Consider the following 57671-nt stretch of genomic DNA (forward strand, 5'->3'; position numbering starts at 1 on the left):
ATCGCACTGATCCTTTCGGAAGGAATCCGGCCGTTGTCAAATGGGAGCCGGGTGAATGGATCCAATGGAGGCACGAATATGCTCTGCGAGAAGTCGCCGCTTCTCTCGAGTCGCGTGGGAACGTTTGTGGTTTGCGTGATTCCTTCATTCACCCTTCGCCCCTCGTAGTCGGCGAAGAAGAATGTGCGGTTTTTGCGCACCGGCCCGCCGAGAGAAAAACCGAATTGATTCCGCTGATACCGGGGCGCATCGCTTTCAGCCAGAGCAAAGAAGTTGCGCGCGTCCAGTGCAGCGTTGCGGAAGAATTCGTAGGCCGTGCCGTGAAATTCATTGGTGCCCGACTTCAGGGCCACGTTGACCTGAGCGCCGCCGCTGCGTCCAAAAGTGGCGTCGTAGGTGCTGGAGAGGATTTCGAACTCGCGAATGGCATCCGCCGGCGGGTTGATGGCGACTGTGTTGAGCTTGGGATCGTTGTTGAAGACTCCGTCCAGGATGAAGTTGTTGGAATCCTCGCGGGCTCCGTTTGCGTTTACGGCAAATTCCCCGCGCACCGAGCCCGGCGATCCCTGGGCGGCCGGTGCCGTTCCCGGCAGCAGCAGACTCAGTTGGAGAAAATTCCGCCCATCCAGCGGCAGGTTCACAATCTGACGGTTAGCTATTACGACTCCCACATCCATCGCGTCCGTCTTGACCAGGTCTTGCCTGACGGTGACAATGATCTCCTCCGCAGGCCCACCCGGCTCGAGCAGGACATTCACGCGCAGATCCTGTCCGACCTGCAGGCGGATTCCCCTTCCCACGTACTTGCGAAAACCGGCCATTTGGGCCTCAAGACGATAGGATCCGGGCGTGAGCACCGCAAATGTAAACTCCCCATCGGGACCGCTGACCGTCTGGCGGGTCTCGCCGGTTTCTTCGTTGATCGCCGTTATTTGAACCTTCGGACACGAGGAGCCGGACGTGTCGGCGACTTGACCGCGAATTGTGGCGTGGAGGGTTTGCGAGTATCCGACTGCAGGCTGCAGGTGGATCAACAGCATCAGGGGGAAAAGAAATCCGGTGGTCTTCATAGCTCGATAAGAGTCCAACAGTTGGGATGTCACGACGGGCTGAAGAAAACAATTCCACATGCCTTGCCGGACCCCAAAGTATGCCACATGGGGGACCGGAGATGAACGTGGATAAGCGCAGATTCTTAACTGCGGTAATCTGCGTGCATCCGCGCTCTCTGCAATCTCGGCGAGCTCTGCGTTGAAATTCTCTGGATGCGGCTATGCCGCGCCGTGTCCTTCGTGGCTGCTTTTTGCACTCGGTCTCTGAACTGCAGTGCTCCTCAAATGCTGGTTTGGTCAAGGGCCCACCTTATTGTATAGTATCCGCTTTTATGCGCCTTCCCTCGGCAAATCACCGCCATCACCGGCCGGCGCCCGTTCACGGGCAATTGGAGGAAGCTTTCAATTGCGCATGAAGATGGGATTTGGCGAGGGCATGGCGCCGGTGCTGTCCGGCGACCGCCTCATCCTGGTCTTCGACCACGAAGGGGATTCTTTTGCCTAAAACTTACAGTTTCAAGGCGTCGCCCGTTGCGGCGAACGGCAAGCTCTACCTCGCGAGTGAGAACGAGGACGTTATCGTGGTGCGGATGGGCGAAAAGTTCGAAGTCCTGGCGACCAATACCATGCCGGACCAGATGTTCATCGCCACACCGGCCATTACCGGAGGGGAGATTTTTCTCCGAAGCCAGCGACATCTCTACTGCATTCGCGAAAACTGAATCATGAAGTTTTGCTGTGTTTAGTAATGGGCCCGGCGATCGGGTCATCATAAAATCACATGACATGATCGCGCGGGCCGATCTCGAATGCCGCGGGATTCAACAGCGGTGTCATGCCACCGCACTCCAAAGCGCCTTCGGCGCAGGAAAGAACTCATATGAGGCATTCCCATTTCTGCAGGGTGCGCGGATTGCTGATGCTGTTGCTGGCCGCATTCTTCGCCAGTGCCGCTGCACCAAACGGCGACTGGCCGTCTTTTCGCGGCCCGCAGGCCAGTGGCGTGGCCGATGGCCAGAACCTGCCCGAACGCTGGGACGGCGTGCGCGGAGAGAACATCAAGTGGAAGGTGCGCATCCCGGGACTCGCTCACTCGAGTCCTATCGTTTGGGGAGAGCGGCTGTATGTCACCACCGCAATCAGCAGCCAGGCGGACGCTACCTTCAAACACGGTCTTTTTGGCGAAGGCGACGCATCGACCGATCGCTCCGTTCAGCAGTGGAAAGTTTACTGCCTGGACAAACGCAGCGGAAAGATCGAGTGGGGAAGCACGGCGTACGAAGGTGTGCCCAAGGAAAAGCGGCACGTCAAGAACACGTACGCCAGCTCGACGCCGGCCACGGACGGCCGGCATGTCGTTGCATTTTTCGGTTCCCAGGGGCTGTACTGTCTTGACACCCAGGGAAAGCTGGTCTGGAAGAAAGATCTCGGAGTTCTCGACCTGGGCGCCTACGACGCGCCTGAATACGAATGGGGGACTGCAAGTTCCCCCATCATCTACAAGAACAAGGTCATCGTCCAGTGCGACACCCAGAAACAGGACTTTCTCCTCGCAGTCGACATCGAAACCGGAGCCACCGTGTGGAAAGCCGATCGCGACGAACTCCCGTCATGGGGCACTCCGACCATTTATCCGGGCTCCAAACGGGTAGAGTTGATCACCAACGCGTCCAACTTTATCCGCGGCTACGATCCTGATACGGGGAAAGAATTATGGCGCCTTGGCGGGAGTTCCCAGATCACGGCCCCCACGCCGGTTTTTTCGGAAGATCTGATCGTGGTCGCCAGCGGGCGCAGGCCGGTGGCACCAATCTTTGTGATTCGCGCCGGCGCTTCTGGAGATATCACTCTTGGCGAGGGTCTCTCGTCCAGTGAGCAAGTTGTCTGGAGCAGGCAGCAGCGGGGGCCCTATATGCCGACTCCGCTCATTTATGGCGGATATCTGTACGTGCTTGCGAACCAGGGCGTCTTCGATTGCTATGAGCTCCGCACCGGGAAAGAGATCTACCGCCAGCGCATCCCGCATCAGGGTGGCGGCTTCAGCGCTTCGCCCGTGGCAGCCGACGGTCGGATCTATTTGTCCAGTGAAGACGGCGACATATTCGTGGTCAGAGCGGGAAAGGGTTTCGAGCTGCTCGCGACCAATCCGATGGGCGAGCGCCTGATGGCCACCCCCGCGCTATCGGACGGGAGGATTCTCGTCCGTGGCGAGCACAACCTCTTCGCTATCAGCCGCTAAAAACACACACCCTATGGACATGCGATCCAATCCCGAAGCACTCAAAGGAAGAGAGGAGATACTGCCGGTCTGTCGGTCAAGGAGAGAGACCCGCTCCTTCTACGACAGGATCAGCGCAGTCTAGGATCTCTTGGCCCAAAGAAGAGAGTGGCTCGAAGCTGGTACACGCGTTCGAGTGGACATACCGGCATTTCCCGAACTTCCTCGATTGCCGTCCTATCTTTGTGCGCAGGGCTCTCGATGACGCAGGATTCCGCATCGTGAGTGGCACGATTCACAAGATGTGGGTTCCTGTCGAAATCGTTCTTGCAACCGTCAAGTGAATTACTCAAGAATGGAACGGCGGATGAACGCGGATGCGAGCAGACGATGGCTTGTATTGATCCGCATGGCTCCCTGGTTTCAACGCTCTCGGCGAGTTTGGTGACTGTCTTTTTTATGGAGGTCTCAAATGCGCAGGTATCTGCTGACTTTGATCTTAGGGCTTATCCTGGTTTTCGGTTTGAGCGTCGCGCCGTCGGCACAAACGCCTGCGCCCGCAGGTTACCTGACGCCGCCGAAGATCATCACCGACATTATGGACGCGGAACCGCTTCCGGGTGTGGCGCTGTCGCCGGATCGCAACACGATGGTGCTCTCGCATCGGCGCAGCATGCCGACAATCGCGGAAGTTTCGGCCCCCTTCTATCGGCTGGCCGGCTCGCGCATCAACCCGCGCACGAACGGCCCGCGGATCCTGAACGGGCCGACGCGGCTCACGCTCAAGGACGTGGCGACGGGTACCGAACGGAATCTCGCCCTGCCGCCGGGTGGGACGTATGGCGCCAATTTCTCGCCCGACGGGAAGAAGATCGCCATCACGGTTACAACGTCCAACAGCATTCAGCTCTTCCTTGCCGACGTTGCCACGGCGCAAGTCAGTCCGATTCTCAATGGGGGCATCAACGGCCTGGGAGGTGGCTGCAGCTGGCTGTACGACTCGTCCGGTTTCCTTTGCCGGATGATTCCCGAAGGTCGCGGCCCCGAACCCAAAGCACCGGCGGTGCCGGCAGGCCCGGCGATTCAGGAAAACGCCGGCCGTGCCGCTCCGTCTGCGACGTACGAAGATCTGCTCAAGAATCCTTATGATGAGTCACTCTACGAGTATTACTACACGAGCCAGCTCGCCTGGGTAGACCTCACGGGCAAGAGGACGCCATTCGGAAAACCGGCCATCTACGCCGGCGCCGACCCGGCTATTGATGGCAACTGGCTGGTGGTCACGCGCATCAAGCGTCCCTTTTCGTACGTTGTGCCCTCCGGCCAGTTTCCGCGCGACATCGAGCTGTGGGACAAGACCGGCAGGCTCGTGAGGAAACTCGCCGATGTGCCCATGGCCGATACGTTCCCGCGCAATGGCGTTTTCCCCGGGCCACGCAGCTTCCGCTGGCACGTGCTCGAGCCTGCCACACTCCTCTACACCGAAGCGCTTGACAAGGGCGACCCGGCGAACAAGGTTGCGTTTCGCGATCGTTTTCTGGCGATCAAGGCGCCGTTCACCGGCCCGCCGGTTGAATTGCTGCAGACGCAGTGGCGCGCCGGCGGCACGATGTTTACGGAGAAGGGCGCGATCCTCGTGAGCGAGAGCGATCGCGACACGCGCATGCGCCGTACCTGGCTCCTTGCCGGAGGATTTGGTTCCACGCCGACGAGGATTTGGGAACTGCGCCAGCAGGATCGATATGGCGATCCGGGCGCGCCGCTGATGCGGCCCTCGATCAACAAGGTCATTCAGGTCGGCGATACCATTTATTTGTCGGGTGGCGGCGCTTCCCCGAAGGGCGACCGGCCCTTCCTCGACCGCTTTAATCTGAAAACGCTCAAAGCCGAGCGGATCTGGCAGTGCGACGATATCAGCTACGAGTCCGTTGTCGGCCTCATCGACGACAACGCCGGCCGCATCGTCACGCGCCGGGAAACCAAGACGGAGCCGCCGAACTACTTCGTCCGCGACACGACGGCGAACACACTCAAGGCAGTCACTACCTTTAAGAACCCGCATCCGCAGATCTCGACCGTGTCCAGACAGTTTGTCACCTACCAGAGGAAGGATGGCGTTCAACTCAACGGCACCATCTATTTGCCGACCGACTACAAGGCCGGCACGCGTTACCCGATGTTTGTCTGGGCGTATCCGGCCGAGTTCACCAGCCCCTCGGATGCGAGCCAGGTGAGCGGCAACGAGAACCGGTTTACCTCTGTCGGCGGTGCTTCGCATCTGTTGCTGCTCACGCAGGGATACGCGATCTTCGACAATCCCACCATGCCGATCATCGGGCCGGGCGAAACCGCCAACGACACCTACGTCGAACAGCTCGTCGCGAGCGCCGAGGCGGCGATCAACAAGGCGGTAGAGATGGGCATTGCCGACCGCGACCGCGTCGGAGTCGGCGGTCACAGCTACGGGGCATTCATGACGGCGAATCTGCTGGCGCACACCCGGCTGTTCCGGGCCGGAATCGCGCGCAGCGGCGCGTACAACCGCACGCTGACGCCGTTCGGCTTTCAGAATGAAACCCGCAATTTCTGGGAGGTCCCGGATCTCTACGCCAGGATGTCCCCCTTCTGGTACGCGAACAAAGTAAAGGATCCGATCCTGCTCATCCACGGCGAGATGGACGACAACTCCGGCACCTTCCCGATCCAGTCGGAGCGCTTCTACATGGCCCTCAAGGGCTTCGGGGCAACAGTGCGCTACGTGACGCTCCCGTACGAAGCCCACGGCTATTCAGCCGCCGAGTCGAACAAGCACGTCATCAGCGAGATGTTGAACTGGCTGGACAAGTACGTGAAGAACGCGGGCCCGAAGCCGGCCGTGGAGCGGTGACCTGCGGATGTTTGCTCAACCACGAAACACTCGAACCACACGAAATCAATTTCCTGTGTTTTGCGCATTTCGTGGTTCCTTGGTTTGCGGCCGGGGGACTGCGCTGCGTGCATCTGCAGTTTAAAGCTTTTGATTGCAGCTACAGCCGTCGTTGCTGGAGTCTTTCAGAGCAAACGCGCCGGTGGGGCAGACTTCGGCGGCTCGTCTGGCGGCGGTGGGCAGGGCTTCGATCATGGTTCCCTTGAGCGGGACCGCAACGGTCGCTTCGAAGCCTCGTCCTACAATCGCGAGCCCCAGTCCATTCCCGGCTTCGGCCGCAGCTTTCACGCATGCGCCGCACAGGATGCACTTGCCGGGCTCGTAGATGATCTCCGGGTGCGACAGGTCGCGGTGGAATTTCCTGCGTGCACCCGCGAAGCGCAGCGGATCCGCACCGTACTCGGTGGCGTACTGGCGGAGCCGGCATGTGGTCGCCTTCCAGCACGCGCAGCTCATGCAGCGGCCGGCTTCCCGCATGGCGGTTTCGGCTGAGAATCCTAATTCCACTTCCTCGAAGTTTGCTACGCGTTTTTCCGCCGGAAGCTCGGGCATGGCCGCACGCGGCGTCTCCTCGATTTCGCGAAAGAACTCAGCCAGCTCCTCTTCATCCAGCTTGCCCATCAGCATGCTGACCATCTCAGGGTCGCCCTTGACGGGCCTGCCGCCCAGGTATTGATCGATGGAAACGGCAGCGAGTTTCCCGGCAGCGACGGCGCGAACGGCAAGGTCCGCTCCCGTGACGGCATCTCCGCCCGCGAATACGCCATCAAGGTTTGTGCCGAGTGTCGCGGGATTGATGGCGATCCCACGCCACCGCGAGAGACGAAGTCCGTTCGCGCCCAAAGAACCGGCCTCGACGGTCTGTCCGACAGCGGCTATCACGCAAGTGCCCTCAACGACAAACTCCGACCCCGGAATCGGTACCGGACGCGCCCTGCCGCTGTCATCCGGCGCTCCCAGCTCCATGCGTATGCAGGTAAGCTGGAGCTCTGCATGGCCTTTGCTTTCGAGGCGAATCGGAGCCACCAGTGTCTCGAGCCTGACGCCTTCGGCTTCGGCCGCCTCTACTTCGGCCATAAGGCAGGGCATCTCACGCCGCGTGCGGCGATAAAAAACCGTCACTACCTCTGCACCGAGCCGGACCGCCGTTCGGGAAGCGTCCATGGCGGTGTTGCCGCCGCCCAGGATCAGGACGTTGCCGCCGATTGAAGGGGGATGACCCTCCTCCACCTTTGCCAGGAAATCGATCGCCGGCTGCGCCATTTCCTCACCGGGGCAATCCAGGCCGCGCGAACGTTGGGCTCCGATGGCCAGGAAGACGGCGTCAAAATCACGGCGCAGGTCCTCGAGGGTAAGATCCGAGCCGAGACGCTGCTGCATCCGGAATTCACCACCGAGAATTCGAATGATCTCGATCTCCTGGTCCAGCACGCGACGCGGGAGACGGAAAGCGGGAATGCCATAGCGCAGCATGCCCCCCGGCGCAGGGTGAGCGTCGAAAAGGATCGCGGCGTGACCACGCCGCAGCAGGTGATACGCTGCGGTGAGCCCCGCAGGCCCGGCGCCGACAATGGCCACTCTCTTGCCGCTGGGCTTATCCTTGCGCGGAATATAGCGTGCTTGGGAGACCAGGTCGCGATCCGCCGCATAGCGGTGAAGACTGCCGACTGACAGGGATTCCCCCCTTTCACAGCGGTGACAGTGCTGCTCGCATAGACGCGGACAGATGCGTCCCAACGCGGCCGGCAGCGTCAGGAAATCGGAGGCAATCTCCGCTGACCGCCGGATAGCGCCGGTGGATACCTCGGCGAGGAAACCCGGAATGTCGAACCGCGCCGGGCAGCCCGTCCTGCAAGGCCCGATGCAGTCCCCCACATGATCCGAAAGGAGGAGCTCCAGCGCCATCTTCCGTGAAGCGCGGACTTCGTCCGAATCGGTGTAGACCACCATGCCGTCGGCGACCGGCATGGCGCAAGAGGGGGAGAGGCTCTCTCGCCCTTCGACTTGCACTGCACAGAGGAAGCAGGACGCGGCCGGCGGGAAGTTTTCGACGTGGCACAAGGTGGGAATCCGGATCCCGAGCCGGCTCGCGGCGTCAAGGATCGTCGATCCCTCCTCGACCGAGATTTCCCTTCCGTCAATCGTCAAATCCACCATCTGCTTCTTCATGCGACCTCAATGGCGTTTTCGGGGCAAGCGGTCACGCACATGCCGCAGCGGGTGCAGACGTCGTCAGCAACCTTGTGCTGCTCATACGGCTGGGCCTGAATCGCTCCCGCGGGACAAGCTTGGGCACACAGCGTGCAGCCTGTGCAGGAGTCGAGAACACGGTAATGAATCAGAGCCTTGCAGGCCGCTGCCGGGCAGCGCCGCTCGCGGACATGCGCTTCGTACTCATCGCGGAAGTAACGGAGCGTAGTTACCACGGGATTCGGCGCCGTTTGGCCCAGCCCGCACAAACTTCCCTTCTTGATGCGGATACTGAGATCATCGAGAGTCTGCAGGTCTCCTTCCTTCCCCTTTCCCCCGCAGATGCGCTCCAGGATTTCCAGCATACGTTTGGTGCCGACGCGACAGAACGTGCACTTCCCGCAGGACTCATTCTGCGTGAAGTGCAGGAAATAGCGCGCGATGTCGACCGCGCAGTCGCGGTCATCCAGCACGACCAGCCCTCCTGAACCCATGATGGCGCCCGTGGATGCCAGTTCCTCGTAATCGATACGGGTGTCGGCCAGGCGGGCAGGAATGCACCCTCCCGAGGGGCCGCCGGCCAGGACCGCCTTGAATTGTCTGCCGCCCTTGATGCCTCCGCCGATGTCCTCGACGATCTCGCGGATCGTGATTCCCATGGGAACTTCGATAAGGCCGCCCCGCTTGACCTTCCCGACGAGTGAGAATACTTTGGTGCCTTTTGATTTTTCCGTTCCCAAAGCGGCAAAGGCTTTGGGACCTCTGCGGATGATCCAGGGCAGGCATGCCAGTGTCTCGACATTGTTGATGAGCGTCGGTTTCCCCCAGAGTCCCGACTGCGCCGGATAGGGAGGCCGCGGGCGCGGCATTCCGCGCTCCCCCTCGATCGACTGAATGAGCGCTGTTTCCTCTCCGCAAACGAAGGCTCCGGCACCCTCGCGCACCTGCAGTTTGAAGTCGAACGCGCTGCCGATAATGCGCTCACCCAGGAATCCCTGTTGCTCCGCCTGCGCGATCGCGGCGCGGACATGACGCACGGCGATAGGGTATTCGCGACGGACATAGAGAAAGCCCTCGCCGGCCCCGATGGCGTAGGCGGCGATGACCATCCCCTCGATCACCCGGAAAGGATCGGCCTCCAGGACGGCCCGGTCCATGAACGCACCCGGATCTCCTTCATCGCCGTTGCAGATGACGTACTTTATGGGACCCGGGGCACACCGGGCTATGTCCCATTTGGCGGCCGTGGGGAATCCCGCCCCTCCGCGACCCCTCAGGCCGGCGGCGCGCACGCTCTCGATTACCCCCTCCGGCGTGAGGTTTTTCAGGCATTCCTGGAGCGCGCGCATGCCTTCCCGCTTGCGATACTCATCCAGGGACAGAGGATCAATCTGGCCGCAATTCTCGAGAACAATGCGCACCTGTTTCCCGACGTAAGGCTTCGCGTCGATTTCATGCTCTTCAATGGGAGCCCAGGCAACATCGTCGAAGAGTCGCGCGCGCACGTCCTGGATCTCCTCGCGGACTCTGCGGACCAGACCGCGCGGTTTGATGTGCTTTCGAACAATCTTGCGCACGTCCCCGGGACTGACGTTCCCGTAAAGCGCGCGGCGGCCGTTTTCGATCACTTCTATCAGCGGCTCGTGATGGCAGAGACCGCTGCAGCCGACCCGCTTGACCGCTCCACCGCCGCCGAATGACGCGACCACGCCTTCGATTGCCGCCCGCACTTTCTCTGCGCCGCTGGCAATGCCGCAGGAACCGAGGCCGATCCGGATCTCGACGGGATCATCTGCATTGCCTTGCGGCCTCGCGCCGGGACGAGACTCCGGCGGCCTCCGCTCTCCATTGCCGTTTTTCTTTGCCCCCCTCTCCGACTCGATAAAATCCCGGAGCAACTTGTTCGCGGAGAGGGCACTCAACTGTCCGTAGATTTTTTCATCGATCGTAATTATCGGCGCGAGGCTGCAGGATCCAATGCACACGACACGCTCGATCGTGAAACGCCTGGAGGGATCGGTATCGGAATCGGGGGACATTCCCAGACAGCGCCGGAGCTCGTTACGCACCTCGACCGCGCCCGACACGTGACAAGCCGTGCCTTCGCAAATCCGGATGACATGCTCTCCCACCGGACTCTGCCGGAACTGTCCGTAGAATGAGGCTACGCCCGCAATCAGAGCCGGTGTGATCTCGCTCGCCGCGCAGATCCTCTGCAGAGCGGCGTCGGGGAGGTACCGGTACCGAGTTTGGATGGCCTGGAGGATAGGAATGACGGCCTGGCGTCCTCGACCCTCAGTTCTGAGAATCTCCTCCACGGGACCCAGGTCGATGGCCGCGGCCTCTGCGCGCTCCACTGCGGGCACCACTGGCGGGACTATGGAGTCTGCTTCCCGTTTCTCGCCGGCATCTCGGGATCGCGTGAAGACGACGGCCTTTGCTAAACCATGGGAGCTTCCATCAAGATGTTTCAAGACTCCCGGGAGTGCTCCTGCGCGATCCTCGCGCCCGGGCCGGAACCACTTGAACCAGGCCAGAAAGATCCCCATGGATACGAGCAGGAGGATGCCTCCGCGATTGTAGGCGTCGCGCCTTCTGACCAGGGATTCATGCTGGCGGTCCAGCTCCGGTTGGAGGATCTTCTGAATCTCTGCATCGGTTCGGGCTTTCTCTTTCAGCGCATCCACCGTGGCCTTGTCGACAGGTGTAACCCGCCAGGCATGAACGTACACGGAGAGCAGCCAGACGGAGGCGAATAAGGCGATGGCTGCGGCAACAATCCCTATCCAGGAAGGCGCGATCGATTTCCAATAGGACGCGGAAAAACGCCGACCGGCGCCGGCCGCTGAATCAGGCCGGCGTTCATCGACATTTTCCGGCGCCCCTTTTTCTCTCATGGCATTTTCACCTGGACCAGCTCGTGCTCGCGTGGGCAGGATTCGTAGCAGCGCGCGCAAGCCAGACAAGAGGCCCGGTCGGCCCGGTTGTTGCGAATGGCACCGTAGGGGCAGGCCTCGGCGCACAAACCGCATTCCAGTTCCTTGTCGGGCGTGATGCGCACGTTCTTCCAAGAGACCCGGGAGAGGATTGAAAGCAGCCCTCCATACGGGCACAGCCAGCGGCAGTAGGGGCGCCCGAAAAACATCCCTGCCATGATGAAGCCGGCTCCGATGACCAGCATGTGAAATGCGCCGGAGATCCGGAAGATGCTGATGAACGGATCCCATTCGCAGATAAGGAAACGTCGTCCGACCTGGATCTGCCAGGCTCCAAGCTTGAGGTGCAAACCCCAGCCTGCAAACAGGACGGCCAGGCCGAGATAGACGTAAGGCAGCCAGCGCAAGGCCTTGTCGAGCTTTTCCGGCACCTTCAGCGGGCGCAAGAGGACAAGCTCCTGGACTGCCCCTAACGGACAAACACCGCCGCAGAAAACGCGTCCGAACAGGAGCGCCGCTGCCAGCGGCAGGAAGAAGAACGCGATCACCCCCAGGGAGATCATGTAGCGCGAGTCGACCAGCGACAGTGTGACGTTTTGAATGGCGCCGATCGGACAGATGCAACCTTTCCGATAGAAGCCGAAATAAGCCACGGCGACGATGCTGAGAATCAGCAGCCCGTTCCGGCTTCGGCGCTTTAAAACAAGCCATGCCGCGAGCCCCAGACCGATGACGAGCACTGCAATGTCGAGAACGCGAACCAGTTCCGAACGCGGCTCCGGATGCGTCGGTGTCGGGAAGCTGTAGGTGCCACCGAAATCGGGTGGCGCTTTCTGATACTGGGCGAAGAGCACACCTGAGGCCAGGACCGCGACCACAACCAGCAGCCAGATGCGCCCTGGAGTGCGGCGTCTTGCTGCCACTTTGCGGGACACCAGGCTTGCCAGGAGGAAGCGCGAGTCGGCCCGCGCATTCGAAAACGCCGGGATGGGGGGGAATCTCAACCTAGGCATGCTTCACTTTATCGGGGCTCACGGGCGGAGGCATGCCCGGCGTCGGCACCCGTGCAATCGCACGATCCGGGCAGGCGATCATTATGGCGCATTCATTGCATTCCACGCAGCGGGCGTAGCGGATTTCAAGGCGCAGCGAGCCGTTTCCCGCGGGCGGCTTGCAGGCCTTCACACACTTCCCGCAGCCGTCGCACCGGGTTTCATCGATCGTGTATTCGTAATAATTGTTGTTGGGATCGTCAGGATCAACCTTACCGACCACACGCCGCTTCAGGGCATCCTGAGGGCAGACCTTTCCTGCAGGGACACCTTTCTCATCAGGCCGGCTGGTCACATCGTAATAAGCGGGGCAGAGCATGCAGTAGCCGCACTTGTCGAAATCGTTCACCGCCTTAACCGCCGACAGGCTCAACACACAGGAGGTGCGGCACAAATCGCAGGCAGTGCACTTGGAAGGATCGACCTGGTACACGACATTACCCGTGGCCCTCCGTGTGAGCAAGCCGGCTGCGCCGCCGATGGCGGCAAAGCCGATGATGCGGCAGGAACGATCGATAAACTCGCGGCGTGTGCTTCTTTCACTCATGTGCGTTCAAGCTCCTCGGCTTGATTACTCCGGCCTTCGTTACTGGCGAGAAGATCTTTATCTCGCGGCGCACGGGATCGGCGGTCAGGATGCGTCCCCTCGAATCCACGGCCAAGTGAATATGGATGCAGTTGGGATCGAAGTGCTCAGGTCCGATGACTGCAAGAAGCTTCCCGTCGGGCGTGTACACCTTGACGCGAGCGACCATCTTCTCACCCGTGACGATTTTGCCGTCCGGTGTGAGGGCAAGATTCACAGGATTGCAGCATCCCACGAAGTCCTGCGGGTCGCTCATGCCGAACTTCCCAAACGAACCTAAGGGTGAGCCATCCAGGGCCCATGCGGTCACCTGATGCCGCCCCGTGTCGGTCGCGCGGACAACTCCCTTCGAGTCCACCGCGATATCCAGGCTCCGGTTCGGCAGCATGAATGATCCCGCCTTGCTTTTGGTGCCGATCACGCCGAGCTGCTTGCCGCTCAGGTCGTAACGACGGATGAATCGGGCTGCAGCATCCGCAACAAGGATTTCCTGGCGAAAGACCTTGATGGCGGTGACGGCGGCCGGCTGGTTCTTCTCGCCTGCCTCGAAGCCGCCCACCCGGCCCCCGCCGGCATCATAGATTTCGACGCGGCCGGCAGCACCGACATAGATACGCTCGTCGGGTCCTGCGGTGAGGCACTCGGCCTTCTCCACCACCTTCCAGTTCCGGACCAGATTTCCGTTCGGGTCGAAGATCCTTACCTCCTCATCGCCCAGGGCGCAAATCTTGTCTCCGGGGCCAACCGCAACTCCGGAAAGCGTGCGCCGAAACGGGTGCGCAGATGCGGCGGCGCCGAGGACTGCGGCCTGGGTGTATTCCAGACCGAATCGCGGTGCCGGCGGTACGGATTTGCCGATCTGAACCAAAGGTCCGGGCGCGGCAGCAGGTTTCGCTGCCTTCGGAGCCAGAGTCGGGTTCGGGCGGACGCGGAATGCGGCGGCAACGAAGGCGGCAAAGGCACCCACGACCGCAGTCGGAGGAAACCAGGATTTCCGAAAGCGGTCGAGCAAGCTTATTTGAGTCCTATCCTGTTCGTCTGGATTCATGAGCATCCCATCCTAGCCATCCCCGAGCACCGGTTCAACTGCCAACTTGCCAGGACTCCAAGACGCCGGGAAGGCCAGTTGTTTGTGCCTCTTGGAGTCCTGGCGTCTTAGCGTTTTGCCAAATACGAGTGCTACTTTCCCGGGGAGCCCACCTCGAGACAGACCATTTTGTTCATATCGCGGATCACCAGCTTTCCGTTGGAAAGAGCTATCGGGCCCCACACATCCTCTCCTTCCAGGATCTGGGCGCTGGCGAGTTCCTTATACTGCTTGGTGCTGGCCTCGATGAGACGGAGCATTCCCGTTTTTCCGTCGAGGATGAAGAACATTCCGTCAACGAGCATAAAAGCCCCGAGATCGAAGGTCCGGGTCGCCGCGGGATCGCCTGAAGAGACGGGGCTTTGCCAAATGATCTTGCCGTCGAGGCCGAGGCAGGTGAATCTCCCGCGCGTCTTGCTGCCCACCGCAAATAGGCAGTTCTGGTACAGGATGGGCGTGTGCACCTCGGAGTTGAATTGGGTACTGGTCAATTCATAGAGTTTCTGGACGGTAAAGCCCGAGGTCCCCTTCTGCACCTGGAGCATCATGCTGCCTGCCTCGTATCCGCTCGTGACGAAAACTCTCCCGTCGCCGATCGATACGGGAGACGGGCATGCGGCCATTTTTGCAGTGAATGGGGTGCTCCACAGGATCTGCCCATCCGCCGCGGCAATACCTACAACCTTGTTCATGGTCAGGTAGAGGTACTGTTTGACACCGCCAATGGTTGCCGGCATCAGGGAGGAGTGGGACATCAAGTCCTTTCCCGGGTTCGGCGACCGCCAGACTTCCTTGCCTGTTGCCTGGTCAAAGGCAACTACCAGGGCGTCGCCGCCGGTCGCCAGCAGAACTCTGTCCCCATCGAGGAGCGGATTCTGGCCGGCATACCATCCTGGGATGGTAGCTTTATATTCTTGGACCAGGTTCTTCTGCCAGACGAGCTTGCCGGTCTTAATGTCGAAGGCGTGAAAGCGGCACTTGGGATCCAGAGAAAAAACCAGTCTCTGGCCCACCGCCGGCACAGTCCGGGTAATCCCATGGCTGGGCCGGATTTCGACCGCGTAGCTCCACTGCCAGATGTCTTTCCCGTCGACGAGCGAAATACAACGGAACAGATGCTCTTTTTTTTCGGCATTGTAATCGTTCAGGTAGATCCTGCCGTCCTTGATGGCAGCGCCCGCGTAGCCTTCGCAGACGGGAATCTTCCAGAGGACCTTAGGGCCCTTGGCCGGCCAAGTCCGGTAGAGCCCGGTTTCTGTGGAGATATTGTCCCGGCCAGGACCACGGAACTGGGGCCAATCGCCGCTCGGAGCCGAGACCGCGGCCAGGATGATGAACGCAGAAATTCGGTAGAACATAAGGATGAGTTCCTCGAAGCAGTCCAGCGCCTGATCCCGGTTGCTCGCAGGTAATATTTTCATTTATGAAAACCATGTTCAAGTAGAAAGAACGCGCGAAAAGGAGACCGGCCTGCGGAGAACAGCCTGGCGCCATGAAACACCCGGAGGTTTTTTCGAGCATTTATGTGCTCAGCCCCTGCTGTCTCTCCCCCAATCTCGTGCCGGAAAGTCCGACGATGGCTCGCGCCGCAGCTGTCACCAGCCTGGCCGAGGTGGCCAAGGCGGATTTCGGGACCTAGGCGGCCCTTGCCTCCGCTGCCGCCTGGTCGCCGAATCCTAAGAAACCGCCTTTGTACATTGATCTTCCGGTGCTGGATGGCAAGCTGCAGCCGCTGGTCGCGGGGCGTTGGTGGGCCAACGCACCCCTGGCCATGGTGGATCAGTACGTTTCGAACCTCAGGAAACTGCATGCCATTGCGATGGATGTCGGAACACGTGACGAGCCGATTGCCTCCACAACCAAAGCTCTGGATCAGATCCTGATCCAATACGAGATCCGGCACACGTTCGAGACTTACGACGGCACTCACACGAGCGGAGTCGCCGAACGCATGGAAACCAAAGTGCTCCCTTTTTTCACGAACAATCTGGCTTTTGGCAAGAATGGGGCAAAGCGGTAAAGAAATCGCGCCGGCGGCCCGGATGAGTTTTGCCCAGCTTTGAATCCATAACGCCTGAGCTGGATTCGCACTCAAACAGGGGCCAGGAGGTTTCCATTATTATGTGGACATCCAGCGCTTTTTTGGGCATAGAGTCTTCGAGATTTAGAGGCAGGCGGTTTAACCTCTGACCCGGACTATTCATGAATGTGCGGCCACCATGCAGTTTTGGACGCGGAAAAACGCTGACCGGCGCCGACCGTTTGGTCTTGGTCGGCGTTCATCCGCGTCCAATTCTGTTGCTTTTCACGGGCGTGCGGTTCTGCTTCATGAATAATTCAGGTTAAGGCTCGAAGAATCTCTAAATACAGTGAACTGATTAGAAACAGCGTGGCCTGTTTCCAGAGATTTCCCAGGAGAATATTATGGCGGCCCCTCATGTCTGGAGATTTCCAATGCGCACGTCTCGCGTCCTGCTTGTATGCCTGTTCGCCGCGGCGCTCCTCGTCTCATCCTTCCGCGGTCTCGGCGCGCAAGGACGGGCCGGCGCTTCGGCCGGCACCCAGCAGGCGGCGCCTGCGGCTGGAGCCGCTGACGGAAGCAAAGTGCTCAACCTTGATGATTACGGGCGTTGGAATCGCATCACTTCGACCGCAATCACGAATGACGGCCGATGGATGTCGTACACGCTTACGCCGAATGAAGGCGACCCGACGCTGTACGTGAAGGCGCTCGACGGCGACAAGACGTACACGGTCCCGCTCGGCGCGGCGCCTGGGGGCGCCGGGCGTGGCGGTGGCGGCGGTCGCGGCGGCGCCGGTGGCGGCAACGTGCCGCAGTTCTCTGACGACTCACGCTGGGCCACGCATTTTGTGAATCCCGCCGGCGGTCGTGGCGGTGGTCGCAGCGGCCGCGGCGGCCCCGCCCCCACTCCGGGCGGCCGCGGTGCCGCGCCAGCCGCGCAGGCCCCATCCACACCCGGACATCTCGAACTGCTCAACCTCGCGACCGGTGAAAAGATCTCAATTGCGAACGCGGCATCGTGGAAATTCTCCGCGGGCTCAAAATGGCTCGCCGTGCGCCTCAACAAGGCGCAGGCGGACGCGAAGTTTAACGGCGCCGATCTCATTTTGCACGAGCTGTCATCAGGGCTCGACCGCAACATCGGCAACGTCAACCAGTACGACTTCGACCACGCAGGCAAGTTGTTCGCCTACACCGTCGACGCCGCTGACCGGCTCGGCAACGGCATCTACCTCCTCGACCCTGAGACCGGTGAGACGCGCGCGCTGAACACCGGCGCCGCGGACTACGCGCAGCTCGCCTGGAGCGGCGAAGGCACGAATCTCGCCGTCCTGCGCGGCGACAAGGTGAAGGACATGAAACAGAAGGAGAACGTGCTCCTCGCCTGGAGCGCGCTCGGCACGGCCAACGCCAAGCCGCTCGTCTTCGATCCGTCGAAGGATGCGTCCTTCCCCAAAACGATGGTCCTCAGCGAATACACGGCACCGCGCTGGAGCAAGGATGGCACCCGCATATTCATCGGGATCAAGGACCAGGAGCCGGAAATTCCCGAGGCGGATGCCATTAAGGCAAACGTAGACATTTGGCACTGGAAGGATCAAACGCCGCAGTCGGTGCAGATCGTACAGATCCAGCAGTTGCGCCAGGCGACGCTGCCGGCGGTCGTGTTCGTGAGCACAGGCAAGTTCGTCAAGCTCGGCGACGACGACATGAGCTCCATCACGATGGCCGCCAACTCGAACGTCGGCGTCGGCCGCAACGATGCGGCGTATCGTGGCGAAGTCGCGTGGGGCGGAAGCCGCGCCGACCTCTACAAGGTCGACATCAACACCGGCGCGCGCACGCTGATCGAGAAGGCGCTCTCGCGCACATACGGGACGTCACCCGACTCGAAATGGTTTCTGTATCTCAAAAGCAGGCAGGTGCGCGCGTTCAACCTCGAAACCGGCAACTCCGTGCTGATGGACGCGGCGGCGGTTCCCGGCAAGAGTTATGTGAACGAGGACGACGACCACGCCTACGAGAAGCCCATCTGGGGCCTCGGCGGCTGGTCGAAAGACGGAAAGTCCGTGCTGCTCTATGACAAGTTCGATGTGTGGCAGGCGCCGCTCGACGGTGGAAAAGCCGTGAACCTGACGAACGGCGTCGGCAGTGCCCAGCAGATCCAGTTCCGCGTTGTGCGCTTCACACCCGGTGGTGGTGGACGCGGTGGGCGCGGTGGCGGTGCCGGCGCGGCCGCCGACGAAGATAGCGGTATCGACCTCTCAAAGCCTGTCACGCTCTCCGCGTACGGCGATCGCACCAAGAAGTCCGGGTACTGGCAAGTGACGGCCGGCCAGCCGCCGCAGCCTCTCATCTGGGCCGACAAGAACATCGGCGGCGTCGTGAAGGCAAGGGACGCCGATCGCATCCTTTTCACAGAGCAAGACTACAACGAATACCCCGATTACCGGGTGAGCACCGTGTCGTTCACATCGCCAAAGAAAGTGACTGACGCGAATCCGTTCCTCAAGGAATACGCATGGTCGGCCGGGAAAGTCCTGATCGACTACACGACATCGAAGGGACACAAACTCCAGGGGACTCTGATGCTCCCCGCAGGCTACGAGCCCGGAAAGAAGTACCCGATGCTCGTCGAGTTCTACGAGATCATGTCGAACACGCATCACAACTTTTCGGCCCCGGGATACAGCAACAGCCCGCAACTCTCGACGTACGCGAGCAACGGTTATCTCGTGTTCCAGCCCGACATGGTGTACGAGATCGGCAAACCCGGCACGTCGGCCGTGGACTGCATGACGAGCGCGGTGAAGAAGGTGATCGAGCTTGGCTACGCCGACCCCAAGCACATCGGGCTGCACGGCCATAGCTGGAGCGGATACCAGTCGTCGTACATCGTCACGCAGACCGACATGTTCGCCGCCGTCGTCACCGGCGCGCCGCCCACCAATCTTCTCAGCTTCTACGACGAACTGTACAAAAGCTCCGGCACGGTGCAGCAAGGCATCACGGAAATCGGGCAGGTGCGCATGGGCGCCGACATCACGCCGTGGAACTCGACCAAGCTCTACGAGGAGCAGTCGCCGATCTTCAACGTAACGAAGATCAAAACGCCGTTCATGATCCTCCAGGGAACGGATGACGGCGCCGTGGACTACGTCGAAGGACTCCAGTTTTTCAACGCCGCCCGGCGCAACGGGAAGCATGTGATCCTTCTTTCCTATCCCGGCGAAGCGCACAACCTCACAAACCGCGACAACCAGAAGGACTTTACAATTAGAATGAAGCAGTTCTTTGACCATTACCTGATGGACAAGCCGGCGCCGCAGTGGATGACCGACGGCCTGCCACAGGTCAAGAAGGGCGGACCGATCAAATAGGGATACGCGGGATGTGGGGTCGGATCAAGCCAATTGACTCACTTCAAGAGGGATTGAGCTCAGTGAGTCCCCCCAAACTGGCCTCAGCGCCATTTTTGTTCATAGTTTTTTTCTAAGGAAATGAGCGAAGTAAAGCCTCGCAGGAAGAACGCAACCGCAAACAGCAGCGCCCGGCTATTGCTCAGATCAAAATTCCGGGCATGTTTTTTCAGCTAAGCACGTTCCTGATGTGCCAAAATGGCGCATTTTTTGTGTTCACGCATGCATCAATCGTGGTCCGACCCGAATGGCGCTTAAATAAGGGTGATTGGAATCGTCTTGAGCGTACCAGGAGCAAGGGCTTAAGCCCCGAAAGGGGCGTCCGCAGCCGCAGCCCAGGGCGTGAGCCCTGGGAATGGGGTGCCGTTAACAAAGAGAGCCCTGTAAGGGCGATGCAAGGTCCTTGTAATCGGGGCATTGCAGGAGTTTCTGCATCGCCCTTACAGGGCTCATCCATCATTTGCGTCTTATCCCAGGGCTTGCGCCCTGGGCTGAAAACTACGGCCGCCCTTCCAGGGCTTGCGGCCACCAACGGCTTCGGGGCTTGTGGCAACCAACGGCTTCGGGGCTTGTGGCAACCAACGGCTTCGGAGCTTGCGGCCACCAACGGCTTCGGAGCTTGCGGCCACCAACGGCTTCGGAGCTTGCGGCCACCAACGGCTTCGGAGCTTGCGGCCACCAACGGCTTCGGAGCTTGCGGCCACCAACGGCTTCGGAACTTGTGGCAACCAACGGCTTCGGAACTTGTGGCAACCAACGGCTTCGGAACTTGTGGCAACCAACGGCTTCGGAACTTGTGGCGACCAATAGTTCTCCGGAATGGCTGAGCCCGCCAGGGTCGCACCCTATTTCCTTAATTAAGCGCCATTCTGGTCCAACCCCGATTCGGGTTTTCGTGATATCCCGATTCGGCCAAGGTTGCTTCTCTTCACTCTTTTTTCGCCGATTTGCTCTCCGCGGGTTGGTGAAGATCCCCTACCTCACCTTTCCCGTGGAATGATCCCGGGTGATTGCCACCCCCAGTCATGCCATCCTCCTCCTCTCTGGAAAAAACGCATTACTATTTTTTCTTGCTTGAACCCGGATCTTCAGGTACATTATGTACCATGACAACACGTAGCGAAAATGTACCAAAAGTTCGCCCTCCCCTGACAGATCTTGAAAACCAAATCATGCATGTAATTTGGAGCCGCGGGCCATCCTCGGTCGAGGCCGTTTACCAGGCTCTCTCTCCGCCGCGTAAGCTTAAGGAATCGAGCGTCCGCACCATGCTCCGCAGGCTGGAAAAAAAGGGATACCTGTCGCATGAATCCGATGGACGCGCGTATATCTACAATGCTGCGGAACTGCCACGCCGCCTGGCCGCGCGGGCAGTGCGACAGATTATCGATCGATTTTGCCAGGGCTCCGTCGAAGAACTCGTCACGGGCATGGTCGACGCGCAAGTGCTGACCAATGAAGAACTGGATCGGCTGGCGCATCTCGCCCGAAAGCGCCGGAAAGGAGACCAGTAAATGGACGCCATCCTTGGGATTCTCGGCGAGAGTTCGGTCAGGGCAACGATTATCTCGCTTGCGGTCATGGCTGTTCTCCGGTCGTTGCGGGTGAAGTCCCCGAGGGTCCTACACCGCGCCTGGACCTGCGTGCTTATGGCAATGCTGCTTCTTCCGGCGCTCTCTTTATGGACACCTGGAATTGCAGTGCGGATTCTCCCGCCGGCACCAGCGGTGCAGGGAGTCTCAGACCTCCGAGCAGCATCGAAGGCTATTCCAAACCCGGTCGAGTTTGTGGCGGCTGAGTCCGCTAAACTCATTGCACCCAGTCAACCGCTGGTCCGCGGCTATTTCTCTCGATTGGATCTATATCGAAGTGCAATTTTACTGTACCTGGCGGGCCTTGGTGTCCTGCTGGCCAGGCTTCTCGTGGGTATGGCGCTGGCCGTACGGATTGCTCGCGAAGCCTCCATGGACGGCAAGCTGTTTCACAGCGCTCGATGCAGAGCTCCTCTCAGCGTGGGCCTGTTTCGTCCCCGGATTCTCCTGCCTGATCAATCAAAGCATTGGGATACGGCGAAGCTCGACGCCGTTCTTGCCCATGAGCAGGCGCATGTACACCGGCTCGATCCATTGGTCGAATGGCTGGCCATGCTGAATCGGTGTATCTACTGGTTTCATCCACTGGCATGGTGGCTGCGTCGCAAGCTCGCGGTGCTGGCAGAACAGGCTTGCGACGAGGCCGTGCTCGCGCAGGGTCATGACGCGGCCCGATATGCCGAGCTTCTCGTGGAATTGGCCCGCTCGGTAAAGCGTGGCGGCAAATTGGTAGCTGTCTGGGGCTCTTCCATCGACGGCAGCACGCTCGCGGTGCGCATCCGGCGGATCCTGGCCACCGGCCGAAGTCCGGCACTCTCCGGAACCCGAATCGCCATTCTTGCGGTGCTCTGTGCCGGCGCGATCGTCGTCCCGGCTCTAGTCACGCCGGCGCGGACGCAGGCAGCGTTGGCCCTCCAGCCGGCGACAAGTGAGTTCCCACCTCTTACGGCCGGCGAATATACCAGCCGGACGAATCAATCAAAAATGCAAACGGAGGCGGGAGAAGCAGCAAGGGATTTATTGGCCGCTGCCGGCCAGGAGGCAGCGCCAAGGAAAGGTGCACTTCCTGCTGACAGCACGCTAATCCAGACTGGAAAGGATATGTTGAAACGAAACCAGTTCAAGGAAGCGCGTGCGGCTTTCGAACTGCTGGTCCGAAATTATCCGGGCAGCGCCTTTGAGCCAGAGGCCTATTTCGCAATGGGTAATTCGTTCCGCAATGAGGGCGGAAAAGAGAATCTGTTTAGGGCGGAGGACTATTATAGGAATTTCATCATTTTCTTCCCGACAAATCCAAAGGTTGCCGACGCTCAGATGGAAATAGTCAGGATTTTAATGAACCAGGTTCAGACGTCTGATCGCAATCGGAGGGAATTGGATCGGGCCTTGGCCGAGATCAACAAGTTTCTTGCGTTGTTCCCAAACAGCGAATATGTCCCTATCGTTCAGCAGTATAAAGAGGAAATAAACAGGAAGCTGTCGGAGAGTGATTTGCGTCCAACCGATGCGGTTCAGGAGAAATCACCCTCGACACAGGAGAACAGGATCGCCGACTCCTACAGAAAGTGGTTGCAGGAAGAGGTGGTTTACATCATTTCAAAAGAGGAACAGAGCGCATTCCTGGCGCTCACTACCAACGAGGAGCGCGAGCAGTTTATCGCCCAGTTCTGGGCTCGCCGCAACCCGGATCCGCGTGCAACAAACAACCCGGCAAAACTGGAACATTATCGCCGCCTTGCCTATGCCAACGAGCATTTCGCCTGCGGGATCCCCGGGTGGAAAACCGATCGGGGGCGCATATACATCTTGTATGGCGAACCTGACGGCAAAGAGGCGCATCCTTCGGGCGGCACTTCTCAGCGCGAGTTTTGGGAAGGCGGCGGCCAGACCAGGGTATATCCTTTCGAGCGCTGGCGCTATGATCACCTTGCCGGCGGCATCGGGCCTGCCGAATTTGAATTTGTAGACCGGAGCCTGGACGGCTGTTTTCCACTCTTGCGTGAGGCTCGATACTTTGGAGTCGCGCACATGAACCAGAATGACAGCACTAAGCCGCCGGCCGCGGACGCGGAAGCAATTATCGGGAAATGGTATCTGGTGGAGTTCGCTGCCGATGAAACCGCCATACCTGAGCACCGCGTGGACTTTGTCTTTTATGCCGAAGGCGCGGGGTATCGGGGGGCAGTCCTATTGCGTACCGGCGTGGAGAAGCCGCTGAAATCCGTCCAGTTCGATGGGAAGATATTGCGGCTTCAAATGATGGCTCCGGACGGCCAATCTCAAGCCGAGATGCCGTGGTTAGTGGTGACGCTTATGAACGGCAGATTCGAAGGATATTACCAGAACTCGGCAGGAGCACCCATTGGGCCAAAGCTGAAACTGGTGCGCTTCCCAAAATGAGCTTGCACGCATAACGCCTCGGAGTGTAGCTCCGGCGCCACCCTTTTTTATCTCCAGCCTATCATAGATCGTCGGGCGCAGCAGCGGGTCGACTCATCTGTTTTTTGGCTTCACAGACTGACTGAGGATCGTTCCATCGGCGGAAAGCAAAACCTTCAGGATTTCCTTGTTGTTATCCAGCCGGACTGTCATACATCACGGGACGGAGCCTCATCATCAGGTAAAGTATGGAAATCAAGTTTATGAGGTCGACATCACGAAAGAAGGGCTCCCACACATTACCTGATCTCAGGACTTGATGCCGGCGCACAGCCTCATAGGCAAGTCTCTGACACTCAATGGGGGCAGCTATACGGTTGTCGGTATCCTTCCGTCTGCACTCAAGCTCCCCTGTTTGCTTTTCTCTTGACATTCTGGAGAAGAAGACAGATCCTTCCTCCAGAATTTCTAGGGGAGCAACCCATGGGCAGGCAACAAGATCTTTTGCAGGGCACTCTGGACATGCTCATACTGAGGATTCTGTCGGTGGAGCCGATGCACGGCTGGGGCATCACGCAGCGAGTGGAACAGATGTCGGGCGATGTGCTTCAGGTTCAGCAGGGCTCTCTCTATCCCGCTATGGAAAGGCTTGGCCGCAAAGGCTGGATCACCTCGGAGTGGCGCACGACGGAAAACAACCGACGGGCGCGTTACTACAGCCTTACCAAAGCAGGACAGAAACGGCTGCAAGCAGAAGCAAAAAACTGGACGCGCCTTTCGGCCGCGGTCAATCGCGTAATGGAAAAGGCCTAGCCCGGATCATTCATGGACGTGCGATCCAAATGCAGTTTTGGACGCGGAAAAACGCTGATCTTCGCCGACCGTTCGGTCTTGGTCGGCGTGCAAAAGCTCCTGCCTGCATTCATCTGCGACCAATTTCATTGCTTTTCACGGGCGTGCGGCTCTGCTTCATGAATGATTCAGGCTAGCGCCGGAGGCTCCCATGTCATGGCTGCTTGAACTCAAAGCCCGAATTCTCGCATTCTTTCGCAGCGGCGCAATGGACAGAGACCGGGAAGAGGAGATGCGCAATCACCTGGATGAAGCCATGAGGCGCAACATGGCACGGGGGATGCCAGAGCACGAGGCGCAGCGCCAGGCGCTTCTCGCTTTCGGCGGTGTAGAGAACATGAAAGAGATGTGCCGCGATGAGCGTGGAACGCGGCTGTTCGAGGATCTCCTACGGGACCTTCGCTACGGCCTGAACCAGATGGGCCGCAATCCCGGTTTTACCGCCGGCGCTGTCCTCACCCTGGCACTCGGCATTGGCGCCAACACGGCGATTTTTACCGTCATCAATGCCGTGCTGCTGCGTCCGTTGCCATATCAGAATCCTGAACGGCTGGTCACACTTTTGGAATCCAATCCTCAGCAGGGGATGGATCGGGCGGCGGTCTCGCCTCCCAACTTTGTCGACTGGAGCACCCAGAGCCGGACTCTCGAGCACATCGCGGCGTACAGGTACTGGGGATTTGTCCTCGCGGGCGGCGGCGAGCCGGAGCGCATCATCGGTGCTCGCGTATCCGCCGGCCTGTTCACGTTACTGGGTGTGAAACCCATCCGCGGCAGGACTTTTCATCTTGAGGAGGATCGGTTCGGCGGCAGCCCTGTCGCGCTGGTCCGTGAAGGCCTGTGGCGGCGCCGCTTCGGCGCGGATCCCAGCCTCATAGGCAAGTCTCTGACACTCAATGGGGGCAGCTATACGGTTGTCGGTATCCTTCCGTCTGAACTCAAGCTCCCCGACGCCGAAGTGTGCGTCCCCCTGGCTTTCGAACCCTATGCCATGACGCAGCGCGGGTCTCGCGCCCTGACCGTACTGGCAGGTCTGAAGCCCGATGTCACGCTGGTCCAGGCCCGGGCAGAGATGCACACCATCGCCCGGCGGCTCCAGCAGCAGTATCCGGATTCGAATGCCGGTTGGGATGTCACCCTCTTCCCGCTCCACGAGGAGATGGTGGCGCGCATCCGCCCGGCATTGCTCGTTTTGGGTGCGGCGGTTGCTTTCGTGCTGCTGATTGCGTGCGCGAACGTGGCCAATCTCCTGCTGGCTCGCGCTACATCGCGGGAACAGGAGATCGCCGTCCGCAGCGCGCTCGGCGCGAGCCGGTCTCGCCTGATCCGTCAGTTGCTGACGGAGAGCGTCCTGATCGCCCTTCTGGGCGGCGCGTTGGGACTCCTCCTGGCGCAGCAGGGCACGGAATTGCTCGTGACGCTCGGTGCTGCCGGTCTCCCTCGCACGGCCCAGATCGGCATCGATCGCTACGTGCTTGGATTCACGCTGCTGCTCTCGCTGGTGACCGGACTCGGTTTCGGGTTGGTTCCCGCGTGGCACGCAAGCAGGCCGGGCTTGAACCAATCACTAAGGGAAGGCAGAGGCCGGGCAACTGGGAGCGCCCGTCATGCGCTGCTCCGCAATGCCGTTGTCGTCTGCGAGGTGGCGTTGGCGCTGATTGTGCTGATAGGCGCAGGACTGCTGGTTAGAAGTTTCGTTGGACTTCTGGCGATCGAACCGGGCTTTACCACGGCTCACGTATTGACGATGACGATCTCGTTGCCCGAGTCGAAATATCCTGAAGGTCACCAGAAAGTCGTCTTCTTCCAGCAACTACTCCAGCGCGTCGACACCCTGCCCGGCGTGACGTCCGCGGGTCTGGTCAGCCATCTGCCGCTTGCCGGCCGCGGTCTCAACACCGATTTCACAATTGAAGGCCGTTCCCTCCCCTTATCGGGACCATCCCCCTTGGCTGATTATGTCAGCGTCAGCCCCGATTATTTCCGGGCTATGCAGATCCCGCTCCTCGAGGGACGCCCGTTCACGGAACGCGACGTTATGGAAATCCCGCCCGTGGTCGTCATCAACGAGATCCTGGCTCGTCGCTTCTGGCCGGAGCAGAACCCTCTTGGCCGGCGGTTGATTCTCGGCTCGACCATCGGGGCCGACCAGACGCCCCGTACGGTCGTGGGAGTGGTGGGAAATGTCAGGTCGGCCGGCCTGGAATCGGAACCGGGACCCGAGATATATGTCCCATACCCTCAGAACCCCTGGCCCACGATGACTGCAGTGATCCGTGCGACCAGCGACCCCATACGTCTCGTCGGAGCAGTTCGGAAGGAGATTCTGGCATTGGACCCGGATCAACCGGTGTACAACGTCAGACCCCTGGAAGAGGTCCTGGGCGCGTCGCTCGCGGCCCGGCGGTTCCAGATGCTCCTGCTCGGCATCTTCGCCGCAGTGGCTCTGATCATGGCGGCGATCGGCGTGTACGCGGTCATGGCCGAAGTCGTCACGCAACGCACCCACGAGATCGGCATCCGCATGGCCCTGGGAGCGCGTCCGCACGATGTGCTCAAACTGGTCGTGGGACGAGGGATTCGGATGAGTTTAGCAGGCGTAGCCGTCGGCTTGGCGGGAGCATTGGCCCTGACCCGCTGGATGTCAAGCCTGCTGTTTGGTGTGAGCCCGACCGATCCGATGACATTCACCCTGATCTCGCTGATCCTCACCGGAGTTGCCCTCCTGGCCTGTTACATTCCGGCGCGCCGTGCCTCCCGCCTCGATCCCATCGTCGCGGTGCGCTACGAGTGATCCCGAAATTGTAGCGATGCTGACGCTTGCCATCGGTATTGGGGCCAACACCGCGATCTTCAGCGTTGTGAATGGCGTGCTCTTACAGCCGCTGCCTTACCCGGAGCCTGAACGGCTGATGATGATCTATGAGAAGGTGCCGGATTTTTTACGCTCCTCTGTCGCCTACCCGAACTTTCAGGACTGGCGCCGTGTAAATAACTCCTTCACGGACATGGCGGCATTCCGCGGGGATGATTTCAACCTCACGGGTTCAGGCCAGCCGGAGCATCTCTCGGGTGAATACGTATCGGCTGGTCTCTTTCAGGTTCTCCGTGTTAAGCCCTTCCTGGGGCGCGATTTCCTGCCTCGCGAAGACCAGCGGGGCGCCGGCGGCGCGGTGATGCTGAGTCACGGCCTCTGGAAACGGCGATTCGGCGCTGATCCGGACATTCTTGGCAAGGGTGTGACCCTGAATGCCAGGAGCTTCACGGTCATCGGCGTCTTGCCTTCGGACTTTCGGTTGCGCGAGCAGGCCGACCTCTATGTTCCTCTCCTCCAGTACCCATCGGTCGAGCTCAACGACCGTCAATCCCGACCTGGGCTGCGTGTGGTGGGACGGCTGAAGCCCGGAGTGACCGTGGCCGCGGCCCAGGCGGAGATGGACTCCATTGGTCGCGAGCTTGCGCGGGAATACCCGAAGGCGAATGGGGGGTGCGGGATTACCGTGGTCGAGATGAAGGGCGACTCGGCGTTCAGACCATGGAGCAAATCATTTCGGGATCGCTCGCGGAACGCCGCTTCACCATGCTGCTGCTCACCATCTTCGCCTCGACCGCGCTGGCGCTGACCGCGGTGGGGATTTACGGGGTAATGTCCTATGCGGTGAGCCGGCGCACGCATGAGTTGGGCGTGCGCATGGTGCTGGGTGCGTCGCGCCGCAACGTGCTGAAGCTCGTTGTGCGTGATGGGATGGCGCTGGCGGCGGCGCTGGCGCTGACGCGATTCCTGGCAAGTTTGCTTTACGGCGTCCGGCCCCAGGATCCGATAACTCTCGTGGCTGTCACGCTGCTGCTTGCGGGAGTTACCCTGCTGGCTTGCTACCTCCCCGCGTGGCGAGCCACGAAAGTGGACCCCATGGTCGCGCTGCGGTATGAGTAAGGACGAGAATGGGGGACACTGTCACTAGTGCCCGGGTCCTTGCGATGTCATCGGTAGCTCCCGCAGTCAAAAATGGGATAGTGTAATTGCCCGAGTTGGTGCACTTAGCAAGGGCTGGATTTGCGGCGGTCGCAGTCACTTTTCGTCGGGTCAAAACCAAATAAGACCTTGAAGCGGGCAATCAGCCGTGCAGGATCCGCATGCGTTGCGCGGGCGGCGCGCCACTCGCCCTGTACCGGGAATAGTTCCCGGTACTTGAACTGGGTTTTGAAGAAGGCGCAGGCAAAATCAGGAATGCGGTGGGGATCTGTGTTCGCAGGATCGAAGCCGATGGCAAGAGGGCAGATCGAGCACGCGGCAAAGTATCTGCAGTCGCGGCATCGCCCGTAAGATGAATACTTATTCTCCTTGTGGTCGAAGATTTCTGCCTGGAGCACCGCCTGCGGGAACTTTGCGAACCGCTTCCTGAACCCGCGCTCCCTGAGATCGCCCAACCGCAAGCCGTCCAAACGCTCACGGAGCAGCGCAGAACGAGGCCTCTGGCCGGAACAGGCAAGAACGGCGCAGCCATAGACCTGTCCGTCTGCATCAACGGCCGGTGTTTTGCCAAGCATGACCCCACACATGGATCGCCGCTTGAGGAAATGGGCTGGCTCATGCCGAATCTTGCGAAAGAGGAGCAAGGGCACCGCATCCGTTCGATCCAGGTGATCGAGGCTGCTTTTGAAAATTCGACGGAACTGAGCTTCGATCTCCTGGACGTTTTCGACACGCCATTCTGGACATGCGGTCAATACCGGCGATATTGCGATATGCCGCAGGCCTTTGCCCAGAAAATAATCAACGGTTTCGCCAAGATATCGGATCGAGCGTGGGGTGACGGTGGCCCGGATCGTGAGATTGTTGCGGAAGAAATCGGGATGTTTCTTGCGCAGGTGATCCAACAGGCCATCGAGAATCGCAAATGAACCTATGGATCGAGCGTCCTGCGCTGCAGCGATCCCATCGAGGCTCAGGTAGATGCTGAAATCATGTCTGACAAGAAACGCGATTCTGGCCTTTGTGAGGAGAATGCCGTTGGTGGCCAGGCTGAACTTGATGTGCCTGTCTGGAGGACATTTCTCCCGGGCGTAGCGAACCGCCCGCTGCATCAGGCGATATTTCAACAGAGGTTCACCTCCGCTGAATGCCAGCTTGATGGTCTTTCCGGCGGTACTCAACGCTAGATCGATCGTGGCGTGCAGGACATTCCAGTCCATGTGCAGCGAAGTCTTGGCGTTCTGGTAGCAATAGCTGCAGCGCAGATTGCACTGAGCTGTGAGAATGGCTACGAGAGAGCGAATGGCCTCAGGGCGCGGCGCCCGCCGGCCCGATGATCCATGGAGATCATGATGAGCCATGGTTCTACCTGAGCTCCTCGTTAGGACTGGACTTATCCCCGCGAGTGTATGGGGGCCCGCGAATGACTTCTCAGCGAATGAGCGGCCGTTGGCCTGGCACGACCCTGCGGTGACAGAGAGGCGCGGGGCTGCCTTGCCGCCGAATCCCAGTCCGCCGCATGATTTCGTAGCTTACGCCCTACGGAACCAGCCAATCGGCTATCGGATCAAATGTTTCCGCCATGCTCGGAATATCTTTTCGGCCACCGCGAGATCGCTGATGAGGCTGTAAACGTATCTGAATCTCTCCGGGGAGCACTCGCAATCGGAGATTGCATAGATGGGCGGATTTCCACCATCCAGCGGCCCTCCGTCTCCTTCGGCCAGCATGAGCACCTTGGAAGTGCTCACCAGTTTCTTCAGGAGTTTCGTCTTCTTTTCGAGTTCTTCAAATGCCGGGACCAGGGCGTCAGCTCTGATTTCTTTTCGGGGTCTTTCTGTGCTTCTCTTTGCATGTTTGCTCATCGGGTCTCTCCTTCCCGGTGGGTCACCAAATCCCTTTTGTGACTGTGAGCAGCAAGATATCTCCGTTCTTCGACGACTCTCTCGAGAAAACGAGCAGACGCCCGTCTCGCGAGATGTTGAACACGGGACTGTCCATGATTTTTGAGCCCAAATCGATCGGAGGGCTCAACGGCTGAAATCGGCCGTTTTCAGGGGAACCTCTGCGTATTGTGGTCCGATCGCCGCCCCAGCTGCCGCTGGCCAGTATCTCATTCCTTGCCCAATCCCATCGCACCGTCTTTGCGTTTGCGCCTCTTGTGATCGGATTCGCCCGTTCACTTCCATCTGCGCGCATCACATACACCTCGTACTCATCGCTCACCTCTCCCATGAACGCAATCCAACGCCCATCCATCGACCAAGCCGGAGAATAGGCGCTGATCGGCTTAGTGCTGAGGATCTGGTCCCGCCCGATTCGCTTGCCGTTTTCCACCGGCGCAATATAGATTTGCATGAGTTCGCTGCGGTCAGACGCATAGGCGAGCTTCGTCCCGTCTGCAGACCATGAAGGATGGATATTTCGCCCTCGGTTGGAAGTGAATTGAACCGGTTCTCCCCCCGCAATCGGAATCATAAAAATGTCACGCCTGCCGTCCAGAATTCGGAAGCAGGCAATCCATCGGTCGTCTGGGGAGAATGCCGGATGGGATATGCCTCCGGCCAGATTGAACAGTTGGGAAGGCGAACCTGCCGGCTGGCCCGCGACGAGATCCTGCATCCAAAGAGAGATATTGCCGCTCCTGCGCGCGGACAGGAAAACTATCCTGCTGTTGTCCTGGGAGAACGATCCCATGATGTCATTCGGATAACTCGACAGCGGAGTTTCTTTGAGCGACTCGCGATCGCACAGGAACAACTGGCTGTCGGCCGCGGCGGTCGAGTAGACGAGCCTGGTGCCGTCCCTCGAAATCGAAGGATGATTCTCCGCTACTCCTCCGATGGAAATTCGCTTGGCCGTCCCGCCGGAAGCCTTTACCCGGTAGAGGGCGGTGGTTCCTTCTCTCCTGGAGGCAAAATAGAGGTAGCCATTGGGCGACCAGGCCGGCTCAACGTCTGGCAGGCTTTCCCGGGTCACTCTTGTTGCAGATCCCCCTTTTTCTGGAGAGATCGCCCACAAATCCTCCTGGCTCGAGTAGCAGATCATCTTTCCGTCAGGCGACCACACCGGGTCTTTATGGTTGCCGGGGCCGTCTCCATCGTCTGTGATGATTATTTGATCCGAAGCGTCCGGCAGCCTGGCAACGCCAATGCGCTGACGCCCGTTCGCCAGGGTCCTTGTGAAGGCAAGCCATTTTTCATCCGGTGATATGGCAGGATGGCCGGCATCCTCCAGCAGGAGTGCCGGGTCTTTACCCCGAAGGTCAACTTGCCAAATATCCTGTCTGCCACGGCGATCGGAAGAGAATGCTAACGTTTTTCCGTCGGGAAACCAGGCTGGGTCGTCATCCGTAGCCGTGCCGGTAGTTATTTGGCTCGGCTCGCTTTCATCAGGGCGGATCACAAAAACATTCCGGCCTCCCATCCGGTTGGATAGGTAGGCAATGCTGCCGCCGTCCGGCGATAAGCTCGGCTTCGCGGGCGGCTCTGTTTCAGCCACGATCCGGTGTGTCTGAAACTGGGGAACCGGGCCATTTCCAGCGCGGCTGCGCCAGAGCCATACAGTAACAAGAACTGCCATCAATACCGCCACGAGAACGAGGATCGAGCCCGGCTGCAGCGGCCTCGGGCGGGGAGTCGGGATGATCGGTTCCGACACAAGCGCGCTGAACCGCCGGAGGTCCACCGACATTTCTCTGGCCGTCTGATAGCGGTTCGCGGGGTCCTTTTCCAGGCACTTCAGTATGATCTCTTCCAGACGGAGTGAAATATTGCGCTTGAACTGGCTCGGTGGCGGCGGCGACCTGTGGAGAATCTCATTGGCAAGGGCGCTCGGCAGCTTCTCAAGAAATGGGCGCCGCCCGGCTGCCATCTCATAGAGAATCACGCCGGCCGAATAGATATCGGTGCGTTCGTCCACCGGGCTGTACGACAGCTGCTCCGGCGACATATACGGCAGCGTTCCGGGTAGCGACAAACTGAGGGTTGTCACATCGTCGGCATTGACTGGTTGCTTGAGGTCAACGGATTTCGACAGGCCGAAATCCAGAATCTTCAGCCTTCCTTCGGGCGTGACGAGCAGGTTGGCGGGCTTGAGGTCGCAATGGACGATTCCCCGTCCATGCGCCGCCGTCAGTCCCTCTGCCAACTGCAGCCCAAGCGCTGCAATTTCTCCCTCCGGCATGGACCCTTTGGACAGCTTTTCGCGCAGCGTTCTGCCAGGGATGTACTCCATTACCAAATAATCAAGGTCATCTTGCCTGTTGAACTCGTGAACGGTTTCGATGTTGGGATGACTAAACTTGGAAAGGGCGAGCGCTTCCTTGCGGAAGCGTTTGCGTGCGGATTCGTCGCCCAGTGTGCCCGGCGGAAGGACCTTGATGGCTACATTCCGCTGAAGGTTTTCATCGTGGGCACGGTAGACCACACCCATGCCCCCTTCACCGATCTTCTCCAGAACGTGGTAGTGCGACAGCAATCGGCCGATAACCTGGGAGCCCGGTCCCCCTGTCCCGGCCCGAGAAATTGCTCTCCCAGCAACTTGTTGGGCAGTAGATCCCAAGGTGCTGTCCACCCCTGATGCGTCGGCCAATAGAGATTCGACCTCCTTGCGTAGGGATTCATTGCCGGCGCATGCTTCCTTGAGAAGAGCTGCTCGCTCGGCCGGTTCTCGTTGCCGGGCCAGTTGGTAGATTCGCTCGATCTCCTGCCGCCCTTCCGGCTCCATCAAACATCCCCGCGTTTGAACTCGTGCTATCCTGAGGCATGTTCTGCCGGACAGTCATGCCGGCGGCAGAGCCTCAGGGGTATCCGAGCAGGTCACCCGGATGTTGTCATCGAGGCGAGACACTCCCATTGTTTTGTCGGCCTGCTTTCTCGATTTGCAGGTCTCCCAGTGTTTTGTCGGTTAAGGTGAATGTCTCCTTCAACCGGACAATCCACCGTATGCCTCTGGAAATGCAATAGAAGTGTAAGCATTATATCCCGTAGCCGGATTTTGTGACAGCTGAATGTGCGCGCAGACAGATGCCTGTCAATCAACGGATGATGGGGCCTGAGACGACCACCTCGAAGGCGTTGCCGGGGACTGTTTTGATCTGGTTCAGATCAGTGTCATTCCAGCGCGAATCGGTGGCTCCGGTAAAAAACCAGTCGGACCCGTTGTCGGCGAGAATCAATCCGTATTTTTTCATGGCGGTCAAAATCACTCTTGCCGCGCCAGTGAATCGGGAGAGGTCGTAACCGGCCTTGAGTCGAATCCGCAACCCCATGGGTGGTGCGTTGGGATCCGTGTTGCTGCTGGCGTAGTGGGTCGCAGGATGGATGAATCCCCTCTGGGTGGACTGCACCGTAAAACGGATGGCGTGATTGACCTGACCCGCCGCAACCTCATCATAACGGACCAGACCCGGAAGGATCGGCAGACCCGCCGCGTCGGCCGACGTCCAATAGTCGGGCCGTAAGCGGTTGGAATTGAGGTCGAATATGGCTCCCGAACCACAGCTCCACCCCGGCCCAATGTAATGCGAATCAAATGTCTCATAAAGCAGTCCGCGATCCTTATCCAGGACCAGCACGTGCCGGTCTCCGGTAGAAGAGGCGCCGCCTTCAATGGGGGCATCGGGAGGGATAGGGTACGGTCCCGGATCGCTCTCATCTGCATAGCCGAAGCTCACGGGCACTTTGGCTTGCGTGCCGGATACGACCACGAACGGAATCCCATAAGTCGGATTGGAGCCGAAATCCGGGTGGAGGTACTTTAGACCGCCGTTCATGTGGTTGATGTAATTGGCGGAGTTCGGGTCCACGGAATCACCGGAAATATCCCTGTTCCAGGGATTGTCGGCGGGGAAAATCTGACAACCCGCGATTTGAGGCACACCCGACGGTGGGCTTGAAATGCCGAGGATGCGATTCACAAGCAACTGCAGGTCGAGGACATTCACGCTGCCGTCGCCGTTGAGATCCCCACTGCCGGTCTGGACGCCCGCGAGGATGGCATTCACCAGAATTTGAAGATCCAGGACATTAATGGAGCCGTCGTGGTTCAAGTCGTAATCCGGCTGGGGTAATTGGGCCGGCAAGGAGATAGAGCAACATAGCAAGACTCCGGCACCCAGGACGGTCCGGAACGCATCCAGTAGCCTTGACGCCAGATGGCGACGCATGGCACCTCCTCGACGGCCTATCGATATAGGCTATTCGACAGGCGCCGGGAAAGATGTGACGGCACTCACGTTAAGGCACAGCGAAGAGATCCGCCTTCTGCGGACACGTGACACACAAAACACATGAAAACTGCGTCGCGGGCTTCGTGTATCTTGTGTCTGCAGGTTCGATCGCAGCCCTCAGGCTGTTTTGCATTCTCGCGACGGTTGTCTTCCGGTCCAAGATGTGTCCTTCCTCTTGTGAATCTGCCTTCGCACTTTGATCTGGAGGTACTACCATAGAGAACGTCATCTGCCGGTTGCCCGCGGACCGGCAACCGGGTGCGGCAAGATGATCCGTGTTTCTCGCGTCCTTCGCGCTCGCGTTGGGTGAAACCGGAGGGACGACGGTGATGGAGGAGTGGTCTTGGCGGACAACAAGAAAATCCGATGGTCGGAAGCATGGGGCGAGGCGCGCCGGCTGATTTCGGAGCATCGTTCGCGCCTGGCCCTCGGCCTGCTCCTCATGCTCATCAGCCGCGTGGCGGGACTTGTTCTGCCGGCGTGCTCGAAGTTCCTGATCGACGATGTGATCATTAAGCATCGCCACGATCTGCTTCCTCTGCTGGCTCTGGCTGCGGGTGCAGCCACGCTGATCGATGCGGCCACCTCTTTCGCTCTTTCCCAGGTGCTCGGCGTGGCTGCGCAGCACGCGATCACAGACATGCGGCGGAGCGTGGAAGCACACGTCGTGCGGCTTCCGGTGTCATACTTCGATTCCACGCAGACGGGTGTGCTCATTTCGCGCATCATGACGGACGCGGAAGGCATCCGGAACCTGGTGGGTACCGGCCTGGTGCAATTGACCGGATCCATCGTCACCGGTTTTCTGGCACTGGGGGTGCTGTTTTATCTCAACTGGGAAATGACGCTGGTGACTCTCGCCGTTCTGTCCTGCTTCGGCGGCATCATGGCATTTGCCTTCAAGAGGCTGAGACCGTTGTTCCGCGAGCGTGGAAAGATCAATGCGGAGGTCACCGGACGCCTTGCGGAGTCCCTGGGCGGCATCCGCATCGTCAAGTCTTACACCGCGGAAAAGCGTGAGCACATCGTCTTCACGCATGGCGTGCACCGGCTGTTCCGGAACGTGGCCAAGTCTATCACCGGGGTGTCCGCCACCGGGTCTGCTTCCAGCGTCATCATCGGCATGATCGGGGTCATCATGATACTGGTCGGCGGGAACGCCATCGTGGCCGGGAAGATGACGCTCGGGGATCTGGTGATGTACATTTTCTTCACCGGGCTGATGGCCATGCCGCTGGTACAGATCGCCTCCATCGGAACTCAAATCACCGAGGCGTTCGCCGGCCTCGACCGCATCAACGAAATCAAGCGCATTGCCACGGAGGACGATGACGACAAGAGCCGGAGGCCGCTGCCTTCCGTGCGCGGCGACATTGTCTTCGAAAATGTCAGTTTCGCCTATAACGGAGGCGTGCCGGTGCTGAAAGGCGTCTCTCTTCACGCGCCCGCGGGTTCGACGACTGCCTTGGTGGGTTCGAGCGGCTCGGGGAAGAGCACGCTCATTGGCCTCGTGATGGCATTCAACCACCCGCTTGTGGGCCGCGTCCTGATCGATGGCGTCGATGTGAAGGCGGTCCGGCTGCGCGATTACCGCTCGTATCTCGGCGTGGTGATGCAGGAAAACTTCCTGTTTGACGGCACGATTGCCGACAACATCCGGTTTTCGCGCCCCAGGGCTGCGCGCGAGGAGATCCGCGAGGCGGCCCGCATCGCGCATTGCGAGGAGTTCATCGAGGGTTTCGAGAAGAAGTATGACACGGTGGTCGGCGAGCGGGGCATCAAGCTATCCGGAGGCCAGCGGCAGCGGGTCGGAATTGCGCGCGCGATCCTGGCGGATCCCCGCATTCTGATCCTGGACGAAGCGACGTCCAGCCTGGATAGCGAGAGCGAGGCGCTGATTCAGGACGGCCTGCGGCGCCTGCGGCATGGCCGCACCACGTTCGTGATCGCACACCGGCTTTCCACCATTCGCAGTGCCGATCAGATCCTGGTGCTCGAAGGCGGCGAGATCATCGAACGCGGCACCCACACGGAATTGCTTGCGGCAAACGGCCGCTACCGCCAGCTTTACGACAAGCAGTATCACTTCGAGAGCGACAAGTTCATCAATCCGGGCGAGGATTTCACTCCGGAACTGCCGAAGGCCGAACCTGTGCGCCCCGCCGATGCTGCGGTCCGTTTGCCATCGCTTTAGGCGGAGAGAGATTGCCGGGGGTGTGCTGCGGCGACCGCCATTTTGGAGCCTGTGCGGCGCGAGCATGAATTCTGCTTGAAGCTCGACCCGGGTCCATAGATAGTCATGTACATCATGGGGGATGACCGCAAGCCGGTGAGGCAGGTACTCCGCTGAAACTGGAGCCGTCCGATGATGAGGAATGGATCTGGAGCGCTCGCGATCCTGATAGTCGTAACGTCATCGCTCATTTGCGGCTTCCTGGGCGGCCGCATGGCTACGGGCCCGGTGCCGCCCCGCCCGGATGAGTTTCCCGGCAGTTTTATCGAGGCGCTCGACGTCATTCAGCGGAACTACGTGGACAAGATTGAGGCGGACCGGCTCTTTTACTCTGCCATCAAGGGGATGCTGCACGCGTTGGATCCCCATTCCAGCTTTTTCGATCCGCGGGAGTTCGCGCGGCTGCGCGAAGAGCAGCGCAGCTCGTATTTCGGTGTGGGCGCCAACGTTCGGCGCCTGCGGCGCGATAGCGGCCGGGTGGTCATCATAGAGCCGCCGGTCCCTGAGTCGCCGGCCGCACGCAGCGGCCTGCGGGCGGGCGATGTGATCACTCATATCGGGGGGGAGGCCATTGACAATCTCACCCGGGATGAAGTCGTGGATCGCCTGCACGGACCGCATGGCAGCTGGGTGACCATCACCGCGGAACGGTTGGGCGTCCGCAACCCGCTGCAATTCAAAGTGGAGCGGGATGAAATACCCATTCCTTCGGTGCCGCACGCATTCGAAGTCAGCCCGGGCACGGGGTACATCAAGATCGACCGCTTCTCGGAGTCGACGGCGGCAGAACTGAACCAGAAGCTGGAAAGTCTGGCGCCCGCCCGGCTCTCGGGATTGATTCTCGATCTCAGGAACAATCCCGGAGGCCTGCTCAGCCAGGCTATCGATGTGGCGGACCTGTTTCTGGCGCGCGGCCAGATGATCGTGTCCACCAAAGGGCGTGCGCGGAGCTCGGCCAAAATCTATCGGGCGCCCAGCCGGGGAAGGATTCGCATCCCTGTTGTCGTTCTGATTAACGGTCAGAGCGCCAGTGCTTCCGAGATCGTAGCCGGCGCCCTCCAGGACCATGACCGGGCTTTGATCCTGGGGGAAACCAGCTTCGGCAAGGCCTTGGTCCAATCGGTCTACTCCCTGGGCAACGTCACCGGCATGGCGTTGACTACCGCCAGGTATTACACACCGAGCGGACGCCAGATCCAGCGTGATTATTCCGGCACCCTCCTCGACTACTACTACCTCGGCGGCGGGCTGGCGCGCGCAGGCGAACCGCGGGAAGTCAGGCAGACGGACAGCGGTCGAAAGGTGCTGGGCGGAGGGGGCATTACTCCTGACCTCGAAGTGCCGGACCGAAAACTCAACCATTTCGAGACGCTGCTGTCCTCCCAGTATATATTCTTTGAATATGCGCTCCGGCTGGCGTCGGGCCAGACGGCCGCCGCGGGCAACTTCAGGCTGCCCCTCAACCGCGCGGAAGTTCGTCCCCGCCCTGATCGGAGTCCGGTGCCGATTCCGGATCCGGAAATCACCGACGCGATTCTGACAGACTTCAAGGACTACCTGCGCAGCCGAAACATCGAATTCAAAGAAGATGACATTCAGGAGAATATCGATTTTATAAAGCGTGGTATCAAACAGGAAGTCTATACCTCCGCCTTTGGGCGGCTGGCGGGTGTCAAGATAGCAATCCAGGCCGATAACCAGGTAAAGAAGGCGATCGAACTGCTGCCGGAAGCCAGCTTGTTGATGACCACGGGCCATACGAGCCTGCGTGCTCTGCAGAAATAGCAGGCGTGCACCTCGCCTGAGTTTGGGCGTTTTGTTTCCTTCCGTTTCATGCGAGAATCGTGCCATTATTGCCCTGCTAAACTGCTGGATGAAGAACGAGAGGCTGATACCAATGAAATACTTTGCAGCGTTCTTACCGATGCGTGACTTGGTAAAGAGCCAGGAGTTGCGACCTGCGCACGTCGAGTTTCTTGACCGGAAGCAGAAGGAGGGCGCAATCTTCGCGCGCGGCCGTTTCTCAGATGGGGCGGGTGGGTTGGTTATTTACAGAGCCGACTCATTGGAAGAAGCCCGGAAAATCGCCGAGAGCGACCCGTACGTTAAGAATGGGGCGCGGTCCCTCGAACTGCACGAGTGGGAGATGAAGCGCTCCGAATAACGGAGGCGCCGACCTGCGTAGACGGTGTGGCGCTGCTCCGCGGGACGGCCGGAGAAACCGCCAGGACACCCGCGAGCCGCGAACCGATGGGAAGGGCTATGACTCCAACACCAGTGCGACCGAAGCGGCGCGAAAACCGGATCCCCCTACCGGCCGCTTCCACGCTGCTGGCGGCGGTACTATGCCTGCTGCAACCAGGCCAACCGAAGCCGAACCTGTTCGCGGCAACCGGGCAAACCGGCACAGTAAAACCGGCAGAACTCTACTTCTGCGGCAATGCCGCCTCTCCCATAAGAATAGAGGTGTTCTCGGACTATCAGTGCCCCCACTGCCGTGACTTTTATCTCGGGATCATCAAACCTCTGATCAAAGACTATGCCGAGACTAAAAAGGTTTATGTGGTCTACCACGATTTTCCATTGGACATGCATCCATTGGCGCGCTCGGCTGCACGCCTCGCGCTCGCTGCCATGCGTCTCGGCAGGGAGCGATGGCTGCGGGTGACTGACGCGCTGTACACCACACAGGATCAGTGGGCCCAGGACGGCAAATTCGACGCCGTCCTCGCCAAAGTTCTGGATCCTGCAGAATTAGTCCGCCTGAACAAGCTGGCCTCGGATCCGGCGATTGAGGTCGCCCTCGCGCACGAATTGACTTTGGGACGCAGCCGCAACATCACTTCGACCCCCACCTACTTTGTCATCACCGAAACAGGCCGCCAGCAGCGGTTGACCCAGGTGCTTCCCTACCCCGTCATCAAGGATTACATCGACCGATTTCTTAAGCAATAAGCGTGGGGGATCGTGGCAAATGCGAGCTGCTACCATTGAGCATAGCCGGAACGAGAACGTGGCGGATTGAAAAATCGGACCTGCCGCTTTTTGAACAGACCGACGAGCATCATCCCGACAAGAAACCCGCCGATGTGAGCCCAGAAAGCCACACCGCCCCCGCTCTGCTTGCCGCTCATGCTTCCGCTCAGGAGTTGCAGCACAAACCAGAAACCCAACACGAATCCGGCCGGGATGTACATCAGCCGGGTGAAAAAACCGAGCGGGACAAGAACCAGAACCTGGGCCCTTGGATACAGCAGCAAATAGGCCCCGAGCACTCCCGAGATTGCACCGCTCGCTCCAACGGCCGGCACAACCGACGACATGTCCGAAAGCGCGTGACTCATCGAAGCGAGGAACCCGCTGATGAGGTAGAAGGCCAGGTAGCGGAAGCGTCCCATGGCTGCCTCGATGTTGTCCCCGAATATCCACAGATACCACATGTTCCCGATCAGATGCAGCCATCCGCCGTGCAGGAACATGTTGGTGAACAAGCTGAGCTGAGGAGGGATGGCAGCCAGGGAGCCCGGCAGCGCCTGGAACCCGAAGATCACGGCAGGAATAGCGCCATACTCGTACACAAACAATCGGCCCTCCCTGGGACCGAGGGAGACCTGATACAGGAAAACCGCCACGTTTATGGCGATCAATCCCCAGGTTACTACAGGAGTTATTTGCGTGGGATTGTCGTCTTTCAAAGGAATCATGGCGATTTCGATCCCGGCTATGCGGATTTCTTATCCGTAGCCGGAAGGGCCCAACCACCGACTATATCACCAATTCCGCCGCTGTGCGCCAGCGCGGCAACAGCCGGGGACACCGACCCATAAGCGCTAAGATAGGAATGATTATGCCAATAAACGTGGACTTGGACCTAAACCTGGACGTAGACGTGGACCTTTTGAGCGGAGACAAACTCTTGCACGCCCAGCCTTTATCAGGCTACGGGTCGCTTCTTATCGCTTGCGGCGCAGCAGAGCGTCAAGGTCCGCTCCTCTGCAGTTTGGATGTCCAGTGGAGTTTTCATGCGCGCGGGTACAACCCAGGGGCTTGGCGGACTGCGGGAGTGCGATTGTCGGCAAAGGGGAAAACGGAGAGGAACACGGCGAGCGCGTTCCTCTCCTGAAGGGAAGGGACTTGCCGCCTAGAAGTTGATCCGGGCGACCAGTTGAATCATCCGTCCACCCGGATCCTGGCTGTTGGACACGTCCCGATACGCAGACGTTATCTGGCCCCAGGTTGCGCTGCTGCCCGGGTTGGCGGCACCGTAGAAGTTGGTGTTATTGAAAGCGTTCAAGAACTCGCCACGCAATTCGAAGCTCGTGTTCTCGGTGAAGCGCACTCTCTTGACGACGCTCAGATCGAAACGGGTGAACATCGGACCCTTGATGCGCGTTTCGACCGGAGCGCATTGGCCGTCGTACACCTCGATGCAGTTCGCGCTGTTGGCCGGCGCGATGTAGCGTCCGGTGGGCGGCCCGAGGGAGCCGTAGCCGGTCGAGGACGTCGCACTTACGCTGTAGGCCTTTATCGTGTTGTCGATGATATCCTTCGGCAACGCGTAGATGATCTCGGCGGCGTTATCGAAATACAGCCCATACAGCTGCTGGAGGTCCTGCCGGTTCATTCCAACCAGCCTGACATTGCCGAAGTCCAGCAGCTGGCCGCCCTGAATGCGGCCGGTGCCGTGGAACTCCCAACCGCCGATGAGAGTGGTCATCAGTCGGCCGGACTTGGCAAACATCATCCTCCCGGGCCCGAACGGCAGCTCGTAGACCCAGTTGATCTTGAAAGCATGCGCAACCGTGCCACCAAGAGTGTTCACTCTCGGAGCCCGGAACGAGACCCTGGAGGAACTGAATGATTTCGCCCAGGTGTAGTTGGATTGCACCAGCAGCCCTTTGGTGAGGCGGCGGCGCAATTCAACCTGCATCCCGTCATAGCGGCTGTAACCGCCATTGCCCGTATAGTTGGCCCCGCCCGTCAGACCCGGATTCGCCAGGAAAAAGTTGGCCGGCAATCCCACGGCCAACGCGTTGGCGCGGCGAGTGGCGTCACTCCACAGGTTGTCCGCAAAAGTGAATGGGTTGGGATTCATTTGCGCCAGGGGATTGACGAATGAGGTGCTCGAGAAGAGAGAAGAGGTGTACTTGGACGGATCACTGGCCTGTGTAGCCGGCAATCCGCTGAAGTAAGCAAGACTGATCGGCAGGGGTGAGGTGCCGGTATTCGGCCCGAAATATTTGAAGTTGTTTCCGCGCCCTGCCGCAATATTCGCCTGCAGGTTCGCCATCGCCAGTTTGAACTCGGGAAGCAAGCCGTTTTCCACAATGTTGGTCTCATTGAGATCGTACGTGGTCTGCCCGGCGAGATTGCGCGTGCCTACGTATCGCACCTCCAGAACCGTGTCCTTGGTGATCTCGCGCTGGATGCCGAAGCTCCAGGATTGGGTGTAGGGAGTGTGTAGATTGGGATCGTAGATGTTGACCGAATTGCTGACCGCCCCGATCATCGGAAAACTTGGTGTAGAATTGAAAGGAGCCGCGCCCAGGCGACTCGTTTGGCTTAGCAAGACCGGCAGCGTGTCGCTCCCGACATTGGTGACCAGGTTTCCCAGTGTCATGCTGCGGGAGGCGCTGACGAAGCTTCCCGGATTGGCTGCAAACAGGCTTTGTATTTCCGCCATGCCGTAGCGGTTGTAAGCAATCGAGTAGCCGCCGCGCAAGACTGTCCCCCCGTTCGCGCCCAGGATACGATTGAGCCAGCGATTGCCCGACTTTGGAGTCCAGGCAAAGCCTAAGCTGGGAGCAAAATTAAGAGTGTCGACGTTGTAGGCCTTTACACCGCTCTTGTAAAGGATAAACTGCGTATCCCGGCCTGTCATGGTACCGGGTTTGAAGAGGTTGCCATACCCGGAAACCCCATACAGATCCGAGATGTCGGCTGTGGTGTAACTGTCGTTCAGAGGAACAAAGGGAAGCTGCAACTCATAGCGCAGCCCAAGGGTGAGCGTCAGTCCCGGCCGCGCCCTCCACTGGTCCTGCGCGAAGAAACCTAACTCCCGCATGTGGCCCCGATTGACTCGGGGGCCGAGGTAGCCATATTTGTTGGTCTTTTCGTCCAGGTAAGCATCGCCGCTGACGGCAGTGACGCGCCCCGTCAAGACCGCATAGATGTTCTGGGCCCGCGTGAGGTCCGATGAAGCGGCCCCCTGAAAGTTGGTGGTATTGAACATGCCGATGGCCGGGTCGGTGCTGTTGACCCCGAAAGTGATCGCAGGCACCACGCGGGCATTGCTCCAGGTCCAGAGGCCGATGTTGGTGAATGCCCCGCCGAAACTGAGGCTGTGCGTACCTCGGATCCAGTTGAGTGTTTCCTCGAGCACCTGCGTCGGCGTATTGCGGCGGCTGGGAGCGTTCGTAACGTACGCGTTGGTGATGCCCGCCGCGCTGATGCCGAGAGCGAATCCTGCCTGGTTGGCCAGTGAGCCGCTGTATTGTCCTGGGCTCAGTTCGGGCCTGAAAAGCGAAGATCCCCCCGAGAGGCCAAAACGCAATTCATTGACCAGGGTCGGCGTCAACGTTGAACGTACCGCGCCACCGCCGACGAAACGGTGGGAAACATACGCGCCTAGATTCGGGAAACCGGGGAAGGCTGGATCGTTGCTATTGAGAATATCCGGGGTGCGGATGTTTTTGGTGTAATTGTAGGTAACTTCCAGGTGGTGCTTGCTGGTCAGATTGAAGTCGAAACGGGCGGTCGGGAAATGATTGATCACCAGGCCCGTATTGGTGAAGGTAAACCGCTGCAGATTGGGATCGCTCAGCTGCTGTACGCCGCCAGTCTGTGTTGTCGAGCTGCGAATGTCGGCCAGCAGCTTCCCGATGACGGGGTCAATAGCAGACGTCTGGCCGTTGGCTGCCGCCAGCTGCAGCAGGTTTACCTGCCGGACCTGCTGTTGGCCGCCGACTGTGACATTATACTGAAAGGTACCTAGCTGGGTCACCGGATTGAAGATCGTGCGTTGCCGGGAAATTGCATTGGGCTGGCGGAATTCCTCGAAGTTGAAAAAAAACATCGCCTTGTCACGGCCGTTAAAGAGCCTGGGAATTATGATGGGGCCTCCCAATCGGCCGCCGAATTGATTCAGCTTCACCGGATCCCGCGGCGCTTTGCACTTGTCCCACTCGCTGGCCAACTGCTGCGGCGTGCAAGGGACGCTTGTGCCATTGTAGGTAGGCGCTTGGTCGCGGTTGTTGAACCAGTAGTTGGAGTTGAAAAACTGGTTGCGATGATACTCGTAAATGCTGCCCCGAAAGTCATTGCTCCCCTGGCGCGTCGTGAATCGGATCTGTACCGCGCCCTGACCTGCACTCTCAGCCCCCGGGGTGGCCGTGGAAATGGTGACCTCCTCTACGGCATCCAACCGCGGGCTGACACGCACGAAGAACTCAGTGCTCTTGTTGTAATTATCCTGGGCGCTGACGCCGTCAATCGTGATATTGACCGCAGCCTGCGGCAGGCCCATGATATTGGCGTCGCGGGTGATCCCAGCCGTGTTGACGCCCGGCAGAAAAACCACGAAGTCGAGAGCATTGCGGGTCGAGAGTGGAAGGTTCGCGATCTGGCTGACCGTCATTGAAGTGGCGATGGTGGCCGACGTCGTTTGCACAATGTCCGCCCCTCCGACCACAACGACGGTTTCCGTGGGGTTGCCGATCTGGAGCGATGCGCTGACACTGGCCGGCGTGCCGGCATCCACCTTGACGTCTTCGATGATAGCCTGCTTGAAACCGGTTGCGGTAATGGTCACGGAGTAATTGCCTACGGGCACGGCCGGGATTGTGAATGACCCGTTCGCAGCCGTACTGCTGCGGTACTCCATGCTGGTGGCTTTGTTTTTCACTGCCACAGTTGCACCGGGAACTACGGCGCCGGACTGGTCGACAACCGTCCCCGTGATCGAGGAGGTCATACCGCCGCCTTGCCCGAAGGCCGCCTGACCGGCCGCTACGACCAAAGCGGACAACGTAACAAGCACCAAAAGAATTCGCTTCATAGACACACTCCTTCAAATATGGAACTGCCGGCGGAAGCAGACTCAGAGAGACGGCAGCCGCATGCGCGTTTCTGATTAACCGGATGTATAGAAGCGGCATCCGTCCCCTGACGTGGAACCCCCGTCAGACCTCAAAAAGCACTCCTTCCAGACATGCCAGGGAACAAGGCGCTGAAGTGGGAGTCGTCGCACCCGAGTGGCGCATGCGCGATCCCGACCCCTTCCTTACGAGAAATCTTAAGACTTTCTAATTAGCCAGATATCATAAAATTATCACATTTTTCTACGCAGCGTCAACCCGCTTTCGGTGATCGGTCATCGACATCAGAATTCCCTAATCATCCATGATGGCGGAAGAGATCGATGGCCTCGAGCGGGGATATTCTCGCAAGCAGGGAAAAATCGCGATCATGATGCAAGACCGGCAACCCATGCCGCAGTGCGCAGGCGGCGATCAGGCAGTCGACGCCTGACCGGACCGTGAGGCCCTGATGCCGCGCCTGCCGGTACAGGTCGATCGCCTGTTCGAAGACAACGCTCCGGAGTGGCGACTCCACTGCCGGCAATGCCAGCATGGCCTCTTGCGCAATCCGGAAAGCGCGCTGGTCACGGAATCCCTGAAGGACCTCCTGGATCACAGGAAGGCATGTCACGGCGTCATCCAGGTCCAGGCATGATTCGACAGGGACGCGCGGGCTCTTGCGGAATACCTCGATCCAGACAGACGTATCAACGAGAACCATCGGCTGCGACCCCGCGCGCTCGCCGTCCGGATCGATCGCCGCGCATTCTGGCCAAGTCACCCTCCCACAGGCCGGATCCCGCCAGTTGGAGGATTTTGCGCGCTTTGATGCGGCGCGTGTAGTCGGCCAGGGCTTCATTTACGGCCTGCGAATAAGTCCGGGCGCCGCCCAGGCGCACTGCTTCTTCCAAGAGTTGCTCATCAAGCACAAGATTTGTACGTTTCATGTGTATAATGTACCATATCGGCTCATTTCGGGCAATTGCTTTCGGACCTCGATAGCTGTCTTGATCCGAACGAAACGGATTGATCCGAAGCGACTGGAAATGCTCAGCGGATCCGCAGATTTACCAGCGATGAATCCGTATCGATCCGTGTCCCATGTTCCTTAGCGGCCGCCCGCGGGCAGGTACTGTTCCAGGAAACCGTACCTGAGGGTGTCGAGGTGGATGCCGCTGATGCCGTGACGGCGGTTTGGATACTCCATGAAGCTGAACTGCTTGTTGAGTTCGATGAGCCGGTTGATCATCCGCTGCGTCCCCTGGAAATGAACGTTGTCGTCGCCCGTGCCGTGAATGATGAGCAGCTTACCCTGGAGTCCCTGCGCGAATGTGATCGGCGAGCCGTTTTTGTACCCCTCGGGATTATCCTGCGGCAGACCCATGTAACGCTCCTGGTAGATCGAGTCGTACAGGGTCTGGTCCGGGACGGGTGCCCCCGCCACGCCGACCTTGTACAGTTCGGGTGAACGAAACATCAGGTTGAGCGTCATGGAGGCGCCGCCGCTCCACCCGTATACGCCCACGCGATCCAGGTCAACATAAGGATGTGAAGCCGCCAGGGCCCACAGGGCGGCGGCCTGCTCCTTCGAGGCCAGCACACCGACCGAGCCGTAGATCACCTTGCGCCACGCGCGTCCCTTCGGAGCGGGGGTGCCGCGGTTGTCGAAGCTGGCCAGGAGATAGCCATCATCGGCCAGAGCGGCTGCCAGGATTCTCCCCGTGCCTCCCCAGCTGTCATTGACCGTGGTCGAAGCCGGCTCACCGTAGACGTTGACGATGATCGGATATTTCTTCGCGGGATCAAACCTCGCCGGCCGGATCAACCAGCCGTCGATCTTGACGCCGCCGCCGACATCGACCTGAAAAAGCTCGGTGCGGCCTGCGAGCATGGGTGCTACCTTGGCCTTGAGATCGGCGTTATTCTGAAACACGCGCACGGTCTGGTGCTCGGGCAGCCGGACCAGCTCCGAGATTCCCGGCGAGTCGAACTTCGAGTAGCTGTGGAAGGCCCATCGGCAATCCGGTGAGATGTTGTAGGTGTGGGTTCCAGGAATGTTGGCCGGAGTCACCCGTTCGGGCTTGCCGTTGCCGTCAAGGCGCGAGCGGTAGAGATATCGCTGGATGGCGTTGTCGGGCGAGGCGATGTAATAGAGCCAGCCGCCGGTTTCATCCACTGCCGAAATGGACAGCAGGTCGAATGCGCCGGTCGTGACGAGGCGCGCCTCGCCGGCGCGCGAGACCGCATAAGCGTGACGCCAGCCATCGCGCTCGCTGGTGAACAACAGGCGTTTCCCCTTTTCCAGCCAGACAAAATCACGATTGTAGTCGACCCACGCTTCATCACGGTCCTGGAACATCTGGCGCACTTCTCCCGTCTCGGCGTTTGCCAGCAGCACGTTGTTGGTATTCTGCAGCCGGTTCAGCTGCTGGAGTATCACCTCGCCGGAGTTCGCCGCCCAGTCCATTCGCGGTATATAGATATTGCGCGGATCGCCTGGCACTTGGATCCAGCGGGTGGGACCCCCCGCAGCACTGACGACGCCGACGCGCACGGCAGCGTTGGTCTGTCCTGCTTTTGGATAGGGATATCTGGTAATGACGGGATAGAGGCTGTCGGTGTAGTTGATCAGTGCGAATTCGGGAACGCCGCTCTGGTCAAACTGGAAGTAGGCGATCTTTTGACCGTCCGGACTCCACTGGAAACCGTCGCGCAGCGACAACTCTTCCTCGTACACCCAGTCGGACGTGCCGTTGATGATCATGGGCGTGCCGTCGGAGGTAACCTGCTTGATCCCGCCGCTGCGAACGTCCTCGACATAGATGTTGTTCTCCCGCACATAGGCGGCGCGCGTGCCGTCAGGCGAGAGCTTGGCATAGAGCACTCCCGCGGGTGCATTCCGGCCAAGCTTGTGCCACGAGTTGTCGATCTTATCGAGAACCCAGTATTCGTAAGAGGTTTTCCGGATCATGGTCGGGCGGCCGTTGGTGGCAAACAGCATGCGCCGACTGTCGGCGGACGAAGTGTTGTCGCTGAACTGCAGCGGCTTGCCGAGCTGCGGCGGGGTCAGTTGCGCCACTGTCATCAGCACTTCACGCTTGCCGGTGGCCGTGTCATAGCGCACGATTTCGCTGCCGCCACCCGCATTTCGCTCCGTGCTCGTGTAGCCCTGCCCACCGTCGACCCAGCGCCCGCCGGACCCGGGGCCTCCGCGGCCGCCGCCGAATTCCCCCGAATTGATGCGGCGCAGCATGTCCTGCATGTTCTGCGAAAGCTGCGCTGGCGCCGGCATCGAGCCCAGCAGAATCAATATCGCAACCATCATCATCCGTTGGAGTGTCCGAGCCGGCATAAAGGACTCCTTTCTGAGATCAGCGCGCCCGAATATTCAGGCGGCGCCGCGATTGCAGGATGGACTTGAAATTGCAGAAGCCAACCTATACCTTTTTCACCCGCCGATGCAAGCCCTGCCCGACTGTTGACAGACCCGGAACCAGAAAACCCACAAAATCACAAAAAAGCGTTATTTTACATATTTGGTGCGATGCTTGGTTCTTCGTGTTCTTTGTGGCGGCTTTTCTGTAACATATGACTTCATTTGGAGAAGGCTGAATGCCCTTTCATATTGCAAGGCAGTTTCTCGCATGGATCTTTCTCGTCCCAGCCGTGGGCGGCTCGGTTTATGCGGTTCTGTGCCTGCTCGCCATGATACGGCTCCGCACACGCGCTCGGCAGCCGTCAAAGCATTCCTTTTCGGCCTGGCCTCCCGTCACTGTTTTGAAGCCGGTCTACGGTCTCGAGAAAAATCTGCGCGAGAATCTGCGCAGCGTCTGCTGCCAGGATTACCCGGACTACCAGGTCGTGTTTTCCGCGCAGAGACGGGATGATCCCGCGATTCCGCTCTTGAAGGAAATCCAACAGGAATTCGGCAGCGCAAGGGTCACGATCGCCATCGAGGAGTGCCGGGCCGGCACCAACGGCAAGATCAACAATATGATCGGCGGCCTCAAACATGCGCGCCACGACATTCTGGTGATTGGTGACAGCGATGTGCTTTTGAGGCCCGACTATCTCAAAACCATCGTCGCTCCTCTGGCGGACCGGGAGGTTGGATTTGTCTGTACGCTGTATAAAGCGGCTTGCGCGGACAACTGGTACGAGAAGGTCGAGCTGTTGACCCTGAATGCGGATCTGATGACGAGCATAATTTTTGCGCATGTCACGGGAGCCGCGAAATTCTGCCTTGGCGCCTCTACGGCATTGCGGCGCTCCACGCTCGAGGAAATCGGTGGTCTGCCCGCGCTGGCCGACTATCTGGTCGAAGATTATGAGATGGGGCGACGCATCTGGAATTCGGGAAAGAAGAATGCAATTATCCCTTACTTTATCGATACGATCATGGATCTCAAGAGCCCCTCACAATGGTGGGGACATCAAGTCTACTGGGATCAAAACAATCGTGCCGCCCGGCCGATCGCCTTCTCCGCCACCGTGTTGCTACGGTCCGTGCCTTTCGCGCTGCTTTATGCCGCCGTGCGTCCCGGCGATATTACCGGACTGTCGGTGCTGCTGGGGGCTCTCGTTCTGAGACTGGCGACGGCAGCGGTGAATCTCGGATGGGGCCTCCGCGACCGCGAGGGACTGCGCAGTCTTTACCTGCTGCCGTTTCGTGATATTGCCTCCCTGATTTCCTTTTTTCTTGCCTACACCAAGCGCACCACCGTATGGCGCGGCGCGCATTTCACCCTTACGCGCGATGGACGTCTCGTCGCTCAAGAGGGGAATCCATGAGACGGCTGATCGTTACCGGCGACGACTACGGCCTGGCCGTGCCGGTGAACGAAGCGATCATAGAAGCTCATCGCCGCGGGATCTTGACCACAGCCAGCTTGATGGTCGGGGGTGGGGCCGCAGCCGATGCCATCGAACGTGCGCGGCGGGTTCCGAGTCTTAGGGTCGGACTACATGTCGTTCTGGTCGAGGGTCGGCCAGTCCTGCCCCCGGAAGCCATTCCCGATCTGGTCGACGCGCGCGGGGAGTTTTCCAATCATCCTGCCCGGGCTGGATTCAAGTTCGCCTTGTGGCCGGGCATCCGGCAGCAGCTCCAGGCCGAGATTCGCGCCCAGTTTGAAGCGTTTCGAAAGACGGGGCTGGCGCTGGATCATGCCGACAGTCACAACCACCTGCATTTGCACCCGAGAATCATGAGCCTCATTCTGGAGGTCGGACGCGACTATGGGCTGCCTGCGATGCGGCTTCCCAACGAGCCCTTTCTCCCTTCCTGGCGTGCAGCGAAAAAATCGCCCATCGCCAGGCTGGCTGCATGGACGTCTCTCTCCCCCCTGATAGCATTGATGAAGAGCCGCCTGCGGCACTCACGCGTGCGCTGCAACGACTTCATTTTCGGCATGGCGGACACGGGAGCGATGACGACGGAGCTCGTGCTGAGATTCCTGCAACATCTCCCGGAAGGCGTAACCGAAATCTACTTCCACCCTTCCACCCGGCGCTGTCCCGAAATCGATCGCACCATGCCGGCGTACCTCCATGAGGAGGAGTTCAAGGCTCTTACCAGCAGCGAGGTGCTCGAGGCATGCGCAGCCGAGGGGATTCAGAGGACTACTTTCAACGGTCTGTGAGCACATAGCTGCGCCTGTAGTTGACCGTGTAGTTTTTCCCCGGCACCTGCACCTCAACCCGCCGCGCTTTTTCTCCGGCAGTGCCGATTTCAGTCAGGTATCCGAGGGCGTAGTAGTTCTTCAAGGAGTAAGCAATCTGTCGGCACACACCGGCCGGATCCTTAGTCTCGGCGGAAAACTGCCGGCCTCCCGATTCCTTCATGAGCTGGCCCTTGCTGATCCGATCACCCCCCAAAGTGATCAGCAGTGCTGCCGTGTTGCCGAATCCCAGCGTCAACAAGGTGCAGCCCGATTCCCGGACGTGTTCGACGGTGGCCGGCCCCAGCCCTCTGAAGCGGTTCGAAATCACCAGCAGGGCTTTTTTCCCGTTGTTGGTCTTGCGGAGTTTGCTCAGCGCCCGGTCGATAGCAAGCCCGGTTAGAGGCTGGACCCCAAAGAGTTCCTTCAGGATTCCCCCTGATCCCCGCGACGGGACGCCGATGTTGTCGAGGGCATCGATAAGAGGGCCGCGCCTTGCGGTAAAATCCATCTCGAGATACGCATCCCTGGAATCGAACGAGTACAGGCACAGATCGTCCGTGGGCGCGAGCACGTAAGCAAGATCAGCTATGAAGCGCTTGCACGTGACCAGCTTTTCGGACGAAATGGCGCTCGTGTCCAGCACCATCGCCAGGCTTACCGGCCGGTCCGCGAGCCAGGCGAAATTTGTGATCTCCATCGTCCTGCCGTTCTCTTTCACGACGAAATCGTTCCTGGTGAGGCCGGGGATCGGATTTCCCGGCTGGTCCAGCACCTCGACATCCAGGGACACAAGATTGACCTGAACATTGAACTTGGGCCGCTGTTGCTGCTGTTCTTTTTGCTCAGGCAGCGCCAGATGAGCTGACAGCAGCGCAGCGAGCGCCCCTGCTATTGATATCCGTGTGAAGAGTCTCATCCTTGCCGCCACGGTTGCCGATGAATTTGTGCCGAAATCCCTGGAATGCGCAAGCCTGCTTGCGCCTCGTTTCTCAGGCCCTGCAACGCATATGCGAAAGCCGGCTGCACGCTGCCGCACTCCAAAACAGTGACAGGAACCAGGAATCCTTGCTATCTATAACACAAATAGAGCGTGACGATCGCAATAGGGTTCAAAACGGTGGCCAGGGTGGATGGCGTTGAGCGTCCTGACCGGCTCGACCGGATACACCCTGCCGGCCCGAGAGCGAACTTCTTGCGAGATCTCCATCAGGATCCAGCCTGCCTTGTTGCGCCCAAGCATGACCCGCAGCCTTTCAGCTTGGCCGGCTGTGGGTTGTCATGGTAGTTTCCTATCAGGAGCGAAATCGGACCGACGACTGCCGAAAGCAATGCCGAATGTTAAGCTGGAAATCATGAAGCGGCACCGCGCGTTTTCATCCTCCGGCCTCCGTCACTCCTCCGCCGTTTTTCATCCGTTACTGGTCATTTACTGTTCGATTCGAGCGGCGCATAGATGTCGGCAATCAAGTCCTCCGGCTCAGTGCTGTTCGGATCGTTGAGGTACATCTCGAAGCAGGGCGCAGAGAGCAGCGCGCGGCCACTGCGCGGCAGCCACTCTCCCAACAGCTTCGCGTAGGCCTCGCCCAGCTTGCTGTAAGGCCCGAAGTGGGTCATCACGGCGTACTCACCACCGGGTATGGTCTGAGCGCCGATGTCACCGGTCGAAGCAAACGGTTCGTCCACCGTCACGCAGGCGTCATAGCGGATTCTCTTCTGCGGCGTCACCTCCGGATCGTCATGGCAGATACCGATGAACTGCGCGTCGCCGCCCAGCAGTCCCTCCTTCCCGAGCCAGGGCAGCAGCTGGTCCCAAGCCGTGCCCACTTCGCGATATGGCCCGACGTGGCGCATGAAAGCCACACGCATCGGTTTCAGGTTCTTGATCTGCACATTCATGGTTTGGAGTCCTGTTCGTCTGGATTTGAAGTCCTTGAGCGTTGGACCGTCGCGGTAATGAATGCCGGACGGCGCCAGCACGGCCGCGACGGGACTTCGGTGCAAGCGGAAATGGACCGGGGCCATGCCATAGGCCGCTTTGAAGGCGCGTGTGAAGGCCTCATGGGTTCCGTAGCCGGCGTCGAAAGTGATTTGAACCACCGGCTGCCGGCTCAGCTTGAGTCGCGATGCCGCCCGCTCCAGTCGAAGCCGCCGGACGTGCTCCATGACCGACTCGCCTACCATGCCCGTGAAGACGCGGTGAAAGTGATATGGCGAGAAGCAGGCCACGGCCGCCAACTCCTCCAGACCAAGCGTGTCGTCCAAATGCTGCTGAATATGGATGAGCACCCTCAACATCCGCTTCTTGTAATCGCGCAGTGTGGCTTCGAGCATGTGATGCCCCAGTGACATTTCAAGCAACTTTGTACCAGATGGCTGAGGGATGCGCTTGATCATTTTTGCTGTTTTGGGCGGAGACGGCAACCGCGCAACCGCTGCCGGCCCAGGGCTGAGTTCATCACCGAAGGCTCGACGGCGACCGTCTTCCCCGACTACCACCGCGTCAGCGGAGTCACGATCGAAGAGCCGGCAGGCCTCTGCGCGCGCGGCGTCGTAATGAAATCGCAGTTCGAGGACAGGAACAGCCCGCGTGCCTACGGCCGCGGCAGCGACAATCTCGTGATTTACTTCGGCTCCGGTCCAGTGCTTCGACGCAAGCAGGCTGCAAGTTGCCGCACTCCGAAACGATGGCGGGTGTCCCCACGAGCCGCCAGACGCATTCAATGCCGGCCTTTCCCATCCTGCGCGCGGAGTTTTGCTGTGCGCCGGACGCAAGCTGAGGTATCATCGCCGGTATCGACCGGCAAGGTATCCCAAAACCGTGATAGCGGAGCGAATCCATGAACCGCCTGTGGCCCTTAGGAATTCTCATCGGAGTTCTCCTTTTAGTGACATTCATTTTTCCAGCGGCGTTCATCCAATCGAGTGATGCCGTGCCAGCCGGCTTGACTAAGGCTCTGACGTTCCATGCTTCCTTCGACAGAGGGACGGATGCCGACTTTGGTGCCGGGGACAGAAGCATCTACACGGCACCGACCTATAAAACCCAGGGTGATGCCAAGCCTGGGATAGGGAATCCTGATGTCGGCATTGCACGCGGGCAAGGTCGTTTTGGAGACGCCCTGCAGTTCCGCAAGAAGAACACTATGGCCGTTTTTTATCGGGCGGAAAAGAACGTTGCTTACCGGGAGCGTGATTGGAACGGCAGCGTGTCCTTTTGGCTGAGCTTGAGTCCCGACGAAGATCTCGCCCCCGGATATTCGGACCCGATCCAGATTACGGATAAGGAGTACAACAACGCCGCAATCTGGGTTGACTTCACGCGCGATGACAAACCGCGTCATTTCCGGCTGGGGATCTTTGGCGACCTGAAAGTCTGGAATCCCGGGAATCTTCCGCCGGAGCAAAATCCCGACTTCAACAGCCGGACGATCGTTGTGACCGAGCCGCCGTTCGCCCGCGGCCGGTGGACTCACGTCGTAATCACTTTTACCGGTTTGAACACCGATCCCGGGGGGACGGCCAGGCTTTATCTCAATGGCCGGCCGCAGGGAACTGCCCGAGAGATTCGCGAACCATTCACATGGAATTTCTCTCAAGCCACCATCCGTCTGGGGGTGAATTACGTCGGGTTGTACGACGACCTGTCCGCATTCAACCGCGCGCTGAGCGACAAGGAAGTTGAGGTGTTGTACCAGCTCAAAAACGGGGCCGCAGCACTGCACAATTGATAATCATTAAATTTAGTGACAGAAAAACCTCCCAGCTCCGAAGGGGCGGAACCAGAGTAGCCCCGGGCTCACGCCCGGGGTTGAGAGCATGGGAAGAAAGAGCCCTGAAGGGGCGACACATCCATCCCTGGAATAGAGTCACAATAATATTTGATCATCAAGAGTAGGGCCGGGCAGTGCCGTTCGTTCAAGGGATTCCACCAAGACGCCAAGAAGGGACGAATTCCCTGGCGTCCTGGTGGTTCTGCAGATCCCGCTCCGGCCGCATCATCGTGCCGGCGACAGGACCATCTTCTCTTCCATTACCGACTCCACTTTCTTGCGGCTGTAAAAGACTGGGAAGTACTTGCCGGCCGCCCACATCTGAAAGAGGTCGCGATAATGGGGGCTGTCGGGATCTCCACTCTGCCCGGGATTGTTGGTGCCGACGGAGTTGTCCCAGTTTTCGGTGTCGGCGATGATCCGGAACGAGGCGCCCGAGGTCTGATTGTTGCCGTTTCCCGTGGCGTTCACCGTGACGGCGTATCCTCCGCGGGGGAGCGGCCCGACATTCAGCCGGGCGCGCAAATCGGCGCCGACTGCTGCGCTCAACGGATGGGAGACCAGGATGTGATGATATTTCTCCTGCCCGTACTGCCATTGGGCCATGTCCTGACCCAGCTGTTTCGTCAGCTCGGTGACAGCTTCGCTCAGACTGCGGATCAAAAGCGCATCACGGTCGGCAGTCGGATTCTTGCCGAAGTGCCCGTCCGGAGCGGCCAGCCAGTCGATCATGCGCTTCAGGTTTATGCCTGAGAGCAGCCTGCGCGCGTTTACAGGCACGAAGAGGTCGCGCACGTTGCTCTGGAGGCGCCGTTCCCAGGCGGCGTAAATGCCGGCGGGAACTGAATCCCTGCCGAGCACATAATCCCAGCCGAGGAGCAGGTCGCGTGCCTTGGCAGCTGCCGCATCGCTGCTCACGAGCTCCTGGAGCAATGGCACCAGGTTGCGCGCGGGAATCGACAACTCATCCTGCTGAAGTTTCATCATGTCTGCAACCGTGAACATCCGGCCCGAGCGCAGATATTCATCAATCCGCACGGCGCGCATCTCGTCGCCCCACGTATAGTGAAGTGACTCAGAATAGGGATAACCGTCAGGGACCATGAAATTGTTGGCTGTCCGGATGTATCCGCTCGTGGGATTCAGAATGTGCGGGAGGTCCCTGATGGGCAGATATCCGCCCCACTCATATCGCCCGTCACCGGGAACAGGGACAAGCCCGCTCCAGTTCGGCCGGATCGGGGAAATGCCCACGGCCTGGTAGCCGATGTTCTTGCCGGTATCTGCCCAGATCATATTTTCTGCCGGGATCCGGCTGTAGCTGCAGGCATCACGAAATTCTTCCCAGTTTTTCGCCTGGTCCATCCGCAGGCTTGCGAGATAAGGTGCTGAACCCTCCTCGAGCCACGCGGCCCTGAGGGCATAGGCCTTGTGATGCGTTGCGTCCTCGTACAGCACCGGGCCGTGCCGGGTGTATTTCAGATCCACGGCAACCGGCGCCTCGCCTTTGACGGCGATGGTGTCCTTGATTACCTTCATCGTTTCCCAGGCGCCGCGGTATCGGTACTGCATAGGGTTGGCCGGGTTGGTGTCGTAGACGTAGAGATCTTCGCTGTCCTGCCCGAAAATGGTTATGCCCCAGGCGCCATATTCGTTGTGACCGATCGAAACTCCCGGCAGTGCCGGTTCGCCGCCGCCGATCACATTCCAGCCCGGTGCCACCAGGTGAACCCAGTATCGGAGCGAAGGGACCTGCTGTGCGCGATGCGGGTCATTGGCGAGCAGCGGAAAGCCGGTCAGGGTGCGCATGCCACCGACCACCCAGTTGTTGCTCCCGATTTCGTCTCCGTTGCGGATCATTGCGAACTCGTCCGGCAGCGCCTGTGCGAGGAGTTCGAATGAGTTTTTGTCGTTGCGATAGGCGGCCACAACGTCCTCAGGGGCAAATCGAAGCGCGCCGCGGAAGGCAGTGTAGAGTTCGAGAATGTTGTCGGAAAGGAGCGGGCCGTCGATTGCCGGATCCAGTGTGATGACCGGATTGCGGGGGCGGAACCAAGCCCACTCTTTGACCGCCTCCGGCCCGAGAAGCGCGACGGCGCGGCCGTAGTTGAGTTCCTCCGAGATGTTCCCGAGCAAGCCCTGGTGGCGCGAGATCACCACTTCGGTCGTCCACGCGCCCGGCTTGATGCCGAGGAGGCGGAATTCCATGGGGAGGAGCTTCGGGTCGCGCTCGGTCTCGGCGATGTAGGCATTAATCCCTTTCACAAAGGCGGCGGCGATCTCTGCCCCGCGCGGGTGGTAGAAATTCAGTTCCTGTTTCATGTCGCCACGGGATTGATGCAGCCGCGCCCCGATGTCGCGTTTCAGCTCCTTGCGTCCCAGGATCTCGGCCGTAGTCCCGGTGGCCTGACGCCTCCAGATCTCGAGCTGAAAGAGCCGGTCCCGCGCCGCGTTGTATCCCTGCGCGAAGAAGAGATCCGATTCATTCTTGGCATAGATGTGGGAAATTCCCCACCGGTCCTTGATGATCTCCACGGGATCATTCAGACCGGCCACGTGCAGATCCTGCTGCGCCGGCGCCGGGGGCGCCACTGCCGCGCATAAGAGCGTGGCAATCAGAATGCTGGATGCCAATCGCACTCTTTTCATCGAACCTCCCGTTGTTCAGAAAAGGACAGGAAGGATGGCTTGCGTGAACCCTATCTTAACACAGTAGCTTTTGGCTTGCGGTCGGGATAAGCTGGGCGCATGAACATGGAAACCATGTTGAGTGTGCTGGTAGGCGTCGGCCTCAGCGCTGCATGTGGTTTCAGAGTGTTCGTGCCCATGCTGGTGATGAGCATCGCCTCCCTCTCGGGGCACCTCACTTTGTCACCGGGTTTCGGATGGATCGGGACTTACCCTGCTTTGATGGCTTTTGCCGTTGCCACGGTGCTGGAGATCGCCGGTTATTACATCCCGTGGGTAGATCATCTTCTGGATGTGGTTGCCGGTCCGGCTGCGGTGGTTGCCGGCGTCCTTGCCACGGCCTCGACGGTGACCGGCATGAGTCCGTTTCTGCGCTGGTCCCTTGCGATCATTGCGGGGGGTGGATTCGCCGGAACGATTCAGGCGCTGACAGGCCTGACCAGAGTGACCTCCACCGCAACTACCGGAGGTCTGGGCAATCCAGTCGTCTCCACAATCGAAGCCGGCGGCTCGATCACATTGTCCGTGCTGGCCATTGCCATCCCTCCGCTGGCTGCGGCGGCGATCGTGACGCTTCTTGTGCTTGTCTTTTGGCATGGGCGGAAGATTTTCCGGAGATCGCAGTCCCGGCTGGTTGGGCACGGGAGTCCAAAATCCAATAGATCGCGGTCCTCTTAGCCCCAATACTGTTCACTTAACAAACGAACTGTGGTATCCTGTGGTAA

At 59.6% G+C, this 57671-nt stretch carries 39 protein-coding genes (1 of these 39 only partly in view); 20 read left to right on the forward strand and 19 right to left on the reverse strand.

Going from position 1 to position 57671, the window contains the following annotated elements:
• Positions 1-1070, reverse strand: the beginning of a protein-coding gene (locus LAP85_07825; GenBank protein ID MBZ5496295.1) for a carboxypeptidase-like regulatory domain-containing protein. The gene continues 2116 nt to the left of window position 1, outside the view; the window shows 1070 of its 3186 coding nt (coding positions 1-1070); the start codon lies at positions 1068-1070; its stop codon lies off the left edge, out of view.
• 479 nt (positions 1071-1549) lie between these two features.
• On the opposite strand from LAP85_07825, the gene LAP85_07830 reads away from it, so the two are divergent.
• The 3 genes from LAP85_07830 to LAP85_07840 all read left to right on the forward strand — a co-directional run bounded on the left by LAP85_07830 (position 1550) and on the right by LAP85_07840 (position 6157).
• Entirely contained in the window at positions 1550-1774 is a 225-nt protein-coding gene (locus LAP85_07830) for a hypothetical protein (GenBank protein ID MBZ5496296.1), read from the forward strand.
• A 158-nt stretch (positions 1775-1932) separates the two neighbouring features.
• Positions 1933-3291, forward strand: a complete 1359-nt coding sequence (locus tag LAP85_07835) for a PQQ-binding-like beta-propeller repeat protein (protein ID MBZ5496297.1) — start codon at positions 1933-1935, stop codon at positions 3289-3291.
• Between the two features lie 451 nt (positions 3292-3742).
• Entirely contained in the window at positions 3743-6157 is a 2415-nt protein-coding gene (locus tag LAP85_07840; protein ID MBZ5496298.1) for a prolyl oligopeptidase family serine peptidase, read from the forward strand.
• 120 nt (positions 6158-6277) lie between these two features.
• Here the strand turns inward: LAP85_07840 and LAP85_07845 are convergent, their stop codons facing one another.
• The 6 genes from LAP85_07845 to LAP85_07870 form a co-directional block, all read right to left on the reverse strand.
• Entirely contained in the window at positions 6278-8365 is a 2088-nt protein-coding gene (locus LAP85_07845; protein ID MBZ5496299.1) for an FAD-dependent oxidoreductase, read from the reverse strand.
• Entirely contained in the window at positions 8362-11283 is a 2922-nt protein-coding gene (locus LAP85_07850) for an NAD(P)H-dependent oxidoreductase subunit E (GenBank protein MBZ5496300.1), read from the reverse strand. The genes LAP85_07845 and LAP85_07850 overlap by 4 nt, the downstream gene beginning before the upstream one ends.
• Positions 11280-12335 carry a 4Fe-4S binding protein gene (locus tag LAP85_07855; protein ID MBZ5496301.1) on the reverse strand — a complete coding sequence of 352 codons (1056 nt, stop codon included), beginning with the start codon at positions 12333-12335 and terminating at the stop codon, positions 11280-11282. The genes LAP85_07850 and LAP85_07855 overlap by 4 nt, the downstream gene beginning before the upstream one ends.
• On the reverse strand, positions 12328-12921 hold the full coding sequence (locus LAP85_07860) for a 4Fe-4S binding protein (protein ID MBZ5496302.1): 594 nt from the start codon (positions 12919-12921) through the stop codon (positions 12328-12330). Before LAP85_07860 ends, LAP85_07855 begins: the two co-directional genes overlap by 8 nt.
• Positions 12914-14008, reverse strand: a complete 1095-nt coding sequence (locus LAP85_07865; protein MBZ5496303.1) for an NHL repeat-containing protein — start codon at positions 14006-14008, stop codon at positions 12914-12916. The genes LAP85_07860 and LAP85_07865 overlap by 8 nt, the downstream gene beginning before the upstream one ends.
• 131 nt (positions 14009-14139) lie before the next feature.
• Positions 14140-15468, reverse strand: a complete 1329-nt coding sequence (locus LAP85_07870; protein ID MBZ5496304.1) for a PQQ-like beta-propeller repeat protein — start codon at positions 15466-15468, stop codon at positions 14140-14142.
• A 71-nt stretch (positions 15469-15539) separates the two neighbouring features.
• Between LAP85_07870 and LAP85_07875 the strand changes: the two genes are divergently transcribed.
• The 9 genes from LAP85_07875 to LAP85_07915 all read left to right on the forward strand — a co-directional run bounded on the left by LAP85_07875 (position 15540) and on the right by LAP85_07915 (position 28246).
• On the forward strand, positions 15540-15686 hold the full coding sequence (locus tag LAP85_07875) for a hypothetical protein (protein MBZ5496305.1): 147 nt from the start codon (positions 15540-15542) through the stop codon (positions 15684-15686).
• Positions 15687-15737: 51 nt separating this feature from the next.
• The gene (locus LAP85_07880) at positions 15738-16067 is read left to right on the forward strand and encodes a hypothetical protein (protein ID MBZ5496306.1); all 330 of its coding nucleotides are present in this window, start codon (positions 15738-15740) and stop codon (positions 16065-16067) included.
• 434 nt (positions 16068-16501) lie between these two features.
• Positions 16502-19450: a prolyl oligopeptidase family serine peptidase gene (locus LAP85_07885; GenBank protein MBZ5496307.1), complete on the forward strand. Its 2949-nt coding sequence runs from the start codon at positions 16502-16504 to the stop codon at positions 19448-19450.
• Positions 19451-20595: 1145 nt separating this feature from the next.
• The gene (locus LAP85_07890; protein MBZ5496308.1) at positions 20596-21003 is read left to right on the forward strand and encodes a BlaI/MecI/CopY family transcriptional regulator; all 408 of its coding nucleotides are present in this window, start codon (positions 20596-20598) and stop codon (positions 21001-21003) included.
• The gene (locus LAP85_07895) at positions 21004-23481 is read left to right on the forward strand and encodes a GWxTD domain-containing protein (GenBank protein MBZ5496309.1); all 2478 of its coding nucleotides are present in this window, start codon (positions 21004-21006) and stop codon (positions 23479-23481) included. It abuts the gene before it with no gap.
• Between the two features lie 462 nt (positions 23482-23943).
• On the forward strand, positions 23944-24273 hold the full coding sequence (locus LAP85_07900) for a PadR family transcriptional regulator (protein MBZ5496310.1): 330 nt from the start codon (positions 23944-23946) through the stop codon (positions 24271-24273).
• A gap of 190 nt (positions 24274-24463) precedes the next feature.
• Positions 24464-27106: an ABC transporter permease gene (locus tag LAP85_07905; protein ID MBZ5496311.1), complete on the forward strand. Its 2643-nt coding sequence runs from the start codon at positions 24464-24466 to the stop codon at positions 27104-27106.
• Between the two features lie 16 nt (positions 27107-27122).
• Entirely contained in the window at positions 27123-27935 is an 813-nt protein-coding gene (locus tag LAP85_07910) for an ABC transporter permease (protein MBZ5496312.1), read from the forward strand.
• The gene (locus LAP85_07915) at positions 27893-28246 is read left to right on the forward strand and encodes a hypothetical protein (GenBank protein MBZ5496313.1); all 354 of its coding nucleotides are present in this window, start codon (positions 27893-27895) and stop codon (positions 28244-28246) included. Before LAP85_07910 ends, LAP85_07915 begins: the two co-directional genes overlap by 43 nt.
• Positions 28247-28350: 104 nt before the next feature.
• Here the strand turns inward: LAP85_07915 and LAP85_07920 are convergent, their stop codons facing one another.
• From LAP85_07920 to LAP85_07935, 4 genes are all read right to left on the reverse strand, one after another.
• The gene (locus LAP85_07920) at positions 28351-29646 is read right to left on the reverse strand and encodes a radical SAM protein (GenBank protein ID MBZ5496314.1); all 1296 of its coding nucleotides are present in this window, start codon (positions 29644-29646) and stop codon (positions 28351-28353) included.
• A gap of 198 nt (positions 29647-29844) precedes the next feature.
• Positions 29845-30150 (reverse strand): hypothetical protein, encoded by a 306-nt coding sequence (locus LAP85_07925; protein ID MBZ5496315.1) that lies wholly within the window; start codon positions 30148-30150, stop codon positions 29845-29847.
• 22 nt (positions 30151-30172) lie between these two features.
• Entirely contained in the window at positions 30173-33013 is a 2841-nt protein-coding gene (locus LAP85_07930) for a protein kinase (protein MBZ5496316.1), read from the reverse strand.
• Between the two features lie 310 nt (positions 33014-33323).
• Positions 33324-34454 (reverse strand): hypothetical protein, encoded by a 1131-nt coding sequence (locus LAP85_07935; protein ID MBZ5496317.1) that lies wholly within the window; start codon positions 34452-34454, stop codon positions 33324-33326.
• A gap of 505 nt (positions 34455-34959) precedes the next feature.
• Between LAP85_07935 and LAP85_07940 the strand changes: the two genes are divergently transcribed.
• The 4 genes from LAP85_07940 (at position 34960) to LAP85_07955 (ending at position 39705) form a co-directional block, all read left to right on the forward strand.
• Entirely contained in the window at positions 34960-36711 is a 1752-nt protein-coding gene (locus tag LAP85_07940; protein MBZ5496318.1) for an ABC transporter ATP-binding protein/permease, read from the forward strand.
• A 171-nt stretch (positions 36712-36882) separates the two neighbouring features.
• The gene (locus tag LAP85_07945; protein ID MBZ5496319.1) at positions 36883-38535 is read left to right on the forward strand and encodes a S41 family peptidase; all 1653 of its coding nucleotides are present in this window, start codon (positions 36883-36885) and stop codon (positions 38533-38535) included.
• Between the two features lie 112 nt (positions 38536-38647).
• Positions 38648-38914: a YciI family protein gene (locus tag LAP85_07950; protein MBZ5496320.1), complete on the forward strand. Its 267-nt coding sequence runs from the start codon at positions 38648-38650 to the stop codon at positions 38912-38914.
• 98 nt (positions 38915-39012) lie between these two features.
• The gene (locus tag LAP85_07955) at positions 39013-39705 is read left to right on the forward strand and encodes a DsbA family protein (protein MBZ5496321.1); all 693 of its coding nucleotides are present in this window, start codon (positions 39013-39015) and stop codon (positions 39703-39705) included.
• Positions 39706-39734: 29 nt separating this feature from the next.
• On the opposite strand, the gene LAP85_07960 is transcribed toward LAP85_07955, so the two are convergent.
• From LAP85_07960 to LAP85_07980, 5 genes are all read right to left on the reverse strand, one after another.
• A complete protein-coding gene (locus tag LAP85_07960; GenBank protein MBZ5496322.1) occupies positions 39735-40454 on the reverse strand; it encodes a rhomboid family intramembrane serine protease in 720 nt (239 codons plus the stop codon).
• Positions 40455-40891: 437 nt separating this feature from the next.
• Positions 40892-44806, reverse strand: coding sequence for a TonB-dependent receptor (locus tag LAP85_07965; GenBank protein ID MBZ5496323.1), 3915 nt, complete (start codon positions 44804-44806; stop codon positions 40892-40894).
• Positions 44807-45144: 338 nt separating this feature from the next.
• Entirely contained in the window at positions 45145-45549 is a 405-nt protein-coding gene (locus tag LAP85_07970; protein MBZ5496324.1) for a PIN domain-containing protein, read from the reverse strand.
• Positions 45536-45775: a type II toxin-antitoxin system VapB family antitoxin gene (locus LAP85_07975; GenBank protein MBZ5496325.1), complete on the reverse strand. Its 240-nt coding sequence runs from the start codon at positions 45773-45775 to the stop codon at positions 45536-45538. The genes LAP85_07970 and LAP85_07975 overlap by 14 nt, the downstream gene beginning before the upstream one ends.
• 161 nt (positions 45776-45936) lie before the next feature.
• The gene (locus LAP85_07980; protein ID MBZ5496326.1) at positions 45937-48180 is read right to left on the reverse strand and encodes a S9 family peptidase; all 2244 of its coding nucleotides are present in this window, start codon (positions 48178-48180) and stop codon (positions 45937-45939) included.
• Positions 48181-48440: 260 nt separating this feature from the next.
• Between LAP85_07980 and hpnI the strand changes: the two genes are divergently transcribed.
• Both hpnI and hpnK read left to right on the forward strand, forming a co-directional pair.
• Entirely contained in the window at positions 48441-49619 is a 1179-nt protein-coding gene (hpnI, locus tag LAP85_07985) for a bacteriohopanetetrol glucosamine biosynthesis glycosyltransferase HpnI (protein MBZ5496327.1), read from the forward strand.
• Positions 49616-50467, forward strand: coding sequence for a hopanoid biosynthesis-associated protein HpnK (gene hpnK, locus LAP85_07990; GenBank protein ID MBZ5496328.1), 852 nt, complete (start codon positions 49616-49618; stop codon positions 50465-50467). Before hpnI ends, hpnK begins: the two co-directional genes overlap by 4 nt.
• Here the strand turns inward: hpnK and LAP85_07995 are convergent.
• Positions 50454-51404: a hypothetical protein gene (locus tag LAP85_07995; GenBank protein ID MBZ5496329.1), complete on the reverse strand. Its 951-nt coding sequence runs from the start codon at positions 51402-51404 to the stop codon at positions 50454-50456. The two genes, hpnK and LAP85_07995, sit on opposite strands and share 14 nt — an antisense overlap.
• Positions 51405-51910: 506 nt before the next feature.
• The gene (locus LAP85_08000) at positions 51911-53209 is read right to left on the reverse strand and encodes an AraC family transcriptional regulator (GenBank protein ID MBZ5496330.1); all 1299 of its coding nucleotides are present in this window, start codon (positions 53207-53209) and stop codon (positions 51911-51913) included.
• Between the two features lie 116 nt (positions 53210-53325).
• Here LAP85_08000 and LAP85_08005 point away from each other — a divergent pair, with 116 nt between their 5' ends.
• The gene (locus LAP85_08005; protein MBZ5496331.1) at positions 53326-54216 is read left to right on the forward strand and encodes a LamG domain-containing protein; all 891 of its coding nucleotides are present in this window, start codon (positions 53326-53328) and stop codon (positions 54214-54216) included.
• 267 nt (positions 54217-54483) lie between these two features.
• On the opposite strand, the gene LAP85_08010 is transcribed toward LAP85_08005, so the two are convergent.
• Positions 54484-56907 carry a penicillin acylase family protein gene (locus LAP85_08010; protein ID MBZ5496332.1) on the reverse strand — a complete coding sequence of 808 codons (2424 nt, stop codon included), beginning with the start codon at positions 56905-56907 and terminating at the stop codon, positions 54484-54486.
• Positions 56908-57012: 105 nt separating this feature from the next.
• Between LAP85_08010 and LAP85_08015 the strand changes: the two genes are divergently transcribed.
• The gene (locus tag LAP85_08015; protein MBZ5496333.1) at positions 57013-57624 is read left to right on the forward strand and encodes a DUF4126 domain-containing protein; all 612 of its coding nucleotides are present in this window, start codon (positions 57013-57015) and stop codon (positions 57622-57624) included.
• The last annotated feature ends 47 nt before the right edge of the window (positions 57625-57671 follow it).

It is taken from the genome of Terriglobia bacterium (genome assembly GCA_020072565.1).
Taxonomy (GTDB): domain Bacteria; phylum Acidobacteriota; class UBA6911; order UBA6911; family UBA6911; genus JAFNAG01.

What these genes read in the sequence shown, in the direction of transcription:
- LAP85_07835 (MBZ5496297.1), top strand. Translation starts at nt 1,933, where the DNA reads ATGAGGCATTCCCATTTCTGCAGGGTGCGCGGATTGCTGATGCTGTTG.
- LAP85_07840 (MBZ5496298.1), top strand. Translation starts at nt 3,743, where the DNA reads ATGCGCAGGTATCTGCTGACTTTGATCTTAGGGCTTATCCTGGTTTTC.
- LAP85_07845 (MBZ5496299.1), bottom strand. Translation starts at nt 8,365, where the DNA reads ATGAAGAAGCAGATGGTGGATTTGACGATTGACGGAAGGGAAATCTCG.
- LAP85_07850 (MBZ5496300.1), bottom strand. Translation starts at nt 11,283, where the DNA reads ATGAGAGAAAAAGGGGCGCCGGAAAATGTCGATGAACGCCGGCCTGAT.
- LAP85_07855 (MBZ5496301.1), bottom strand. Translation starts at nt 12,335, where the DNA reads ATGCCTAGGTTGAGATTCCCCCCCATCCCGGCGTTTTCGAATGCGCGG.
- LAP85_07860 (MBZ5496302.1), bottom strand. Translation starts at nt 12,921, where the DNA reads ATGAGTGAAAGAAGCACACGCCGCGAGTTTATCGATCGTTCCTGCCGC.
- LAP85_07865 (MBZ5496303.1), bottom strand. Translation starts at nt 14,008, where the DNA reads ATGAATCCAGACGAACAGGATAGGACTCAAATAAGCTTGCTCGACCGC.
- LAP85_07870 (MBZ5496304.1), bottom strand. Translation starts at nt 15,468, where the DNA reads ATGAAAATATTACCTGCGAGCAACCGGGATCAGGCGCTGGACTGCTTC.
- LAP85_07875 (MBZ5496305.1), top strand. Translation starts at nt 15,540, where the DNA reads ATGAAACACCCGGAGGTTTTTTCGAGCATTTATGTGCTCAGCCCCTGC.
- LAP85_07885 (MBZ5496307.1), top strand. Translation starts at nt 16,502, where the DNA reads ATGCGCACGTCTCGCGTCCTGCTTGTATGCCTGTTCGCCGCGGCGCTC.
- LAP85_07890 (MBZ5496308.1), top strand. Translation starts at nt 20,596, where the DNA reads ATGACAACACGTAGCGAAAATGTACCAAAAGTTCGCCCTCCCCTGACA.
- LAP85_07895 (MBZ5496309.1), top strand. Translation starts at nt 21,004, where the DNA reads ATGGACGCCATCCTTGGGATTCTCGGCGAGAGTTCGGTCAGGGCAACG.
- LAP85_07900 (MBZ5496310.1), top strand. Translation starts at nt 23,944, where the DNA reads ATGGGCAGGCAACAAGATCTTTTGCAGGGCACTCTGGACATGCTCATA.
- LAP85_07905 (MBZ5496311.1), top strand. Translation starts at nt 24,464, where the DNA reads ATGTCATGGCTGCTTGAACTCAAAGCCCGAATTCTCGCATTCTTTCGC.
- LAP85_07910 (MBZ5496312.1), top strand. Translation starts at nt 27,123, where the DNA reads ATGCTGACGCTTGCCATCGGTATTGGGGCCAACACCGCGATCTTCAGC.
- LAP85_07915 (MBZ5496313.1), top strand. Translation starts at nt 27,893, where the DNA reads ATGCTGCTGCTCACCATCTTCGCCTCGACCGCGCTGGCGCTGACCGCG.
- LAP85_07920 (MBZ5496314.1), bottom strand. Translation starts at nt 29,646, where the DNA reads ATGGCTCATCATGATCTCCATGGATCATCGGGCCGGCGGGCGCCGCGC.
- LAP85_07925 (MBZ5496315.1), bottom strand. Translation starts at nt 30,150, where the DNA reads ATGAGCAAACATGCAAAGAGAAGCACAGAAAGACCCCGAAAAGAAATC.
- LAP85_07930 (MBZ5496316.1), bottom strand. Translation starts at nt 33,013, where the DNA reads ATGGAGCCGGAAGGGCGGCAGGAGATCGAGCGAATCTACCAACTGGCC.
- LAP85_07935 (MBZ5496317.1), bottom strand. Translation starts at nt 34,454, where the DNA reads ATGCGTCGCCATCTGGCGTCAAGGCTACTGGATGCGTTCCGGACCGTC.
- LAP85_07940 (MBZ5496318.1), top strand. Translation starts at nt 34,960, where the DNA reads ATGCTCATCAGCCGCGTGGCGGGACTTGTTCTGCCGGCGTGCTCGAAG.
- LAP85_07945 (MBZ5496319.1), top strand. Translation starts at nt 36,883, where the DNA reads ATGATGAGGAATGGATCTGGAGCGCTCGCGATCCTGATAGTCGTAACG.
- LAP85_07950 (MBZ5496320.1), top strand. Translation starts at nt 38,648, where the DNA reads ATGAAATACTTTGCAGCGTTCTTACCGATGCGTGACTTGGTAAAGAGC.
- LAP85_07955 (MBZ5496321.1), top strand. Translation starts at nt 39,013, where the DNA reads ATGACTCCAACACCAGTGCGACCGAAGCGGCGCGAAAACCGGATCCCC.
- LAP85_07960 (MBZ5496322.1), bottom strand. Translation starts at nt 40,454, where the DNA reads ATGATTCCTTTGAAAGACGACAATCCCACGCAAATAACTCCTGTAGTA.
- LAP85_07965 (MBZ5496323.1), bottom strand. Translation starts at nt 44,806, where the DNA reads ATGAAGCGAATTCTTTTGGTGCTTGTTACGTTGTCCGCTTTGGTCGTA.
- LAP85_07970 (MBZ5496324.1), bottom strand. Translation starts at nt 45,549, where the DNA reads ATGGTTCTCGTTGATACGTCTGTCTGGATCGAGGTATTCCGCAAGAGC.
- LAP85_07975 (MBZ5496325.1), bottom strand. Translation starts at nt 45,775, where the DNA reads ATGAAACGTACAAATCTTGTGCTTGATGAGCAACTCTTGGAAGAAGCA.
- LAP85_07980 (MBZ5496326.1), bottom strand. Translation starts at nt 48,180, where the DNA reads ATGCCGGCTCGGACACTCCAACGGATGATGATGGTTGCGATATTGATT.
- hpnI (MBZ5496327.1), top strand. Translation starts at nt 48,441, where the DNA reads ATGCCCTTTCATATTGCAAGGCAGTTTCTCGCATGGATCTTTCTCGTC.
- hpnK (MBZ5496328.1), top strand. Translation starts at nt 49,616, where the DNA reads ATGAGACGGCTGATCGTTACCGGCGACGACTACGGCCTGGCCGTGCCG.
- LAP85_07995 (MBZ5496329.1), bottom strand. Translation starts at nt 51,404, where the DNA reads ATGAGACTCTTCACACGGATATCAATAGCAGGGGCGCTCGCTGCGCTG.
- LAP85_08005 (MBZ5496331.1), top strand. Translation starts at nt 53,326, where the DNA reads ATGAACCGCCTGTGGCCCTTAGGAATTCTCATCGGAGTTCTCCTTTTA.
- LAP85_08010 (MBZ5496332.1), bottom strand. Translation starts at nt 56,907, where the DNA reads ATGAAAAGAGTGCGATTGGCATCCAGCATTCTGATTGCCACGCTCTTA.
- LAP85_08015 (MBZ5496333.1), top strand. Translation starts at nt 57,013, where the DNA reads ATGGAAACCATGTTGAGTGTGCTGGTAGGCGTCGGCCTCAGCGCTGCA.